This is a genomic window from Pantoea sp. EEL5, from assembly GCF_049892805.1.
In the GTDB taxonomy this organism is placed as follows: Bacteria; Pseudomonadota; Gammaproteobacteria; order Enterobacterales; family Enterobacteriaceae; genus Pantoea; species Pantoea ananatis.
This window is the reverse complement of sequence record NZ_JBNDNJ010000001.1, coordinates 1,881,255-1,938,807: the sequence shown is the minus strand read 5'-3', so window position 1 is coordinate 1,938,807 and position 57,553 is coordinate 1,881,255. Positions and strand designations below refer to the sequence as shown.

At 49.7% G+C, this 57,553-nt stretch carries 55 protein-coding genes and 1 other annotated feature (2 of these 56 only partly in view); of the genes, 33 read left to right on the top strand and 22 right to left on the bottom strand.

Annotated features, from left to right (window positions below):
- The 16 genes from ACPXSQ_RS09225 to gndA all read left to right on the top strand — a co-directional run.
- Positions 1-1,108, top strand: the 3' portion of a protein-coding gene (locus ACPXSQ_RS09225; protein ID WP_013026374.1) for a lipopolysaccharide biosynthesis protein. 233 nt of this gene lie to the left of the window's left edge; the window shows 1,108 of its 1,341 coding nt (coding positions 234-1,341); its start codon lies beyond the left edge, outside the window; it ends in the stop codon at positions 1,106-1,108.
- A gap of 267 nt (positions 1,109-1,375) precedes the next feature.
- A complete protein-coding gene (galF, locus tag ACPXSQ_RS09220) occupies positions 1,376-2,272 on the top strand; it encodes a UTP--glucose-1-phosphate uridylyltransferase GalF (RefSeq protein WP_014594076.1) in 897 nt (298 codons plus the stop codon).
- A gap of 45 nt (positions 2,273-2,317) precedes the next feature.
- Entirely contained in the window at positions 2,318-3,331 is a 1,014-nt protein-coding gene (gene galE / locus ACPXSQ_RS09215) for a UDP-glucose 4-epimerase GalE (protein ID WP_022623396.1), read from the top strand.
- A 478-nt stretch (positions 3,332-3,809) separates the two neighbouring features.
- Positions 3,810-4,892 carry a dTDP-glucose 4,6-dehydratase gene (rfbB, locus tag ACPXSQ_RS09210; protein WP_105076794.1) on the top strand — a complete coding sequence of 361 codons (1,083 nt, stop codon included), beginning with the start codon at positions 3,810-3,812 and terminating at the stop codon, positions 4,890-4,892.
- On the top strand, positions 4,889-5,776 hold the full coding sequence (gene rfbD, locus ACPXSQ_RS09205; RefSeq protein WP_105076795.1) for a dTDP-4-dehydrorhamnose reductase: 888 nt from the start codon (positions 4,889-4,891) through the stop codon (positions 5,774-5,776). The genes rfbB and rfbD overlap by 4 nt, the downstream gene beginning before the upstream one ends.
- Positions 5,777-5,795: 19 nt before the next feature.
- Entirely contained in the window at positions 5,796-6,680 is an 885-nt protein-coding gene (gene rfbA, locus ACPXSQ_RS09200; protein ID WP_105076796.1) for a glucose-1-phosphate thymidylyltransferase RfbA, read from the top strand.
- A complete protein-coding gene (rfbC, locus tag ACPXSQ_RS09195) occupies positions 6,680-7,228 on the top strand; it encodes a dTDP-4-dehydrorhamnose 3,5-epimerase (RefSeq protein WP_105076797.1) in 549 nt (182 codons plus the stop codon). Before rfbA ends, rfbC begins: the two co-directional genes overlap by 1 nt.
- A gap of 99 nt (positions 7,229-7,327) precedes the next feature.
- On the top strand, positions 7,328-8,344 hold the full coding sequence (gene galE, locus ACPXSQ_RS09190) for a UDP-glucose 4-epimerase GalE (RefSeq protein WP_105079099.1): 1,017 nt from the start codon (positions 7,328-7,330) through the stop codon (positions 8,342-8,344).
- 227 nt (positions 8,345-8,571) lie between these two features.
- Positions 8,572-9,351, top strand: a complete 780-nt coding sequence (locus tag ACPXSQ_RS09185; RefSeq protein WP_105076799.1) for an ABC transporter permease — start codon at positions 8,572-8,574, stop codon at positions 9,349-9,351.
- On the top strand, positions 9,341-10,561 hold the full coding sequence (locus tag ACPXSQ_RS09180) for an ABC transporter ATP-binding protein (RefSeq protein WP_426143474.1): 1,221 nt from the start codon (positions 9,341-9,343) through the stop codon (positions 10,559-10,561). Before ACPXSQ_RS09185 ends, ACPXSQ_RS09180 begins: the two co-directional genes overlap by 11 nt.
- Positions 10,562-10,563: 2 nt before the next feature.
- Positions 10,564-11,538 carry a class I SAM-dependent methyltransferase gene (locus tag ACPXSQ_RS09175; RefSeq protein WP_105079097.1) on the top strand — a complete coding sequence of 325 codons (975 nt, stop codon included), beginning with the start codon at positions 10,564-10,566 and terminating at the stop codon, positions 11,536-11,538.
- Between the two features lie 27 nt (positions 11,539-11,565).
- Positions 11,566-13,530, top strand: a complete 1,965-nt coding sequence (locus ACPXSQ_RS09170) for an HAD family hydrolase (RefSeq protein ID WP_146109080.1) — start codon at positions 11,566-11,568, stop codon at positions 13,528-13,530.
- Complete coding sequence (locus tag ACPXSQ_RS09165) at positions 13,527-14,765, top strand: glycosyltransferase family 4 protein (protein ID WP_246871876.1); 1,239 nt, start codon at positions 13,527-13,529, stop codon at positions 14,763-14,765. Before ACPXSQ_RS09170 ends, ACPXSQ_RS09165 begins: the two co-directional genes overlap by 4 nt.
- Before the next feature lie 145 nt (positions 14,766-14,910).
- A complete protein-coding gene (locus ACPXSQ_RS09160) occupies positions 14,911-15,834 on the top strand; it encodes a glycosyltransferase family 2 protein (RefSeq protein WP_105076803.1) in 924 nt (307 codons plus the stop codon).
- 11 nt (positions 15,835-15,845) lie between these two features.
- Positions 15,846-16,655: a glycosyltransferase family 2 protein gene (locus tag ACPXSQ_RS09155; RefSeq protein WP_105076804.1), complete on the top strand. Its 810-nt coding sequence runs from the start codon at positions 15,846-15,848 to the stop codon at positions 16,653-16,655.
- Between the two features lie 201 nt (positions 16,656-16,856).
- Entirely contained in the window at positions 16,857-18,266 is a 1,410-nt protein-coding gene (gene gndA / locus ACPXSQ_RS09150) for an NADP-dependent phosphogluconate dehydrogenase (protein WP_104933483.1), read from the top strand.
- A gap of 47 nt (positions 18,267-18,313) precedes the next feature.
- Here gndA and ACPXSQ_RS09145 read toward each other — a convergent pair whose 3' ends face one another.
- From ACPXSQ_RS09145 to hisL, 14 genes are all read right to left on the bottom strand, one after another.
- Positions 18,314-19,612 (bottom strand): succinylglutamate desuccinylase/aspartoacylase family protein, encoded by a 1,299-nt coding sequence (locus ACPXSQ_RS09145; RefSeq protein WP_110286619.1) that lies wholly within the window; start codon positions 19,610-19,612, stop codon positions 18,314-18,316.
- 104 nt (positions 19,613-19,716) lie between these two features.
- Complete coding sequence (locus ACPXSQ_RS09140) at positions 19,717-20,514, bottom strand: ABC transporter substrate-binding protein (RefSeq protein WP_014605468.1); 798 nt, start codon at positions 20,512-20,514, stop codon at positions 19,717-19,719.
- A 66-nt stretch (positions 20,515-20,580) separates the two neighbouring features.
- Entirely contained in the window at positions 20,581-21,057 is a 477-nt protein-coding gene (locus ACPXSQ_RS09135) for a YbaK/prolyl-tRNA synthetase associated domain-containing protein (protein WP_014605469.1), read from the bottom strand.
- A complete protein-coding gene (locus ACPXSQ_RS09130) occupies positions 21,044-21,379 on the bottom strand; it encodes a helix-turn-helix domain-containing protein (RefSeq protein WP_014594063.1) in 336 nt (111 codons plus the stop codon). The genes ACPXSQ_RS09135 and ACPXSQ_RS09130 overlap by 14 nt, the downstream gene beginning before the upstream one ends.
- Positions 21,376-22,692: a type II toxin-antitoxin system HipA family toxin gene (locus ACPXSQ_RS09125; RefSeq protein ID WP_426143468.1), complete on the bottom strand. Its 1,317-nt coding sequence runs from the start codon at positions 22,690-22,692 to the stop codon at positions 21,376-21,378. Before ACPXSQ_RS09125 ends, ACPXSQ_RS09130 begins: the two co-directional genes overlap by 4 nt.
- A gap of 113 nt (positions 22,693-22,805) precedes the next feature.
- Positions 22,806-23,417 carry a bifunctional phosphoribosyl-AMP cyclohydrolase/phosphoribosyl-ATP diphosphatase HisIE gene (hisIE, locus tag ACPXSQ_RS09120; RefSeq protein WP_022623382.1) on the bottom strand — a complete coding sequence of 204 codons (612 nt, stop codon included), beginning with the start codon at positions 23,415-23,417 and terminating at the stop codon, positions 22,806-22,808.
- Positions 23,411-24,187, bottom strand: coding sequence for an imidazole glycerol phosphate synthase subunit HisF (gene hisF, locus ACPXSQ_RS09115; RefSeq protein WP_013026353.1), 777 nt, complete (start codon positions 24,185-24,187; stop codon positions 23,411-23,413). The genes hisIE and hisF overlap by 7 nt, the downstream gene beginning before the upstream one ends.
- A complete protein-coding gene (gene hisA / locus ACPXSQ_RS09110; protein WP_426143465.1) occupies positions 24,169-24,906 on the bottom strand; it encodes a 1-(5-phosphoribosyl)-5-[(5-phosphoribosylamino)methylideneamino]imidazole-4-carboxamide isomerase in 738 nt (245 codons plus the stop codon). The genes hisF and hisA overlap by 19 nt, the downstream gene beginning before the upstream one ends.
- Positions 24,906-25,496: an imidazole glycerol phosphate synthase subunit HisH gene (gene hisH / locus ACPXSQ_RS09105; RefSeq protein ID WP_014594059.1), complete on the bottom strand. Its 591-nt coding sequence runs from the start codon at positions 25,494-25,496 to the stop codon at positions 24,906-24,908. The genes hisA and hisH overlap by 1 nt, the downstream gene beginning before the upstream one ends.
- Positions 25,496-26,563: a bifunctional histidinol-phosphatase/imidazoleglycerol-phosphate dehydratase HisB gene (gene hisB / locus ACPXSQ_RS09100; RefSeq protein ID WP_019106511.1), complete on the bottom strand. Its 1,068-nt coding sequence runs from the start codon at positions 26,561-26,563 to the stop codon at positions 25,496-25,498. Before hisB ends, hisH begins: the two co-directional genes overlap by 1 nt.
- A gap of 2 nt (positions 26,564-26,565) precedes the next feature.
- Positions 26,566-27,636 carry a histidinol-phosphate transaminase gene (gene hisC, locus ACPXSQ_RS09095; RefSeq protein ID WP_013026348.1) on the bottom strand — a complete coding sequence of 357 codons (1,071 nt, stop codon included), beginning with the start codon at positions 27,634-27,636 and terminating at the stop codon, positions 26,566-26,568.
- On the bottom strand, positions 27,633-28,940 hold the full coding sequence (gene hisD, locus ACPXSQ_RS09090) for a histidinol dehydrogenase (protein ID WP_013026347.1): 1,308 nt from the start codon (positions 28,938-28,940) through the stop codon (positions 27,633-27,635). Before hisD ends, hisC begins: the two co-directional genes overlap by 4 nt.
- A 3-nt stretch (positions 28,941-28,943) precedes the next feature.
- Positions 28,944-29,843: an ATP phosphoribosyltransferase gene (gene hisG, locus ACPXSQ_RS09085; RefSeq protein ID WP_013026346.1), complete on the bottom strand. Its 900-nt coding sequence runs from the start codon at positions 29,841-29,843 to the stop codon at positions 28,944-28,946.
- A gap of 52 nt (positions 29,844-29,895) precedes the next feature.
- Positions 29,896-30,016: a sequence feature (His leader region), on the bottom strand.
- Positions 29,992-30,039 (bottom strand): his operon leader peptide, encoded by a 48-nt coding sequence (gene hisL, locus ACPXSQ_RS09080; protein WP_100396937.1) that lies wholly within the window; start codon positions 30,037-30,039, stop codon positions 29,992-29,994. (Overlaps the previous feature by 25 nt.)
- 179 nt (positions 30,040-30,218) lie before the next feature.
- On the opposite strand from hisL, the gene ACPXSQ_RS09075 reads away from it, so the two are divergent.
- A complete protein-coding gene (locus ACPXSQ_RS09075; protein ID WP_019106508.1) occupies positions 30,219-31,046 on the top strand; it encodes an SDR family oxidoreductase in 828 nt (275 codons plus the stop codon).
- A 33-nt stretch (positions 31,047-31,079) separates the two neighbouring features.
- Here the strand turns inward: ACPXSQ_RS09075 and ACPXSQ_RS09070 are convergent, their stop codons facing one another.
- The 3 genes from ACPXSQ_RS09070 to puuD are packed head-to-tail and all read right to left on the bottom strand — an operon-like array spanning position 31,080 to position 33,700.
- Positions 31,080-32,357, bottom strand: coding sequence for an NAD(P)/FAD-dependent oxidoreductase (locus ACPXSQ_RS09070; RefSeq protein WP_013026344.1), 1,278 nt, complete (start codon positions 32,355-32,357; stop codon positions 31,080-31,082).
- Positions 32,358-32,384: 27 nt separating this feature from the next.
- Entirely contained in the window at positions 32,385-32,942 is a 558-nt protein-coding gene (puuR, locus tag ACPXSQ_RS09065) for an HTH-type transcriptional regulator PuuR (RefSeq protein ID WP_013026343.1), read from the bottom strand.
- Entirely contained in the window at positions 32,939-33,700 is a 762-nt protein-coding gene (puuD, locus tag ACPXSQ_RS09060) for a gamma-glutamyl-gamma-aminobutyrate hydrolase (RefSeq protein ID WP_013026342.1), read from the bottom strand. The genes puuR and puuD overlap by 4 nt, the downstream gene beginning before the upstream one ends.
- 212 nt (positions 33,701-33,912) lie before the next feature.
- Between puuD and ACPXSQ_RS09055 the strand changes: the two genes are divergently transcribed.
- Both ACPXSQ_RS09055 and ACPXSQ_RS09050 read left to right on the top strand, forming a co-directional pair.
- Positions 33,913-35,328: a glutamine synthetase family protein gene (locus ACPXSQ_RS09055; protein ID WP_015699960.1), complete on the top strand. Its 1,416-nt coding sequence runs from the start codon at positions 33,913-33,915 to the stop codon at positions 35,326-35,328.
- A gap of 372 nt (positions 35,329-35,700) precedes the next feature.
- On the top strand, positions 35,701-37,059 hold the full coding sequence (locus ACPXSQ_RS09050) for an APC family permease (RefSeq protein ID WP_014594052.1): 1,359 nt from the start codon (positions 35,701-35,703) through the stop codon (positions 37,057-37,059).
- A gap of 50 nt (positions 37,060-37,109) precedes the next feature.
- Here ACPXSQ_RS09050 and ygbI read toward each other — a convergent pair whose 3' ends face one another.
- A complete protein-coding gene (gene ygbI, locus ACPXSQ_RS09045) occupies positions 37,110-37,880 on the bottom strand; it encodes a DNA-binding transcriptional repressor YgbI (RefSeq protein ID WP_426143458.1) in 771 nt (256 codons plus the stop codon).
- A 264-nt stretch (positions 37,881-38,144) separates the two neighbouring features.
- Here ygbI and ltnD point away from each other — a divergent pair, with 264 nt between their 5' ends.
- The 5 genes from ltnD to ACPXSQ_RS09020 all read left to right on the top strand — a co-directional run bounded on the left by ltnD (position 38,145) and on the right by ACPXSQ_RS09020 (position 43,200).
- Entirely contained in the window at positions 38,145-39,050 is a 906-nt protein-coding gene (gene ltnD / locus ACPXSQ_RS09040) for an L-threonate dehydrogenase (RefSeq protein ID WP_013026338.1), read from the top strand.
- Positions 39,050-40,312: a 3-oxo-tetronate kinase gene (gene otnK, locus ACPXSQ_RS09035; RefSeq protein ID WP_029570262.1), complete on the top strand. Its 1,263-nt coding sequence runs from the start codon at positions 39,050-39,052 to the stop codon at positions 40,310-40,312. Before ltnD ends, otnK begins: the two co-directional genes overlap by 1 nt.
- Positions 40,305-40,931 carry an aldolase gene (locus ACPXSQ_RS09030; RefSeq protein WP_014605475.1) on the top strand — a complete coding sequence of 209 codons (627 nt, stop codon included), beginning with the start codon at positions 40,305-40,307 and terminating at the stop codon, positions 40,929-40,931. Before otnK ends, ACPXSQ_RS09030 begins: the two co-directional genes overlap by 8 nt.
- Complete coding sequence (locus tag ACPXSQ_RS09025) at positions 40,931-41,716, top strand: HPr family phosphocarrier protein (protein WP_013026335.1); 786 nt, start codon at positions 40,931-40,933, stop codon at positions 41,714-41,716. The genes ACPXSQ_RS09030 and ACPXSQ_RS09025 overlap by 1 nt, the downstream gene beginning before the upstream one ends.
- A gap of 128 nt (positions 41,717-41,844) precedes the next feature.
- Complete coding sequence (locus ACPXSQ_RS09020; protein ID WP_014594048.1) at positions 41,845-43,200, top strand: GntP family transporter; 1,356 nt, start codon at positions 41,845-41,847, stop codon at positions 43,198-43,200.
- A gap of 47 nt (positions 43,201-43,247) precedes the next feature.
- On the opposite strand, the gene sbcB is transcribed toward ACPXSQ_RS09020, so the two are convergent.
- Entirely contained in the window at positions 43,248-44,669 is a 1,422-nt protein-coding gene (sbcB, locus tag ACPXSQ_RS09015; RefSeq protein ID WP_013026333.1) for an exodeoxyribonuclease I, read from the bottom strand.
- 198 nt (positions 44,670-44,867) lie between these two features.
- On the opposite strand from sbcB, the gene dacD reads away from it, so the two are divergent.
- From dacD to tmaR, 3 genes are all read left to right on the top strand, one after another.
- Positions 44,868-46,025: a serine-type D-Ala-D-Ala carboxypeptidase DacD gene (gene dacD / locus ACPXSQ_RS09010; protein ID WP_014605477.1), complete on the top strand. Its 1,158-nt coding sequence runs from the start codon at positions 44,868-44,870 to the stop codon at positions 46,023-46,025.
- Positions 46,026-46,238: 213 nt separating this feature from the next.
- On the top strand, positions 46,239-47,294 hold the full coding sequence (locus tag ACPXSQ_RS09005) for an FUSC family protein (protein WP_024471873.1): 1,056 nt from the start codon (positions 46,239-46,241) through the stop codon (positions 47,292-47,294).
- Between the two features lie 160 nt (positions 47,295-47,454).
- Positions 47,455-47,781: a PTS system regulator TmaR gene (gene tmaR, locus ACPXSQ_RS09000; protein ID WP_013026330.1), complete on the top strand. Its 327-nt coding sequence runs from the start codon at positions 47,455-47,457 to the stop codon at positions 47,779-47,781.
- 100 nt (positions 47,782-47,881) lie between these two features.
- Here tmaR and ACPXSQ_RS08995 read toward each other — a convergent pair whose 3' ends face one another.
- Both ACPXSQ_RS08995 and ACPXSQ_RS08990 read right to left on the bottom strand, forming a co-directional pair.
- Complete coding sequence (locus ACPXSQ_RS08995) at positions 47,882-48,940, bottom strand: LacI family DNA-binding transcriptional regulator (RefSeq protein WP_015699965.1); 1,059 nt, start codon at positions 48,938-48,940, stop codon at positions 47,882-47,884.
- Positions 48,941-49,032: 92 nt separating this feature from the next.
- The gene (locus ACPXSQ_RS08990) at positions 49,033-49,947 is read right to left on the bottom strand and encodes a ketopantoate reductase family protein (protein WP_072136934.1); all 915 of its coding nucleotides are present in this window, start codon (positions 49,945-49,947) and stop codon (positions 49,033-49,035) included.
- A gap of 269 nt (positions 49,948-50,216) precedes the next feature.
- Between ACPXSQ_RS08990 and ACPXSQ_RS08985 the strand changes: the two genes are divergently transcribed.
- From ACPXSQ_RS08985 to ACPXSQ_RS08965, 5 genes are all read left to right on the top strand, one after another.
- Entirely contained in the window at positions 50,217-51,239 is a 1,023-nt protein-coding gene (locus tag ACPXSQ_RS08985) for an LLM class flavin-dependent oxidoreductase (protein WP_019106503.1), read from the top strand.
- Positions 51,240-51,719: 480 nt separating this feature from the next.
- Positions 51,720-52,202, top strand: coding sequence for an Hcp family type VI secretion system effector (locus tag ACPXSQ_RS08980; RefSeq protein ID WP_013026326.1), 483 nt, complete (start codon positions 51,720-51,722; stop codon positions 52,200-52,202).
- Between the two features lie 30 nt (positions 52,203-52,232).
- The gene (locus ACPXSQ_RS08975; protein WP_013026325.1) at positions 52,233-52,715 is read left to right on the top strand and encodes an Hcp family type VI secretion system effector; all 483 of its coding nucleotides are present in this window, start codon (positions 52,233-52,235) and stop codon (positions 52,713-52,715) included.
- A gap of 35 nt (positions 52,716-52,750) precedes the next feature.
- On the top strand, positions 52,751-53,581 hold the full coding sequence (locus ACPXSQ_RS08970; RefSeq protein ID WP_013026324.1) for a hypothetical protein: 831 nt from the start codon (positions 52,751-52,753) through the stop codon (positions 53,579-53,581).
- Positions 53,582-53,883: 302 nt separating this feature from the next.
- Positions 53,884-54,105 (top strand): SymE family type I addiction module toxin, encoded by a 222-nt coding sequence (locus ACPXSQ_RS08965; RefSeq protein WP_013026323.1) that lies wholly within the window; start codon positions 53,884-53,886, stop codon positions 54,103-54,105.
- A 219-nt stretch (positions 54,106-54,324) separates the two neighbouring features.
- Here ACPXSQ_RS08965 and aldA read toward each other — a convergent pair whose 3' ends face one another.
- Positions 54,325-55,758 carry an aldehyde dehydrogenase gene (aldA, locus tag ACPXSQ_RS08960; RefSeq protein ID WP_015699969.1) on the bottom strand — a complete coding sequence of 478 codons (1,434 nt, stop codon included), beginning with the start codon at positions 55,756-55,758 and terminating at the stop codon, positions 54,325-54,327.
- Between the two features lie 830 nt (positions 55,759-56,588).
- Here aldA and rhaT point away from each other — a divergent pair.
- Positions 56,589-57,553 carry the 5' portion of an L-rhamnose/proton symporter RhaT gene (gene rhaT / locus ACPXSQ_RS08955; RefSeq protein WP_014594040.1) on the top strand. It continues 70 nt past the right edge of the window, so 965 of the gene's 1,035 nt are visible here — the first part of the coding sequence; it begins with the start codon at positions 56,589-56,591; its stop codon lies beyond the right edge, outside the window.

Below are 57,553 nucleotides of genomic sequence, written 5' to 3'. Positions count from 1 at the left end.
TTGGGTCAACGTCTCGCTCAGCTTATGTACCGGCGTTGTCATGCTGCTGATTGCCTGGCCTGTTGCCTGGTTCTATCATCTGCCGGAACTGGTAGGGTTGATTATGCTGACCAGCCTGAACTTTCTGGTGCTGGGGCATCTTTCGCAATATCAGGCCCACTACATTAAAACCAAACGCATGGTGTCGCTGGCGAAGATCGAAATGGGCACCAAACTGTTTGCCTTCCTGTGCGTAGTGGCGATGCTGGAGTTTACCTCGCTGACGGTGGCCGCCGCGATTCTGGGGCTGTTTATTAACGCCTTTACCCGCATCCTGTGCATGATCGCGCTGGGTGAGAAGTCATGGCGTCCCACATGGGAGTTCGATAAACAGACTTTCTTTAGTGCGATTCGTTACGGTATCTATCAACTGGGTTCGCAGACCATTAACCAGCTTCGTACTCAGGCCGATGCGCTGGTGGTAGGTAAAGTGATGGGGGCAGAAATGCTCGGCGTCTATTCTCTGGCGAAAGAGCTGGTGCTACAGCCCCTGAAGTTGGTTTCGCCGGTGATTAACCGTCTGGCGCTACCGCGCTTCGCGGAAAAACAGCAGGATCCCGAGCAGTTGAAGAAGCTGTTCCTGAAAGGCACGCTGGTGATTATGCTCTTCAGCAGTGCCATGTACCTTGCTATCGGTATCTTGTCTCCGGTCATCGTACGCATTCTGTATGGTGCGTCTCACGAGCAGGTTTATCATCTTATCCCGCTGATGCTGCTGTTTGGCATGCTGCGTCCGATGGGTGGACTGACCGGTGCCATTTCACAGGCGAATGGCCGAACCAACGTGGAGTTCTACTGGAACATCGTGGCCAGCCTGGTCGTCATGGCCGTGCTTGCGACCACCTTTATCTGGCCAAACGTGCTCTACGTCGCGCTGACGTTGTCGATCTCACAGGTGCTGATTTCAGCGCTGGCGCATCCGTTCTTTATCAAGCCGGTTATTGGTATTCGCTTCATCCCTTATGCCCGACAGTGGGTATCTGTATCGGTCCTGTTTGTGGGGCTGATGCTGCTGGTAAATCACTTTGACCTTTTCGTGATGCCAGAATGGTTTGAACAGTGGCTGTGATGCCAATAACAACGGGCGACTCAGGTCGCCCGTTTCTTTTTATGGCTGGCACCAAAAACGGCGACGTCAATTTCTCTGCCGCTCATGTGGTCGGCCTTTACTGTTTGTGTTAACTCAGTTTATGGGGATGTTTACTCTAGGTAAAATCCCGAATTTGTAAGATTTCACAGCGAGTTAGTGTCGGCTTTTCAGATAAAGATTATACTTCCTTTTCCGGTCCATCCGGCATAATTGACGCATGTCTTCACTTCATTAGATGGAATAACTATGACCAAGCTTAAAGCAGTAATCCCGGTTGCGGGTCTCGGTATGCATATGCTTCCGGCGACTAAAGCCATTCCGAAAGAGATGCTGCCTGTCGTGGACAAGCCAATGATTCAATACATCATTGATGAGTGTGTTGCAGCAGGGATCAAAGAGATTGTGCTGGTCACCCATGCGTCCAAGAATGCGGTAGAAAACCACTTCGATACCACCTATGAACTCGAAGCCCTGCTGGAAGCACGCGTTAAACGCCAGCTGCTGAGTGAAGTCCAGTCAATCTGCCCGCCGGGCGTGACCATCATGAACGTACGTCAGGCGCAGCCACTGGGCCTGGGGCATTCTATTCTCTGCGCGCGTCCTATGATCGGCGACAATCCTTTTGTGGTTGTCCTGCCTGACGTGCTGTTGGACGATTCCACCGCTGACCATTTACGATATAATCTGGCGGCAATGGTTGCGCGTTTTGAAGAGACCGGTCACAGCCAGGTGCTGGCAAAACACCTCACCGACTACGATCTGTCTGAATACTCAGTGATCACGACTGAGCAGCCGCTGGAAAACCCAGGTGATGTCAGCACGATTACTGACTTCGTTGAGAAACCTGAGCACCCGGCCGAGTTAAACTCAGACCTGGCAGCGGTGGGACGCTACGTGCTTTCAGCCGATATCTGGGCTGAGCTGGAGCGTACCGAACCGGGCGCATGGGGCCGTATTCAGTTAACGGATGCTATCGCCAGCCTGAGTAAGAAAAAAACGGTCGATGTCTCACTCATGACGGGTCACAGTTTCGACTGCGGACGTAAAATGGGTTACATGCAGGCATTTGTCTCCTACGGTCTGCGCAATAACGCACAGGGCCGCGACTTCCGCGAAGCGATCGAGAAAATTCTGGCGAAGTAATCAACTATCATTCGCCGCGGCTAACGCGGCAGAAAGGGAGAAGAGATGGCTATTTTGGTAACGGGCGGGGCAGGTTATATCGGCTCCCACACAGTGCTGGCACTGCTTGAGCGCGGTGATGATGTGGTGGTACTGGATAATCTGTGCAATGCCTCGCGTGAGGCCATCAATCGGGTTGAGAAACTCGCCGGCAAGAAAGCAACGTTTATCGAAGGCGACGTTCTTGACCGCGCCTGCCTGCGTGACCTGTTTGCCTCCCACAGCATTTCTGCCGTGATTCACTTCGCCGCTCTTAAAGCGGTGGGTGAATCCACGCGTATGCCTCTGGAATACTACGAAAATAACGTATCCGGTACGGTCGTACTGCTTGAAGAGATGCGCAACGCGGGCGTCTGGAACTTCATTTTTAGTTCTTCCGCTACCGTTTATGGTGCCAATGCCCCGGTGCCTTACGTGGAAACCACACCGATTGGCGGCACAACCAGCCCATATGGCACCTCTAAGCTAATGGTCGAATTTATCATTCGGGATTTCGCCAAAGCTGAGCCGAAGTTCAAAACCATTGCGCTGCGTTATTTTAACCCGGTCGGTGCGCATGAGTCGGGCGAGATTGGCGAAGACCCAACCGGTATCCCTAACAATCTGCTGCCTTACATTGCCCAGGTCGCTATAGGTCGTCTGGATAAACTCGGCGTGTTTGGTGGTGACTACGATACGCCAGACGGCACCTGTCTGCGTGACTACATCCATGTCGTTGACCTTGCTGAAGGCCACCTGAAAGCGCTGGACCACCTCGATAAAATTGAAGGCTATAAAGCCTATAATCTGGGTGGTGGGAAAGGCTTCTCTGTGCTGGAAATGATCAAGGCGTTTGAGCAAGCCTCAGGCAAGCCCATTCCGTTTGAAATCAAGCCGCGTCGTGACGGTGATCTTCCGGCATTCTGGGCGGATGCGTCGCTGGCCAACCAGGAACTGGACTGGCGGGTTTCGCGTGGTATCGATGCGATGATGCGTGATACGTGGAACTGGCAGTCGAAGAATCCGGAAGGGTTTAGGTAAGCAAGAGTGACAGTTAAAAACCCGGCTGAGGCCGGGTTTTTGCGTATTATGGCATTCTATACATTATGAAATTAAGCATAATTATGAAAATTTTTTATCAAACATTCTTGATGCCTAATAAAGACAACCTGTGCAAAAGACATGAATGAAAAGGATTTGCTATAGTGATTTTCAATAATCGGTACAGTTATGGGTCTGATTTAGTGTGTTTTTTAGCCATTTTGAATGTGAAAATACGTTAAAAAGACAATAACCGTGTCAATTTTTCATCGCAAATTGTAGTATTACCATTTATACAGATTTACGAGCTTTAGACATTTTAGTAACAGTAATTCGAAGGTGTAGACCTCTCACAACTTCGTTTTTACCTCGAGTGTACTGGTAGCTACAAGCCAGGGGCGGTAGCGTGGTTAAAAACTTGATATCTACACTTCACCTCTTATAGTGAGGTGGTAAAGCTTTTCAGGATAAGAGCGTTATGAAAATTTTGATTACTGGAGGCGCCGGTTTCATAGGTTCAGCAGTCGTTCGTTTTGTTATCAACAGCACAAACGATGAAGTTATAAACATTGATAAGCTGACTTATGCAGGTAACCTTGAATCTTTAAAGACTGTTAGTAATAGTCCCCGTTATCATTTCGAAAAAGTTGATATATGTGACAGGAAGGCTTTAGAAAAAATATTCGACAAATATCAACCAGATATGGTCATGCATTTGGCTGCTGAAAGTCATGTGGACCGTTCAATCATAGGTTCACGTGAGTTCGTTGAAACAAATATGCTGGGGACGTACGAGCTTCTTGAAGTTAGTCGGAAGTATTGGATGCGTCAGACTTTACACCAAAAAAGATTATTTCGATTTCATCATGTATCTACTGATGAGGTATATGGCGATCTTCCTCATCCCGAAGATGAAAAAGGTGTACTCCCTCTCTTTACAGAAGAAACGCCTTATGCACCAAGTAGTCCCTATTCTGCAACCAAAGCTGCAAGCGATCATTTAGTACGAGCTTGGGGGAGAACATATGGTTTGCCGATCGTAGTAACTAATTGCTCGAATAATTATGGCCCATATCATTTTCCGGAAAAACTCATTCCGCTGATTATCAGTAATGCGCTTGAAGGCAAACCTTTACCAGTTTATGGAAAAGGCGATCAAATACGCGATTGGCTATATGTAGATGATCATGCCAGAGCTTTATATACGGTTATTACACGCGCTCAAAATGGTATGACTTATAATATTGGCGGGCATAATGAGAAAAAAAATATCGAGGTTGTAATTGAGATTTGCAACATACTGGACAAATTATGCCCTGCAAAGCATTCTTACAGAGAGCTAATATCTTATGTTACAGACCGTCCGGGACACGATCGACGCTATGCAATAGATGCCTCAAAAATAGAAGATAATCTGGGATGGAAACCTTTAGAAAGTTTTGAAACGGGATTGTATAAAACGGTTCAATGGTATCTTGATAATCAGGATTGGGTTGAAAGAATTAAAAGCGGAGCCTATAAGAACTGGATTCATGATAACTATGAGAAGCGCAATAAATGAAAATACTGCTGCTGGGAAAGAATGGTCAAGTTGGATGGGAGTTACAGCGATCATTATCACCTTTAGGTGAAATAATAGCATTGGACCGTTCGTCTAGAGAATTTTGTGGTGACCTAAGTAATCCTGACGGAATCAAGCAAACAGTAAAAAAAATAATGCCTGATGTAATTGTCAACGCCGCTGCTTACACTGCTGTTGATAAAGCAGAGATTAAATCAGAAATTGCAGAGTTGATAAACACAACATCAGTAAAAACATTAGCTTGTGCTGCAAAAGAAATTGAAGCCTTACTCGTTCATTATTCAACTGACTATGTCTTTGATGGAGTAGGAACGTTGCCATGGAAGGAAGATGACAAAACTAAGCCACTAAATATATATGGTAAAAGTAAACGAAGTGGAGAAAATGAAATTATAAACAACATGTCTGATTATCTTATATTCAGAACTAGTTGGGTATATTCTCTCAAAGGCAACAACTTTATAAAAACTATCATACGTTTAAGCCAAGAGAAAGAGGTTATCTCAGTAGTCGATGATCAAATTGGTGCTCCAACAGGAGCTGAATTAATTGCAGATTGCACCGCGCATGCCATAAAAATGACGCTTGCTGATCGATCTAAAACTGGTATATATCATCTTACAGCATCTGGCGCCACCACTTGGCACGAGTACGCCTGCCTTATAGCTGATTTTATGAAAAGTAAAAATGCTCTTCTGAAGATAAGTAAAATTAATCCAACAAAAACTGCAACATTAAATCAGGCGGCACAACGGCCAATAAATTCTAGACTTGATACATCTAAATTCAGAAAAAATTTCGGATTAAATCTTCCATCTTGGAAAGATGGAGTGTTAAGAGTTTTAGATGAAATGTTCGTGTAGTTTTTAATTTGAGGTTCACATGGTTAAGCATAAAAAAGGAATAATTCTGGCTGGTGGCTCAGGTACTCGCCTTTATCCAGTGACTATGGCCGTCAGTAAACAGCTGTTGCCGATATATGATAAACCAATGATATATTACCCAATAAGCACTCTCATGCTTGCTGGAATACAGGATATTTTGATAATTAGCACTCCAGAAGATACACCAAGATTTGAAAATCTTTTAAGTGATGGATCACAATGGGGTTTAAGTATTAAATATATGGTGCAAAAAAATCCAGACGGTCTCGCTCAAGCTTTTATTTTGGGTGAGGATTTTATTGGCAAGGATAAATGTGCACTTATTTTGGGTGATAATATTTTTTATGGACATGATCTTTATAAACAATTAGAAAAAGCTTCGAACGAAGATCATGGTGCAACAGTTTTTGCTTATCATGTCCAAGATCCTGAACGTTACGGCGTAGTTGAATTTGATAAGGCTGGGAAGGTTGTTTCATTAGTTGAAAAGCCAAAATTTCCCAAAAGTAATTATGCAGTTACTGGATTGTATTTTTACGATAATAGTGTGGTTGAAATGGCCAAAAATTTAAAGCCCTCCAAGCGAGGAGAGCTTGAAATAACAGATATTAATAATTTATATTTAGAAAAAGGTGAACTTTCAGTTTCTTTGATGGGTAGAGGACATGCGTGGTTAGATACGGGGACTCATCAAAGTCTTATTGAAGCAAATAATTTCATACAAACGATTGAAACACGACAAGGTCTTAAGGTCGCCTGTCCAGAAGAAATTGCCTATAGAATGAATTTCATCACCGCGGAACAACTCAAAGAGCTAGCGAAACCTTTGATGAAAAATAACTACGGTAAATATCTTATGGATTTATATGAAGGCAAAATTTAATGGAAGTCATAGAAACTAAAATTCCAGATGTAAAAGTTATAAAGCCGCATGTTTATAAAGATGAGCGCGGTTTTTTCATGGAAACATGGCAGCAAGATAAATTTGATGAGCTAGTTTGCAAACGAAAATTCGTACAAGATAATCATTCTTATTCTCAATTTGGTACGTTGCGGGGATTACATTATCAGAGTGAAAATACGCAGGGAAAATTAGTTCGTGTGATAAAAGGTGAGGTATTTGACGTTGCGGTTGATCTGCGACTATCTTCACCAAACTTTGGTGAATGGGTAGGGGTAATATTATCAGCCGAAAATAAAAATCAGCTTTGGGTGCCTGAAGGGTTCGCTCATGGTTTCTATGTTACAAGTGACCATGCTGAATTTATTTATAAATGTACAGATTATTATAATCCCAAAAGCGAATGTTCGATTATATGGAACGATCCTGATCTTAATATCCAGTGGCCACTAAATGACAAGGCCCACCCGTTGTTATCAAACAAAGATAATAATGGAGATTATTTTAAAGAAGCTATGTATTTTAGTTGACAGTTAATATCATTCTAAATTTTTAATGACTTAGTGGTTTGTTTTAATTCTAAACTAAATCAACGTTATGACTTAATACGTATCAAAAAAGGAAGAATAATGTCTGTTTTAATTACAGGTGGTGCTGGTTATATAGGTTCTCATACGGTTCTTACACTTTTAAAAAACGATATTGATATTGTTGTTATAGATAACTTGGTGAATTCCTGCGATGAGTCTTTAAAAAGAGTGGGTAAGTTGGCTGGTAAAGATATAAAATTTTATGGTTCAGACATCCTGAATAAAGAATCCCTACATGATGTTTTTTCATCCCATAAAATAGATTCTGTTATTCACTTTGCGGGTCTAAAGTCAGTAGGTGAATCTAATGCTAAGCCTTTAGAATATTATGATAATAATGTAATAGGTACGATTAACCTGCTGAATGAAATGAGGCGTTTTAAAGTTAAAAACTTCATATTCAGTTCTTCAGCTACGGTCTATGGAACACCAGAGGAAATTCCATTAGTTGAAACTTCTCGAGTAGGGGGAACAACTAACCCTTATGGAACATCAAAATTAATGGTTGAGCAAATACTGCAAGATTATGCAAAAGCTGAACCTGATTTGTCTATTATTGCATTGCGTTATTTTAACCCAGTTGGAGCACACGAATCAGGTATGATTGGTGAAGATCCATCGGGTATTCCAAATAATCTTCTACCTTACATTACACAAGTAGCTGTGGGTAAACTACCCAAATTAACTATCTACGGTAATGATTATCCTACGGTTGATGGTACTGGTGTAAGAGATTATATCCATGTAATGGATTTGGCTGAGGGGCATTTGAGAGCAATCCAGCACATTAGTAATCATAAAGGTTTCAATGTCTATAATTTAGGCACAGGAAATGGTTATTCAGTTCTTCAAATGCTCCAGGCATTTGAAAAAGCTTCTGGTTGTACAGTTCCGTACGAGTTCGTAGGGCGACGTCATGGCGACATAGCCGAGTGTTGGTCTAATCCTGGGCTGGCTGAAAAAAAACTGAACTGGAAAGCAACTCGCGATCTTAATGTTATGATGCGTGATTCATGGAACTGGCAAAAAAACAATCCCAACGGTTATAAATCTTAACTACATCATTCATACAACATTGCAGCTTCTTTTTTTTAAGAACGTCAATTATGGAAACAGTCATCACAAAAAATTATTGCGAATTTATTATTATGATAGCGCCATACGAAATTCTACACCAGAAAGTTGGAAGCAAAGAATTATCTTTTATATAGAAAAGATAGTTTTATCTATTAAGAAGTAAGTCTTTTTCTGGTGATTCTTATTTACTAATTGACGAATAAATTATGTTAACACTTTTTAAAAATAGCGGTTTGGTTTTTAATCTAACCAAACGAGATATTGAAAGCCGCTATCGCGGTACGAGTTTGGGTATTGTCTGGTCATTATTAAATCCAGTAATCATGCTGTCGATATACAGTTTTATTTTTGGTTTTGTATTCAAAGCTAAATGGGGTGTGACAACCACAGAAAACTATTCATTAATAATGTTTGCTGGCTTGCTTACACATGGATTTATGGCCGAATGCATTGGGAAAGCGACAGGTATATATGTAAATAATATTAGTTATGTTAAAAAAGTTTTGTTCCCTCTCGAAACATTGTGTTGGGTAACTGTGTTAGGCTCATTATTTCAATTTTTAATGGGATGCCTTGTGTTTGCAATTTTTTGCGTGATACTCCATCAGCCAGTGACAATTACAGTGCTTTTAGTCCCATTAGTGATGTTGCCCTTAGTTTTTTTAGCTTATAGTGTTTCTTTATTTTTATCTTCCTTGGGTGTGTATGTGAGAGATATGGGCCAAATAGTCTCAGTAATTATTGCACTCATGCTTTTCATGTCACCTATATTTTATCCTGTCTCGTCTGTACCTGAAAAATATCGAATGTTCATATATCTCAATCCACTAACATTCATTGTTGAATCGTTAAGAGATGTTGTTATTTATGGGAAGATGTTTAGCTTTCAGGGCTATTCGATATATTGGTTAGTCTGCTTGATTGTTCATGGGTTAGCTGTAATGTGGTTTAATAAGGTTAAAAGGGGATTTGCCGATGTCCTCTGATATTATTGTTTCTGCTGTAAACTTGCGGAAAGTTTATCAAATATATTCAAGTCCTATGCAACGCTTGGGTTCCTTATTGGGTCTGCCTAAAGCCAGGGGTAAAGAGTTTGTTGCCCTAGAGTCTACCAACTTTGAAATAAAGAGAGGTGAGACGGTTGGTATAATTGGTGTCAATGGCTCAGGAAAATCAACCTTATTACAAATGATTTGCGGTACCTTATCTCCAACTAGTGGTAAGGTTATGACTAAAGGTCGTATTGCGCCTTTATTAGAATTAGGTGCAGGTTTTAATCCTGAATTTACTGGAAGAGAAAACGTTTATCTTAATGCTTCACTATTAGGTTTGACTAGAAAAGAAATCAATGAACGTTTTGATAATATAGCAGCCTTTGCTGATATAGGCGAATTTCTGGAAAGACCAGTTAAAACATATTCAAGCGGTATGTTCGCAAGATTAGCATTCGCAACGGCAGTACATGTAGAACCAGATATTTTGATTGTTGATGAAATATTAGCAGTGGGCGATTCTCGTTTTCAGCGCAAGTGTGTAAAAAAGTTTAATGATATAAGGAATGATGGGTGTACAATCCTATTTGTATCGCATGATGACTATCAAGTCAGAAACATTTGTAACAGTGCCTTATATTTAGAAAAAGGTGTGCAACGTTATTTCGGCAATGCCGATATCGCAGTGCAGCATTATTTATCAGACTTACAAAAAAACACTACCAACGGAGATAATATTGCTTTTAAAAAAGAAACAGAAAAAGAAGTGTGTCAGAAATTAATAGTTATTGATGATGTTTACTTGAAGAATTCAGATGGTAAATTGATAACCGAAATAACAAGTGGTGAAAATGTTCAGTTATCTTTTGATTGTACATTTGACAGTGATATAAATGAATTTGAAGGTCTAAGTTTCGTATTCAACCTTTATCGAAAAGATGGAGTGTATATATGTGGAACAACCACAGCAATGCGAGGGCTTGGTCCTTATCAAGTAGGTAAAAAATTTAAAGTCACGGTTGATTTTCCATCATTAAAACTCTTATCGGGAGTATATAACTGGCGAGTGGCAGTAAATGACAAAGATGGAATACAAATTATTACTGAAGCCTTACCTGTGTGTGAATTTTTTGTTGCAGATGAATTTCGTGCAGTAGGAATTTATGAAATCGAACACTCTTGGAAAGTAGAAGAAAGGATTTAAATATGGAAAGAATTGAAAATGAGCTTTTAAAACTTCGCTTTCTTCAAGATGAGCATCATCATCGTTATACATATGTATCACAATTTGCAAAAGGTACTGTAGTGGATTGTGCATGTGGAATAGGGTATTCAGCATCAATTCTATTGACTAACCCAGAAGTTAAAAATTATTATGGCTTTGACGTTGACCGTGATGCTATATCATATGCCCAAAATCAAAACATCGAACGTGCCAAATTCGATTATGGCTCTATCATGTCATTGCCATTCGAAGATCAGAGTATTGATACTTTTATTTCATTAGAGACACTTGAGCATTTGGAGTATCCTGAAAATGCCTTGATTGAAATTAAACGTGTACTGAAACCTGATGGGATTTTTATCTGTTCTGTTCCTACTGAAAGTTATGAAGCATTTTGCTCAAAGCTCTACGGACCTAATCCATTTCACCTTCAATCATTTAGTTTAAATGCTTTAAGCAATTTGCTTAAAAAATATTTTCAATATGTTGACATAGCTATCATGGCGCAGGAAATTGTATCAGCAATTCATACTTTAAATGAGGAAATTGATAATAATACCGATAAGGATTTGGTCTTATTGTATCCTGATAAAAATAAAGATAATACAAATGGTTCATTTATTGCTTTTGCTTCAAACGAAAAAGAAGTAAAGCATATAAAAAGTGTCTTTACCGGTGTAAGCCGTATTGAATACGACGAAGAGCTAGTAGCGCCTGTACGAAAAAGTCTGGCTTATGCTGAAGAATTGGCCTTGAAACGTTGGGATTTATTACTTGAAGCGGAACAGAGAATGAATGAACTTGTCTTTTACAAAGAACAGGCTGAGCGCATCTCTGAAGAGAGACTAAATGCCATTTTAAAGACAGAAGCCGCTTTACAAGATCGTGATAAAACATTATCTGAAGCACAGAAAAAGATTTTAGATCTTGAGATGAAATTGACTAAAAACCGCTAAATCAGAATTCCCAATGAGTATTTATAAATGAAAGTTACTATCTCTGATAATATTACTACTATATTAGTTGATTTTTTTGATACTTTAGTTGGGCGTACATGTCATCCTGAAGTTGTAAAACGAAAGTGGTCGGCATTTATTATTAACTCATATCGAATAAATCTCACTGTTGACTGCCTATATGAATTGCGTTTAAGAATTGAAGCTGGTTTATGTGCTATGAGCGAGATGCATGGTGATGATGCCGAGTTTCGCTACAAAGAAATGTCAACGGCACTTTATTATGAGTTAAAAAGATCTGGAATAATATGTCGAATTCCAGATTTAGCGAGTTTTGTTAGTCATTGCTACGACTTAGAAATGGCAATCGAATTATCAGTACAAAAACCAATTTTATCTACGATAGAGTTATTGAGGTCAGAGAAAAGAAAAAATAAACAAATTTATTTGCTCTCAGATTTTTATCTTGATGTTAACTCTATTAAAAAATTTATAATTCATCATGGTATTGATGAAATTTTTGATGATGTTTTTGTTTCAAGTGAATATAAAAGAACTAAAAGGGAAGGTCGTGCATTTGATTGGGTAATTAATAAACTAAAGCTTAATACTAAAAATACGATCATGCTTGGTGATAACGCTCACAGTGATGTAGCAATGCCAAAAAGCCGAGGTCTGATGGCATATCATTTGTCGGTTGATCAAAGTGATTATATGTCAAACCTTGCGCAAGATCTTCAGAGAAAGTTAATTCAGAAAAAAATTGTAGATATAACTAAGAATTATAAATATAATTTTAATTGGGTAAGTAGTGCTATTTACTTATTTACACATCGCTTATATTGGGCTCTAGCTACTAACAGGGCTCTAAACGTGTACTTTTTCTCACGTGAAGGTGAGTTTTTACAAAAAGCCTTTGAAAAGTATCAGTCTTCTTTGCCATCTACATTTTGGAAAGTTAAGACCCATTATATGTATGTATCAAGGCGAGCAACTTATTTACCATCTTTAGGAACGTTAAATAAAAAGACATTTAATAAATTGTTATACCAATACCAAACTTGTAGTATCAGCGCTTTTCTTAAAAGTATTAATCTTGATAAGTACGAAAGCTTTCTTAAGCAGGTTCTTATTGAATATGATTTCAACGTGCCGTATCCTAATTTTGGCGAGAGTGCTGCTTTTCTGTCACTAATTGAAAATAGTGATTTCAAAAAAATTTACGATATAGAACGTAATGAACAAAATAGTTATTTAAATAGTTACTGCAATTCATTAATGGACAAAAGAAACGAAGAATTTGTTTATGTTGTTGATGTCGGTTGGAAAGGGAGTATTCAGGATAATATATCGAAAGCTACAGGAAGGAAATTTTTCGGATATTATTTTGGAATTCATGAAGGAGCTGAATGTAGCAACGTTAATATAAAAGACGGACTTCTCTTTGATCACCAATGGGGGCAACGCGCTGGCAATGATGTTTTTAATGAGTTTCGTGCTGGGTTTGAAGTATTAATGGGAGCATCGCATGGAAGCCTGAAATGCTATAATGATTCGATCAAAAACTTCATATTTGACAACAATGAAACTGAAATGAGAATTTATAATGAAAGAATAGCACCCTTTCAGCATAAAGCCTTAATTCAATTTGATGAATTTAACAAAATTATAAATACATACTCTGTTTCGGATAATGAAATATCAGAAGCTGTTAGAAATGATTATTTCAATGGTGTAATGCTGCCAAGTCGAGACGAAAGAGATGAATTTTCATCAATTCAGCATTATGAAAATTTTGGTGTATTCGATTACAGTTCTTTCGGTATAAATAAAAAATCCTCTTTCAAATATTACAAAAATCTTTTTAAAAATCCAAGATTTACAATAGGTTCTTCATGGTGGAAACCTTTAGATTTTCACGCTAATGGTGTTGGATATTTAAAATATATCTATTGTTCTGTTAAATTTCTAAAATTCAAGAGTCATAAATGATGAATAATATTGCTTTTTTGTTATGGAGTCCTGACATTAGTGGTGGTACTAATGTCATTTTTGAGCATGCTACCAGACTCTTAGCAATGGGAAACAAAATAACCATAATAACTGATGATAAACCCAACAAGTCCAGGTTGGAATGGTTTCCAGGTGCTGAAAAACTAACTTGGTTGACTTATTCAGAAGCAGAAATTTTGCAGTTTGACTTAGTGATTGCGACATGGTGGCGGACTGTTTTTTATCTCAATAAAATTAAATCAAAAAAGTATGCATTCTTTGTGCAGTCGATTGAATCTCGATTTTATCCAGAAAATGAAGTTACTTTACGTACTCTTGTCGATTTGACATATAGTTTGCAAGTTAATTTCATCACTGAAGCTACATGGATAAAAGATCATTTAAAAAAGTATTACGATCAAGATGCTCATTTAGTGCGTAACGGGATCAGCAAATCATACTTTAATAGTACAATCGAACCCAAAAGTGCTAGGGTACCAGGCAAATTACGAGTGCTGGTTGAAGGCCCCCTTAATGTAAGTTTCAAGAATACCGAGCTGGCTTTAAATCTTTGCAAAAAATCAAATGCAGACGAAATTTGGTTTGTAACCTCTACTGAAATTGGTGCTTATCCAAACATAGACCGTTTATTTAGCCGAATCCCTATTTCTGAAATAGGAAGCATCTATGCTTCTTGCGACGTCTTGGTTAAGTTATCTACTGTTGAGGGCATGTTTGGGCCACCACTGGAGATGTACCATACAGGTGGAACATCTATTAGCTATGATGTGACAGGTTATGATGAATATATTGAACATGATTTTAACGGACTAATTTCTTTTAATCGTGATGATAATGAAGTTATTGGTTTTTTAAACCATCTTAAAAACAACCCTGAAAAATTAGATACTCTTAAAAAGAACGCACTTTTAACTGCTGAGAAATGGCCCGACTGGGAGAGTAGTTCTAGTGAATTTGCTACTGTATGTCAGGATATTATTCATTCAGGCATTACTACTTCTACAATATTACTAAAAGCTCAGTCAGATAGGTTTTGGACTTTTTATGAACAATCTTTGCATCAACAAGTTAATCAACAGCCCAACGTACCTAAAATCAAAAAGAACTATATAATATTCCGGCAGAAAGTTATTGGTAAATTACATCGTGATCATCCCGGATTATTTTCATTACTTCGTAAAATGAAATGGACGCTAAAATCTTTTTTGAAATAAACTTCAAGAAGTATGATTGAGTTTTCGAAGGCATTTTTGTGCCGTTTTAGATTTTATTATATTCCATTAGTCGTTGATGGCTTGTGTCGCTTTGTAAGTGCTATTTAAACAGCTTACTGATATAATTATGTTTTCAGGATATATTATGTGTGTTGCTAACGAAAATGTAGCCATACTTCTAGCTACCTACAATGGTGGTGCTTTTTTAAATCAACAACTGGATTCTTTTAAAACACAAAGTCATTCATCATGGAGTCTTTATGTTTCTGATGATGGTTCAACCGATGACACTTTAAAAATTATACAAGAGTTTTCGTTAAGCAATAGAAATGTAAAAATACATCACGGCCCAGGGAAGGGCTTTGCTCAAAATTTCATGTCACTGATAGTTGACCCCTCTATTTCTGCAAACTATTACGCCTTCTCAGATCAAGATGATATTTGGTGTCAAAATAAACTTTCTTCTGCAGTTGCTTTTTTAAAAAAAGTGCCAGCGCATATGCCAGCAGTTTATTGCTCTCGTTCAATATTAATTGATGGCGATAATAAAAAAATTGGATGCTCTCCTTTATATAAAAAGCCCGCATTCTTTCAAAATTCTTTACTACAAAATATTGCCAGCGGTAATACAATGATTTTTAATCATAAAGCTCGAACTTTGCTCGCTAAGTTACAAAATGAGCCTATGATCGCCCATGATTGGTCTTTATATCAAGTTGTTACTGCTTGTGGTGGTGTTGTCTATTATGATCAGGAGCCAATGGTACTGTATCGCCAGCACTCTAATAATATAATCGGCAATGGTATGAGCCCTTTACGGCGTTTAAAGAATTTCTGCTCTGCTATGAACGGTCGCACTGCTAACTGGAATGACATTAATATAAATTTGCTTAACTGTCTTGATATAGAACTTACCGATGAAGCTAAAAAAAATATTGCAGCAATAAAACTGATGCGTAATTCAAGTTTTTTTTCAAGACTTCATTTGTATTTTAATAATAAATTCTATCATCAAACTGTTATTGGAAATCTAACTAATTTTTTTTATGTGATTTTAAATAAATTTTAAGGTGTTTATCTGTGATAACCGTCGCATCTCTTGTGTTATATAAACACGCTTATAATGATGTCAAGAAAACTATTGATTGTCTTTTGCTTGAAAAAAAAATATCCAAGGTCGTCATAGTTGATAATGGTTCTCACTGTGCCTGGCTAAGTAGTTTAAAAAGTACAAAGTTAAATCTAGTTGCTTTAGAATCAAATGATGGCTTTGGTGCTGGGCACAATGCAACAATTGAACGCTTTGGAGATGAGGCTGATTTCATTTTAATATGTAATCCTGACATATCCTTCGAACAAGGAGAGGTTGACAAACTTATAGATTTTAGCAGTCAATCAAATATAGCTCTATCCGCGCCTAAGATTTTATATCCAGATGGTAATATTCAACATAGCTGTAAGCTTTTGCCAACTCCTACACAATTGTTTGCAAGGCGCTTTCTCGCTAGATTTTGTTTCAAACAGAATAGCGTGTATGAATTAGTCGAGGCTGATTACTCTAAATCTTTTTTTGCGCCATCTATGTCTGGTTGCTTTATGCTCATAAGTCGTAAAGCTATTGCGGTCACAAAGGGTTTTGATACTCAATATTTTATGTATCTCGAAGATGTTGATTTTTCGCGAAGAGTTTCATCTGCTGGTTTGAATGTCCGTTATTGCCCAAACTCTTATGTAATTCATGAGTCTCAAAGGCGCTCTTACACTAGCTACAAATTTCTTATTTATCATATAAAATCAGCTGTACGATATTTTAATAAGTGGGGTTGGTTTATCGATAAAGAACGAGATATATTAAACAGAAAATGTTTAATTGAGTTGCCTCGTGTTTGAAGATTTATATAATTCTTTTACATTAAATTTATTTCAATGAGCTAATATTTACCCTTTGAATTGTAACTCCCATTTTTATACTAAAGTGCTCTTTGATTATCAATCTTCCTTTATTTAATGTACGATAGGGCCATTTACGCTTATCCTATTTACATTTTACCAGAATCATTTAACTCGCTTTTATGCAGACAGGAGTAAAAAATGTCCAAGCAACAGATCGGCGTCGTAGGTATGGCAGTGATGGGCCGCAACTTGGCTCTTAACATCGAGAGCCGCGGTTACACCGTTTCTGTCTTCAACCGTTCGCGCGAGAAGACCGATGAAGTCATCGCTGAGAACCAAGGCAAGAAGCTTGCGCCGTTCTATACCGTTGAAGAGTTTGTTGATTCGCTGGAAAAACCACGCCGCATTCTGCTGATGGTGCAAGCAGGTGAAGCGACTGACAAGACTATCGCCTCACTCACCCCGCATCTTGATAAAGGCGATATCCTGATTGATGGTGGTAATACCTTCTACAAAGATACCATTCGTCGCAACAAAGAACTTTCTGATCAGGGCTTTAACTTTATCGGCACCGGCGTTTCCGGTGGCGAGGAGGGCGCTCTGAAAGGTCCATCTATCATGCCCGGCGGTCAGAAAGAAGCGTACGAACTGGTTGCGCCGATTCTCGATAAGATTGCTGCGCGTGCTGAAGACGGTGAGGCTTGCGTCTCCTATATTGGTCCAGACGGTGCGGGTCACTACGTTAAGATGGTTCACAACGGTATCGAATATGGCGATATGCAGCTGATTGCTGAGGCTTATGCTCTGCTGAAAGGCGCGCTCGGTCTGAATAACGAAGAACTGGCAGAAACCTTTACCGAGTGGAACAACGGTGAACTGAGTAGTTATCTGATCGATATCACCAAGGACATCTTCACTAAGAAAGATGAAGAGGGTCACTACCTGGTGGATGTCATTCTTGATGAAGCGGCCAATAAAGGTACAGGGAAATGGACCAGCCAGAGTTCTCTGGATCTCGGTGAGCCGCTGTCGTTGATTACCGAATCGGTGTTTGCACGCTATCTCTCTTCTCTGAAGACTCAGCGTGTTGCTGCCTCAAAAGTTCTGAGCGGTCCTCAGGCTAAAGCCTTTACTGGTGATAAAGCTGAATTTATTGAAAAGGTCCGTCGTGCTTTATACCTGGGTAAAATCGTTTCTTATGCACAGGGCTTCTCACAGCTGCGTGCCGCATCAGACGAGAACAACTGGGAGCTGCAGTATGGTGAAATCGCGAAGATTTTCCGTGCGGGCTGTATTATCCGTGCGCAATTCCTGCAGAAAATTACGGATGCGTATGCAGAGAATGCAGGTATTGCTAACCTGTTGCTGGCGCCTTACTTCAAAGATATTGCTGACCAGTACCAACAGGCGCTGCGCGATGTTGTGGCTTATGCCGTACAGAACGGGATTCCAACGCCAACCTTCTCAGCTGCGATTGCTTACTATGACAGCTATCGCTCAGAGGTTCTGCCGGCTAATCTGATCCAGGCACAACGTGACTATTTTGGTGCCCACACCTATAAGCGTATTGATAAAGACGGTGTGTTCCACACAGAGTGGTTAGATTGATCATCTGACATTAAAGCGCTATAAGGCTTCCCTCGGGAAGCCTTTTTTTACCCCACCAACAAATCCCCACTCCGCACCGACTTCTCTCCCGCCAGCCTCAACACCAACATCCCTGCCGTGGCAAATCTGGCCCAGTGACGGGCGTAAAGTATCCCACCGAACTCCGCCACCAGTGGCGTGATATGGTCCGTTACCGGATCGACAATCTCCGCGACCACTTCACCCGGCCTGATAAGGGCGCCCAGCGGTTTACGATGCAGAATCAGTCCCGACACCGGCGAGTGAACGTATTCGCAACCGGCAAGCGGGGTGGGCGGATTTTTCAGCGCAGGTGATGATGCTGACGTACCCTCGGTGTGACGCTGCTTAATAATCCTGCTTTCATCGGCAGCCTGAGCAAGACCCGGAGCACCGAGTCCTGTACCGCTCTCATCAACGCCGACTAAATCTTCGCCTCCGCTGGCGACGGATACCAGCTCATCGCCGCCAATCACCGGTGCCGCGACCTCTACAGAAACGGCCGCCTCATCGGCGGTAATATAGCCCGATTCCTGTAGCGCGCTGATAATCGCATCGGCATCCTGTTCCGCCTGCTCTGGCGACACGTCGCGTACGCCACGGAGTTCAAGGGTTACGGGTAATAAACCCTGCGGCATGGGGAACTGTTCGGCAAAACGTTCTGCCAGCGTCAGCCAGGGCTCACAACAGGCTTCATCAAATGGCTCCCCGCCGGAAACTTGTGCCAGCAGCTGAACTTCACTACCCAACCAGCGTGCCAGCGGTTCGACCGCAGGCCATGCGTGCGGTGTGGTATAGAGGTGCGGGAGGGCTTCCCAGTCGCAGTGTAGATCGATCATTAAATCCGCCTGGCTCGCCATGCGCATGAGCGTGAACCGCTGCGCTTCCAGCTCCGTTTTCGGTACGGTATCGCGGTAGTAGCGATCGATTGCATCACGAATCAGTCGCTTGTTTTGGGTTTCGTTTGGCGTCAGTACGCCAGCCAGATCGTTAGCCAGCGTGGTGCCGAGTGATGGAAACTTACGGTTAAAATCTTGTCCAGTCTGCGTATGGAAGCGTCCCAAATGGGTGCCATGCCAGTGCTGGCCTAACGCAAGAGGATTTGAAACCGGGATCAGGGTGAAAGAGGCTTTTAACCGTCCGGCTGACTCCAGCGTTTGCAGACGTTGTTTCAGGTACCACGCAACCGCCATGCCAGGTATTTCATCGCCATGTAAGGCAGCCTGGATATAAACCTGTCGCGTAGCGTCATCGCCAAAATGAAAACTGATAATTTCACGCTGGGTGCCGAGAGAGGCGCTTAACAAGGGGTGATGTTGTTGGTACATACCGTGTTAATGTCCTTTTGTCGGTTCAGGGCGACAAGGGCCGCCCATAAAGTCATTGAGTATAGCCCTGCACAGGCAGGAGAGCGAAAAAGCCCACCGTGACGTTACTTCTGAATCGAAATATCGGTTGAGAAATAGCGCTTCTGAATCTTATCAAAGGTGCCATTTTTCTTAATTTCATCAAAGGCTGTATCCAGCGCGGTCTTCAGCTCGGCATCCCCTTTACGCAGACCAATCGCCGTGCCCGGTCCAATAATCGGATCCTGAACAATCGGGCCTGCCAGCGCAAAATCTTTGCCCTGCGGCTGTTTCAGAAAACCATTGGCGGCCTGCGCCGCGTCGGTAAAGACCGCGTCAAGGCGTCCGGCCACTAAATCGCTTTCCACCTGAGCCTGATCGCCGTAAGGCACCACAGTCACGCCATGCGGCTGCCATTTTGCGCGGGCATAACGTTCCTGCACCGTGCCCTGTTCAACACCCACCGTTTTCCCTTTCAGCGACTCTGGCGTCGGTAACAGGCCAGACCCTTTGCGTGCGATAAGCTGAGCGTGGGTATCGTAAAGCGGCTGGGTAAAGTCTATTTGCTTCAAACGCTCTTCTGTAATGCCCATGTCAGACAGGATGGCATCGAATTTACGGGCTTTAAGTGCCGGGATCATGCCGTCGAACTGACTTTCCACCCACACGCACTTCGCCTGCATTTGTGCACACAGGGCGTTGCCTAAGTCGATATCGAACCCTACCAGTTTGCCCTGCGGGGTTTTTGATTCGAAAGGCGGATAGGTGGGATCGACGGCGAAGCGGACCTGTTCGATTTTTGCCTGTGCGCCGAATGCGCAACCAGCAAGCACGGCCAGTGCAAGCGCAGCGCGCAGGCGAATTTTGAGGGTTTTCGTTGCCATAGTTCAGATCTTCTGTTGTCGTAATGTTGTATTACGCAGAGTACCTTTCGACCGGGATGATGGCAATTAGAGGATGATTTTCACAGTGTTAGCCCCACAAAGTGCACGGTAATCCTTGATGTTCAGGATCACTGAGTGGTCCAGCACGCCTGCATTAAACGCAATCTCATCGTAACGTTCAAACAGCAGCGGATCGACTATCGGCAGCAAATCAGGATGAAAACTGAACGGGGGAATCGCACCAAATACACAGCCCGTCAGCGCATCGACCTCCGCAGGCGAGGCAAGGGATGCCCGACGTCCTCCCACCGCTAAGGCCACTTTACTGAGATCGGCCTGCTGGTCGGCGGGCAGTACCGCCAGAACATGCTGTTTGATCCCATTGCCTTTCACATGGCACACCAACGCCTTTGCACCCTGACCGATTTCCGTGCCACGAATCGTTGCCACCGCTTCACATTTGCCGGTCGCTTCGTGCTGCATCAGGCGATAACGTGCGCGATTTTGGTCGAGTAGGGCAATTAATTTTTCATGAGTAGTCACGGTTCTCTTCCTGAGCAGTGAGTTGCAGCATCAGTGTCTGCAGCATATGTGGTTGACGCGGTAGCACGCCAGTTTTCAGACCCAGCGGTCTTAAGGCCCGGTTGAGCGTACTCAGGGTCGTATTTTCTCTGTCCTGCTCGATATCTGATAGTGTCCGGCGGCTAATCCCTGCCAGCGCTGCATAGCGTTCCTGTGAAAATCCCAGCACGTTTTTGCGAAGCTGCATCAGGAGTTCACCCTGTGACAATTTTTCTTCAAGAAACTGCTGAAGAAGGTTTAGCAGCATTGCCTCACGTTCAAACGGTGACAGCGTTTTCTTCATAGTTGCCAGCCTTCAATACGCTGATCCAGATAATCAAAGCCAAGAGCCGGCATAGTCAGAATTGATGCTGGTATACCTCGCTGGAGCAGACGCTCTTTGAGTCCGATAAGCTGTCGGGCCAGTACGGCCAGCTCAGCCAGTAATCTGTCCGATGGCACCAGGTCATCCAATGCGGCAGCAATCTGTTGCCATTGATATTGTCCCCCCTCCTCAAAAGGCGCCCCCCATTGCGTCGTGCGTACCACGCCTTCAGGATCCGCTTTCATCGGCGCAAAATCATAGATGGGTGCAAGCCACATGCCGGTATCCTTTTTCAGAATCGCGCTGTTACGACCATGATTATCAGAATTGCCAAACGCAATATTCAGCATGTCACGTTTTACCCACTCAATGACGAACGCCTCTTGCGCGCGTCTGTCAGGATTAAGGTGTGTAATCAGCGTGCTAATTACCTCAAAATGATTGAGATAGCTGCCTGGCGGTTTTCGCATTATTGAATAGACAGATTCCAGACCATACATCACTTTTTCGCCCGCGATGTAAGACACATCAAAGCGGGGTAACCATAAGGAAGGATAACGGCTACCTTCACACAACTTCATTTTTTCACAGGGAATGGTGTCGAAACCCATCGACGCTAATTCATGATAGTAGTGGTATTCGGCGCGAAGTATGTCGCAATCGATCGCGCTGCGCGCACCGCGCGGATACTTCACCAGATAATGCACATCCTGATTGTGTACATCATCCTGCCAAGTATCTATCCATACCTCATCCTGTAGCGTATAGCGCAATAAGAGTTTTGGCGCTTCACCGCCAGCCCCGGTCGCTCCACCGCTGGCTGCACCCATTTGCTGAGCGTACGCCAGAAAATCACTGTCACGTTCGATGGCCCATTCAGACGGAAAACGTCGGTCACGTAGCTGACTTTGCGCGGGTAACGCGGGTATCGACTCTTTGATGCGCTGGTTTCCCACTGGTGCAATTGTGCCAGATTTCAGCAACCAGAAATCCTGCTCAGCGGCAGACTTTCCCTGTAACCCAAGCTGCTGAATCCAGTAACGTCTACTGGCACCTGCAGGCATAATGTCATCCAGAAAGGTAAACCACGGACGAGCCGCATAGCTGCCAATAAGCATGACCGGGTAATTCAGACTGCAGCTGGCATAATCATTCCGATCAAGATATTCAACAGCGTAGTCAAAGTTATAGGCGAGTAAAGCGGGACTTTCACGTCCCTGGTGGGGATGTTGGATATTGAGCTGGGCAGCATCATGCCAGCGGCCCTTAATAAACAGCTGGAGTGTGAGCATGACAACTCCTGTTGAGCAACATTATGCTCAATAATAGCGTTTAATTAATTTTTTGAGAAGGATACTGCTCAGAATCCGCATAAAAGTGGAATTCTGAGCAGTATATTGCACCGTTATTTATGACGGGCGCGCAGATTACTGATGATCGTGCTGAGATCTAAATCCTGGTCCTGTAGCAAAACCAGCAGATGATAGATCAGATCCGAGGCTTCGTTAGTCAGCTCTTCGCGATCGTTCACCGTCGCCGCCAGTGCGGTCTCCACGCCTTCTTCACCGACTTTCTGCGCGATGCGCTTGGTGCCGCTGGCATAGAGTTTCGCGGTGTAAGAGCTGTCCGGATCGGCACTTTTGCGCGAGGCCAGCAGTTGTTCCAGCTGATAAAGGAACGTCCAGTCCGGTGCAGCAGGCGAGAAGCAGCTGGAGGTGCCTAAGTGGCAGGTTGGGCCAATCGGGTTCGCCAGCACCAGCAACGTGTCGTTGTCGCAGTCCGGCGTGATGCTGACGATCTGCAAAAAGTGGCCTGAGGTTTCCCCCTTGGTCCACAAGCGGTTTTTGGTGCGTGAGAAAAACGTCACGTTACCGTCCTGCAGGGTTTTATTCAGCGCATCCTGATTCATATAACCGTGCATCAGAACTTCACCCGACACGTTGTGCTGGACGATAACCGGCATCATGCCTTGGGTCTTTTCCCAGTCTAACCGGGACAGCTGTTGTTCAGTTAACACGCGCGAATCTCCACACCGTTGTCGATCAGAAAGCGTTTCAGCTCGCCGATATTAATAATCTGTTTGTGAAACACCGAGGCCGCAAGGGCACCGTCAACGTTGGCCTGCTCAAAGGCCTCAAGGAAGTGGGCCATGGTACCGGCTCCGCCAGAAGCAATCAGCGGCACCTTGCACACGTCACGGACTTTCTTGAGCTGCACCAGGTCATAGCCGTTGCGTACGCCGTCCTGATTCATCATATTCAGGACAATTTCGCCTGCGCCCAGCTTTTGCACTTCCTGTACCCAGTCCAGCGTTTCCCATTGGGTGACGCGCGTCCGGGATTCATCGCCCGTATACTGGTTAACGTGATATTTACCGCTGGCATCATCGAACCAGGTATCAATGCCCACCACAATGCACTGCACGCCAAAGCGGTCAGCCAGGCGGGTAATCAACGAAGGATCGGCCAGAGCAGGGGAGTTAATGGAGATTTTATCCGCGCCAAACTCCAGAATCCGGGCCGCATCTTCCGGGGTTTTAATGCCGCCGGCCACACAGAAAGGAATGTCGATAACCTCCGCCACGCGTGAAACCCAGCTTTTGTCTACAACGCGGTCGTCCGATGAGGCGGTGATATCATAAAACACCAGTTCATCGGCACCTTCTTCCGCATAGCGCTGCGCCAGCGGCACGATATCGCCAATAATTTCATGGTTGCGAAACTGAACGCCCTTAACCACCTGACCGTCGCGTACATCAAGACAGGGAATTATCCGTTTTGCCAGCATGCTATTGCCTCCGAAACTGTAAATTTGCCTTCCAGCAGCGCACGTCCGACAATCACGCCCTGAACGCCGCTACCGCGTAAGGCGGCAATATCACTGAGTTCACCAATACCGCCCGAAGACTGAAACGCGATCTGCGGAAAACGTGCGGTCACTTCTTTATACAGGTCGACGTTAGAGCCGCTGAGCGTACCGTCACGGGTAATATCTGTGCACAGAACATGCTTCAGGCCAACGGGCTGAAACTGTTCGATGACCTCTTCCAGCGTGATACCGGACGCTTCCTGCCAGCCGCTGATGGCGACCTCTTTGCGGTTCGCCGCATCGATGCGCACGTCCAGCGCCAGCACGATGGCGTCCGGGCCAAATTCGTTAAACCAGGCTTTGACTTCCTCAGGCTGTTTGACGGCAGTCGAACCGACCACCACCCGGCTGGCACCGGCATCCAGCAACGCTTTTACGTCATCCCGGTTACGGATACCGCCGCCAACCTGCACGACCGCCTCAACGCCGTTGAGCAGCTTCTTCAGTAAGGCAATCTGGCGTTTAGCCGGATCTTTGGCACCGGTCAGATCAACAAGGTGCAATACCGTTGCCCCCTGGCCGGCGTAGTCCTGCAACCGGGGCAGCGGATCGCTGCCGTAATCACGCTGTTGCGCATAATCACCCTGATGGAGGCGCACGACCTTGCCATCGATTAAATCTAAAGCGGGGATAATCATCACATCTCCAGGAAGTTTTTCAGCAACTGTGCGCCCACTTTGCCAGAGCGTTCCGGGTGGAACTGCACGCCAAAGAAGTTATCTTTCTGCACTGCGGCGGTAAAGGCCTGGCCATAGTGGCACTGGGCAATGGTGCTGGCATTCACCGGCATGGCATAGCTGTGGACGAAATAGAAATAGCTGCCTTCGTCGATGCCGCGAAACAGATGATTGCCCGCCTGAGCGGTAATCTGGTTCCAGCCCATGTGGGGAAGCGGTAATCCCTGTGTATCCATCAGCGAGACAGGATGGTCGATAATGCCCAGCGTCGGCACGCCACCGTTCTCTTCACTGTGGCTGCCCAGCAGTTGCATACCCAGACAAATACCCAATACCGGTTGCGTACAGGCCTTGACCAGCTCAATCAGCTCGCGCTCCTGCAGCTGGTTCATCGCGGCCTGCGCGGTGCCCACGCCCGGCAAAAACAGCTTATCGGCGCGCAGCACCACGTCAGGATGACGGCTGACTTCCGGCGCGTAGCCCAGACGCTCAACAGCCCATTTTACCGACGACAGGTTGGCACAGCCCGTATCCAGGATCACCACGTTCATCAGAGCACTCCTTTCGAGCTCGGCAGGGTATTTCCCTCAACGCGAATGGCCTGGCGCAGCGTGCGGCCAAAGGCTTTAAACAAGCTCTCTACGCGGTGATGGTCGTTTTTACCTTTCGTCTTGAGATGCAGGGTACTCATCATGGCGTAGGACAGCGAACTGAAGAAATGTTCCACCATCTCCGTGCTGAGATCGCCCACGCGCTGGTAGCTGAATTCGGCTTTGAATTCGATATGTGGACGACCAGAGATATCCAGCGCGCAGCGCGCCAGGCACTCGTCCATTGGCAGCACAAAACCAAAACGGCCAATGCCGCGCTTGTCGCCCAGGGCTTTCAGCAATGCCTCGCCCAGCGCCAGACCGGTATCTTCAACCGTGTGGTGGTCGTCGATATACAGATCGCCTTTCACTTCGATATTCATGCGAAAGCCGCCGTGCACCGCAATCTGATCCAGCATGTGGTCAAAGAAGCCCACACCGGTGTTAATCTTGCTGCTGCCTTCGCGATCCAGCCACAGTTCAACGCGAACCTGGGTTTCTTTGGTGTTGCGCTGCACCAGTGCGTAACGATCGCGTTGCGTCAGCTGCTGCTGAATGGCCTTCCAGTCCTGACCTTCTGCACCATAGCGAATACCCTGAATGCCCATATTCTCGGCCAGCTGAATATCGGTCTGACGGTCGCCAATCACATAGCTCTGAGCCGTGTCGAGAGCGCCCTCTGCCAGCCAGGCTTCCACCATTTTGGTTTTTGGCTTGCGGCAGTCGCAGTCATCTTCTGGCTTATGGGGACAGATCAAAATATCGCTAAAGCGAATGCCCTGGGAAGCCAGAATCTGCATCATCAGATTATGCGGGCCATCAAAATCGGCCTGAGGAAAACTGTCCGTGCCCAGGCCGTCCTGATTGGTGATCATGACCAACTGATAGCCCGCGTCCTGTAATGCCAGTAAGGCGGGGACAACATCAGGTTCGAACGCCAGCTTATCCATCCGATCTACCTGAAAATCCTGCGGAGGTTCAGAGATAATCGTGCCGTCGCGGTCAATAAAAAGGGTCTTCTGACTCATGCTTACTCCAGAGATAAGGCTTGCAGCGCGGCGATCAGGCGCTCGCACTCTGTTCGGGTTCCTACAGAGATACGCAGACAGCCTGCAAGGCCGGGGTTCTTGTTTTGGTCACGCAAAATAATGCCCTGATCCCACAAGGTTTTAAATACCCTGGGCGAGTCAGTAAAGCGCACCAAAATATAGTTGGTTTCGCTGGGAAATACCTGCTCGACCGCGCGAATCCGCGGTAACTGCTCAAACAGCCAGCTGCGATTGGCATTCAGCTCGGCTACGTGCTGACGCATCAGGGCAATGCCTTCTTCGCTCAGTGCCTGGCCTGCCACGTCGGCGACCGGGGTGGCAAGCGGATAGGGCGCAATAACTTTCATCAGCAGATCGATAACCGTCTTATTGGCCAGCGTAAAGCCACAGCGCAGGCCCGCCAGCGCGAAGGCTTTTGATAACGTACGCAGGATCACCAGGTGCGGGTAATCCTTTAACCAGCCCGCCAGCGTCGCCTCGGGACAGAATTCAATATAGGCTTCATCCGCCACCACCAGCGCTTTTCCGGCGGTCATAGCCAGCAGCTGACGGATAGCGTCCTGATCGATCAGGTTACCGGTGGGATTATTCGGGCTGCACATATAGACGACTTTCACGCCGTCCAGCTGTTCGGCGATGGCGGGCAGGTTTAACTGCCAGTCTTCCCGCGCCGGAACGGTACGGTATTCAATGCCGATGGTTTCGGCACTGACGCTGTACATGCCGTAGGTCGGCGGGCAGAAAAGAATGGCATCTTTGCCCGGCTCGCAGAAGGCACGCATCAGCAGCTCAATGCCTTCATCTGCGCCACGGCTGACCAGTACCTGCTCTGGCGTAAGCCCGGCATAGGCCGCATAGCGGGTGATAACCTGTTTCGGCTGGCACTCCGGGTAGCGATTCAGGGTTTGCTGCGACAGCTCGAAGGGCACCGGCAGCGGGAATTCGTTGGCATTCAGCCAGACATCGCCATTGCCCCCCAGGCGGCGAGCTGACTGATAGGGCGTCAGCGCACGCACGTTGGCGCGTGCCAGCTGTTCAATTTCCTGACTCATGCTTGCTCCTTGAGTGCGGCAACGCGCAACGTGACGGCATTTTTGTGGGCGTGCAGCTGTTCAGCGGCCGCCAGGGTTTCGATGGTCGCCGCCAGGTTCAGGAAGCCCTGCGGCGTCAGCTCCTGTACCGTCATGCGTTTCTGAAAGTCGGCCAGGCCCAGGCTGGAGCATGTCGCGGTGTAGCCATAGGTCGGCAGCACGTGGTTGGTGCCCGAAGCATAATCTCCTGCGGATTCCGGTGACCAGTCGCCCAGGAAAACCGAACCGGCGCTGGTAATCTGTTCCACCAGATCCCGTGGCGTGCGGGTTTGCAGAATCAGGTGCTCCGGACCATAGCGGTTGGAGATCGCAATGCATTGCTGCATATCCCGGGCGACGATCAGGCGGCTGCTTTCCAGTGCCTGGCGGGCTGTCGCCGCACGTGGCAACTGGGCCAGCTGATCCTCCACCGCCTCGGCGACGCGCTCGGCCAGCGCCAGCGAAGGCGTCAGTAAAATCACCTGCGAGTCAGGGCCGTGTTCCGCCTGCGACAGCAGATCAGAGGCAACGAAGGCCGGTGTGGCACCTTCATCGGCAATCACCAGCACTTCCGACGGGCCAGCGGGCATATCAATCGCCGCGCCATCAAGGCACTGGCTGACCTGACGTTTGGCTTCGGTAACCCACGCGTTGCCCGGACCAAAAATTTTATCTACCTTAGGGATGCTTTCGGTGCCAAAGGCCAGGGCGGCAATCGCCTGTGATCCACCCACCTGGAACACTTCTTCCACACCGCAAAGTTTGGCCGCGTAGAGAATTTCATCAGCAATCGGCGGGGGCGAGCACAGCACCACGCGACCACAGCCCGCAATCCGCGCCGGGGTAGCCAGCATCAGAACGGTAGAAAACAGCGGGGCAGAACCGCCCGGAATATACAAGCCCACCGATTTCATCGGGCGCGTAATTTGCTGACAGCGCACGCCGGGCTGCGTTTCCACATCCACCGGCGGCAGGATCTGCGCACGGTGAAAGGTTTCAATATTGCCAATGGCCACGGCCATCGCCTGTTTCAGCTCGTCACCAAGGCGATCGCTGGCCGCCTGCATCTGCTGTGGCGTAACGCGCAGGTCGTCTGTTTCAACCTTGTCAAAGCGCGCGCTGAATTCTCGTAAAGCCGCATCGCCTTCCTCTTTCACTCTGACCAACACATCGCGCACGATCTGGCTGATGCTCTCAGACGAGGCGAGCGCAGGGCGTGCCAACAGCGCCTGCTGCGCCTCGCTGCTGCAGGCTTCCCAGTTCACGGGCGTCATGATTCTGCTCATCGTTTACTCCAGCATTTTTTCGATTGGCAACACCAGAATTGAACTGGCACCCAGCGCTTTGAGTTTTTCCATGGTTTCCCAGAACAGCGTTTCACTGCTTACCATGTGCATCGCCACGCGGCTGACATCGCCCGCCAGCGGCAGAACGGTAGGGCGCTCGGCGCCAGGCAACAGGCTGATCACGTCTTCCAGACGCTCACTCGGCGCGTGCAGCATGATGTATTTGGATTCTCGCGCTTTAATCACGCCCTGAATACGGGTCATCATTTTATCAATCAGCTCCTGCTTGGCCGCTGGCATCTCGCCGTCGCGCTGAATCAACACGGCTTTCGAGCGATAGATGACTTCGACTTCGCGCAGGCCGTTCGCTTCCAGCGTCGCGCCGGTGGACACCAGATCACAGATGGCGTCGGCCAGACCGGCACGCGGGGCCACTTCGACCGAGCCGTTTAATAAACAGGATTTAAAATTGATGCCTTGCTTGTCGAGGTACTGCTTTAACAGGTGAGGATAGGAGGTGGCGATACGGGCGTTATTCAGGCACTGTGGGCCGGTATATTCGTCATCAACCGGCATTGCCAGCGACAGACGGCAGCCGCCAAAATCCAGGCGACGTAGCGTGAAGTAACGCGGGTCTTCGCCCTGCGCGCGGCGGTCCAGCATCTCTTCTTCCAGCACGTTCTCGCCGATAATGCCCAGATCCACTACGCCGTCCATCACCAGTCCCGGAATATCGTCATCGCGCACCCGCAGGATATCAATAGGCATATTTTCCGCAAAGGCGATCAGACGCTGTTGCTGAAGATTAATTTTGATACCACAGCGCGCCAGGAGCTCGCGTGAATCATCGCTTAATCGACCTGATTTCTGCATAGCTATGCGTAAACGGCTATTGTCTAACATCGTTCCTGTCCCCTTGATTGACCTGTCCTGAATGATTGATTTGCGTCAGCCCATAAAAAAACCCCCGGAAGACGATCTTCCGGGGGTTCTCTTGCGTTCGCACCACTGGAAGATCCTAGACGTCTTCCAGCACACATCGCCTGAAAGACTAGTCAGGGTGATGGTGGTGATGATGGTTGAACTGAACGCGTGTCATAAAATTCTCGATTAATGAAATCTTATTCATTTGTGTGGAATTAACCTAACGAAGATAGTTGAAATTGGCAACTCTTTTTTAATGTTGATATTCGCAAAGCGCCGAAACACTTTGAACTGGTTTGCAACTCAGGGGGAGCTTAAGATGGGAGAATCTTTGAGTCTGCAGCAGGAGACAACATGAAAAAGGTCGCAATAGTAGGACTGGGTTGGCTGGGCATGCCGTTAGCCATGGCGTTGAGCGCCCGAGGCTGGCAGGTGACCGGCAGCAAAACCACGCCGGATGGCGTTGAAGCGGCGCGTCGCTGCGGGTTAGACGCGTTTCAACTGGAACTGACGCCCGACCTTATCTGCGATGCTGAAGATCTGGATGTGCTGTTCGACGTTGACGCCCTGGTCGTTACCTTACCCGCCAGTCGCACGGCAGAGGGCGGGGACGCCTACGTTCAGGCGGTACAAAACGTGGTAGACACGGCGTTGGCCCATAGCGTACCGCGCATTATTTTCACCAGCTCAACCTCCGTGTACGGCGGCAGTTCGGGGATCAAAACGGAAAAAAGCCTGCTGCAGCCGGAAACCACAGCGGGCAAAACGCTGGTGGATCTGGAAAACTGGCTGCACGATCTGCCCGGTACCAGCGTGGATGTTCTGCGTCTGGCGGGGCTGGTGGGGCCTAAGCGTCATCCGGGACGTTTTTTGGCCGGTAAGCAGGCGCTACCCAACGGTTCCCACGGGGTCAATCTGGTTCACCTTGATGATGTGGTGGAAGCGATCATGCTGCTGCTGCAAACGCCCAAGGGCGGCCGGACCTTTAACCTGTGCTCTCTGAAACATCCGTCCCGCGCGCACTTTTATCCCGGCGTGTCACGCCAGCTCGGCATGACGCCGCCGACTTTCGCCGCCGAGGCGAGTGACGACAGCGGTAAGCTGATAGACGGTTCGCGTATCTGTCATGAGCTGGGTTTTGAGTACCGCTACGACGATCCCCAAAAAATGCCGCTGGAATAACGCTGGCGCTGCCCTGCACGCGCAACCCGGTATTTACACGCCGAGCCTGTCGCGCAGCGCATACCATGCGGCGCCCATCGCCGTCAGTGGCACTTTAAACCGCCGTCCGCCAGGGAAGGGCAGATGCGGAAGCTTCGCAAAGGCGTCGAAGCGCTCCGCATCGCCGCGCAGCACTTCGCTGATAAGCTTGCCGGAAAGGTGAGTACAGGTGACGCCGTGACCGCTGTCGCCCTGCATAAAATAAACGTTGTTTTCCAGCCGACCAAACTGCGGCATGCGCGACAGCGTCAGCAAAAAATTGCCGCTCCAGGCGAAATCAATTTTTACGTTGTGCAACTGCGGAAAGGTGCGCAGCATCTTGGGACGGATCATTTTCTCCACGTCGCCAGGTTCCCGCGCGCCGTAAACGACGCCGCCGCCGTATAGCAGGCGGTTATCTGCGGTCAGGCGGAAATAATCCAGCAGATAGTTACAGTCCTCGACCGAATAGTTATTGGGTAACAGCGCAAGCGCCCGATCCCGTGACAGCGGTTCGGTCGCGATAATCTGCGAGCCGCACGGCATGCTTTTCCGGCTCAGGCGTGGTTCCAGCTCCGAAGGTAAATAGGCGTTACCCGCGAAGATCAGAAAAGTGGCACGCACTTCACCTTGTGCTGTTTTCACCCGGTTTGGCGCACCATAGTCAACGCTTAACGCAGCAGAATGCTCATAAATGCGTCCGCCGTGACGACGAATCGCTTCGGCTTCGCCCAGCGCCAGATTCAGTGGATGCAGATGCGCACCACGTTTGTCGAGTAATCCGCCGACATAGCGTTCTGTCGCGACTTCCCGCCGAATGCCCCGTTCGTCCAGCAGTTCCAGCTCATGATTGCCATAGCGCGCCCAGGCCGCTTTTTGTTTCGCCAGATGCGCCATCTGACGAGAATTAAAGGCGGCAAAAATGCCACCCGGGCGGTAGTCGCAGGCGATCGCATAACGATCGATACGATCGCGGATAATATCCCCGCCTTCAAACATCATGCTGCCCAGCATTTTCGCGGTGTCTTTGCCATAACGCTGTTCAATCACATCTACATCCCGGCTGTAGGAGTTCACTGCCTGTCCGCCGTTGCGACCGCTGGCACCAAAACCGACCCGTGCGGCTTCAAGCAGTACCACATCATAGCCCGCCTCGGTTAAAAACAAACCGGCTGACAGGCCAGTAAAGCCCGCGCCGATAATGCAGACGTCACACTGAATGCTTTCCTGTAATACTGGCCAGGGCGCATGTGGATTCATTGTTGCGGTGTAGTAATTTTCCACATAATTCATATTTAGCTCCTTGGCAGACGGCCCCCATCAAAAATTGGCGGGCGTATGGGCACTGACGATGCGGCAGGGCACATCGGCAAGGTTGGTAAAGCTGTGCGGCAGGCCGGTATCAATGACGTAACTCTCACCGGCAGACAGGTGAAATTGCTGGCCGTTTATCTCCAGAACGATCTGACCTTCCAGCAGCGTACCGGTTTCTTCGCCCGCGTGGTGCAGTTTTTCCCCGGTACTGGCACCGGGAAGATAGGTCTCCAGCAGCATGCCCAGGGCGCGCTTTGGGGTGCCGTTATCAATCAGCTTCAGTGAAACGCCCCGGCTGCCGATCTCCAGCAGATCCTCGGGCCGGACAACCACGTTGGGCGCATCCTGGCTGTGAGGTTCGGAGAAAAATTCCGACAGCGACAGACCATAAACTTTCAACAGTTTTTGTAGCGTGCTGACCGCCGGGCTGACCTTGTCCTGCTCAATGGTGCTGATGGCACTGTGCGTCAGGCCAGCCAGTTCAGCGACGCGCCGTTGAGATAATCCCATCGCCTGGCGAATTTGCGACAGCCGACGTCCGGGAGCCTGATTCGCATCATTCATTGCTGCTTTTCCCGTTGATAATGACGCGCGGCCTGAATAAAGCCGTTAAACAGCGCAAAGGACGGCGTTGCGGGTTTCAACTGCCACTCGGGATGCCACTGTACTGCCAACGCAAAAGGATGCCGGCTGAGGCTGACCGCCTCAATCAGGCCATCTGGCGCCCGGGCTTCAATGCGCAGCTGTGGCCCGGTTTCGCGTATCCCCTGATGATGAACGGAATTCACGATTAACGGCGCCGGGCCGAGCAGCGCGGCCAGTAGCCCTCCGGGTTCAATATTCACATCATGGGCAGGTGCGTACTGTTGCGACAGCGGGGCAGCGTCATCGTCGTGATGGCGCTGAAACTGTGGATGCTGATTAAGATGACGGTAAAGTGCGCCGCCGTTGGCTACCACCAGCTCCTGCATGCCGCGGCAGATGCCAAAGAGCGGGAGTTGCTTACCCACGGCGTGTGTGATCAGATTAAAGGCCAGCCTGTCCCGTCCGACATCCGCGTCGGGTTCTTCGCCTGCTTCACCATACAGCCAGGGTTCAAGGTTGCTGGGGCTGCCGGTCAGCAAAATTCCGTCCAGCGCAGCCATAGCGTTTTCTGATAGATGAGGGGCAGCCATAAGCTGATGAGGCAGCGCAAGCGGCACGCCACCGGCGGTAACGACGGCATCAAGATATTTATTGTGCACCGACTGAACCGGATGCCCGTGATGATGCGTCTGACACATCACTACGCCGATCAACGGCTTGTCAAAAATAATGCCCATCTTTCCCCCTCAACAGCTGTTCGAAATATTTGACGAAAAGGGCATATCTGATGGTTAAGTGTGCAATATTTTGTCAATCTAGCAACCCACTGCCGGATCTTCAAACAGATTTGTTACATTTGCACACTTTTTGTGTTAGCGCTATGTTAGAGGTGTGGCGGTTTTTTTGAGCATTACGCACTCCCATTTTGTGGTTAAAGGCGGATGAAATCATGACTAACCTGGTAGAAGTAGAAGACTTCACGTTGCACAGTGAAGAGAGACGAACCAGCGCGTTCCAGCAAGAGGTTAAAAACTGGCTGGAGCGCCACCCTGAAACCCAGTACGTTGATATTTTACTTAATGATTTAAATGGTGTTTTTCGCGGTAAGCGTATTCCCGTCTCCGCGCTGGCTAAGCTGGAAAAGGGCTGCTACTTTCCCGCCTCGGTCTTTGCCATGGATATTCTTGGCAACACCGTTGAAGAGGCCGGACTGGGACAATCCCTCGGTGAGCCCGATAATCTTTGCCTTCCTGTTCCCGGCACGCTCGTTCCCTCCGCCGCCGATCCGCAACACATTGCACAACTGCTGCTAACCATGTGCAACCAAGATGGCACTCCCTTTGACGTTGAACCCCGAAATGTCCTGAACCGGCTGTGGCAACAGCTGCGTAACCGTGGACTGTTTCCGGTGGTAGCGGTAGAGCTGGAGTTCTATCTGGTCGATAAAAAGCGCGACGCGGAAGGTTTTATTCAGCCGCCCTGCGCACCGGGCAGCGACGATCGCAATATGCAGAGCCAGGTCTATTCCCTGGACAATCTTGATCACTTCTCTGAAGTCTTACGGGATATCGATACCCTGGCCCGCCTGCAGGGCATTCCTGCCGACGGCGCGCTGGCGGAAGCGTCACCGGGGCAGTTTGAAATTAACCTGCATCACACCCGGGATGTCCTGAGCGCCTGCGATCATGCCATTCAGCTTAAGCGCCTTATCCGGCAGGTGGCTGAGAATCACGGTATGACCGCTACCTTTATGGCGAAGCCCTATGAAGACTATGCGGGCAGTGGGATGCACGTACACATCAGTATGCTGGACGCGGCCGATCACAACGCCTTTGCCTGCGACGACGGCAGCGACTCTCCGCTGCTGAAGCGAACCCTGGCCGGTATGATCGATTTAATGCCGGCCTCCATGGCGTTGCTAGCCCCTAACGTCAATGCCTTCCGCCGTTTTGTCCCGGAGGCGTACGTGCCGTTGCAGGCCTCGTGGGGCCATAACAACCGCACGGTGGCGTTGCGCATTCCCTGTGGGGATCTTGAAAGCCGCCGAATCGAGTATCGAGTGGCGGGAGCGGATGCTAACCCCTATCTGGTGATGTCCGCGATTTTAGCTGGCATGTTGCACGGTCTGGATACGCAACTGCCTTTGCCGCAGCCGGTTAAAGGCAATGGTCACGAGGCGGAAGGGTTAGCGTTACCCATCCGTCAAAGTGATGCCCTTACCGAGTTTGAAAGCAGCTATCCTTTACAAAAATTACTGGGTGAGAAATTTGCCAAAGTGTGGTTTAGCTGTAAAAATTATGAGCTAATGCAGTTTGAAAGGTTAATCACTGCCACAGAAATCGACTGGATGTTAAAGAATGCCTGATTAATTTTTTGCATTCTCTGCGACAACGTCTTGAAATAATGCGTTGGGTTGGGGCAAAATACGCCTCCTGCAAATTCAGAACATAACCGACGCTCACCGCGTCGGTTATTTTTTTGCATGTTACAACAGAGTGAATTTTCACTGACACAAACGAGGCCGGGCGCGTACCCGGATAGATAAACACTGAAAACACGCACCCGCGTGAGATTGAGGATGTAAAGATGGGGTTGTTTAACACACTGCCAGCGCAGGCTGGTACACGTTTTCGTGATGACTACGGCGCCGCTGCCGCAAACCTTACTCCCTGTCGCTTAATGCGCAGTATCCTTGTGAATCAACCCAGTCAGGTTGCTGCGCAAGGAGGACTGAAGCATGTCGCTTAATACCTCTGCTGCACCACAACGTGCCCAACTGAAAAAAACGCTGACTTTACTTCCGGTCGTCATGATGGGCTTAGCCTACATGCAGCCTATGACCCTGTTCGATACCTTTGGTATTGTGTCGGGCCTGACCGATGGTCACGTTGCCACCGCCTATGCTTTCGCCCTGATTGCGATTCTGTTCACTGCCGTGAGTTACGGTAAGCTGGTACGCCGCTTCCCATCTGCGGGCTCCGCTTATACCTACGCTCAAAAGGCAATCAGTCCGCACGTCGGTTTTATGGTGGGCTGGTCATCGCTGCTGGACTACCTGTTCATGCCGATGATCAACATCCTGCTGGCAAAAAACTATTTTGAAACCCTGGTGCCAGGTATCCCCTCGTGGATTTTCGTGGTGCTGCTGGTGGGCTTTATGACGCTCTCCAACCTTAAGGGAATCAAAACCGTCGCCAACTTCAACAGCGTGATCGTGATCCTGCAGGTTGTGGTGATGGTCGGTATTACTGCCATGGTGATCTACGGTGTGGCGCACGGTGAAGGTGCAGGAACAGTGGTAAGCAGCAAACCGTTCTGGTCGGAAAACGCCCACGTGGTGCCGATGATTACGGGAGCGACCATCCTGTGTTTCTCTTTCCTGGGTTTTGACGGCATCAGTTCGCTGTCGGAAGAAACGAAAGATGCAGAACGTACCATTCCGCGTGCGATTTTCCTGACCGCGCTGATTGGTGGCCTGATGTTTATCGTGGCCTCCTACTTCCTGCAGCTGTACTTCCCGGACATCTCGCGCTTTAAAGAGCCGGACTCCTCACAGCCGGAGATCATGCTCTACGTCGCGGGCAAAGCGTTGCAGGTCGGTATCCTGATCTTCTCCGTGGTCACCGTACTGGCTTCCGGCATGGCGGCGCACGCGGGCGTATCACGTCTGATGTACGTAATGGGCCGTGATGGCGTATTCCCGGAGCGTTTCTTCGGCTATATCCATCCGAAATGGCGCACGCCGTCACTGAACGTGATTCTGGTCGGTGCCGTCGCGCTGATGGCCATTAACTTCGATCTGGTTACCGCGACTGCGCTGATTAACTTTGGTGCGCTGGTGGCGTTTACCTTCGTTAACCTGTCGGTGATTGCGCAGTACTGGATACGTGAAAAACGTAACAAAACCCTGAAAGATCACTTCCAGTATCTGGTTCTACCGATGCTGGGCGCGCTGACCGTTGGTGCGCTGTGGGTTAACCTGGAGCAGAGCTCGATGGTTCTGGGCTTGATCTGGGCCGCCATTGGTATTCTCTACCTGGCCTTTGTGACCCGCAGTTTCCGCAATCCGGTTCCCCAGTTTAGCGAAGAAGTGTAATCCCCCTGGTCCTGCTCTGTGCCCAATAACGTGACAGAGCAGGGCTGTTCTTATTCGCTTTTTCCGGCCATCATCAGTTCCCAACTTCCTGCCTGTAACGCATTTCGTCCTGCGGCATTCAATTGATCATCCGTCACGATCACATCAAACTTCTCCAACGGTAAGGCCAGCCACGTCGCGATTTTATCGTACTTAGAGCTGTCGCTGAGCAGGATGCTTTTGCTGCTGACCTCGCACACGGCCTGTTTAACCGCCACCTTGTCTTCATCCGGTGTAAACAATCCGCGCAGCCCCCAGCTTGAGGTGGACACAAAGGCGATATCTATCGCAAGTTGACGCAGGTGACGTGCCGCCGCATCGCCAATGCAGGAGCGGTTATCCCGGCACACCGTACCGCCGGTGTGAATCACCCGACAGCGACTCGCCTCCATCAGCAGATTGGTCACCATAAAATCATTAGTGACGACCAGCAGATCCTCCCGATCGGCAATTTCCCGCGCCAGCGCCAGCGTGGTGGTGCCGGCATCCAGATAGATGCAGCTGTCTGGCGGAATAAGCTGAGCGGCTAACTTGCCAATGGCTTTTTTTTCTTCATTGAACAGGGCCGTTTTGGTCAGATGTGAGGGCTCGCTCGCCAGCCTGTTAGCGGAACGAACACCGCCCGACACCGAGAGTACCGCGCCCTGTTCTTCCAGCTTTTGCACATCCCGGCGAATAGTCATATGTGACACGCCAAAACGCTCCGTAAGCTCGTTAATGCTCATTACGCCGCGCTCTGCCACCAGAGCCAGAATCTGTTGATGACGCTCAACCGGAATCATAACCACCTCGTTTTATCATTTTTTCACATTGTAGAGCATCGTCATGTGAAGAAACATGGAAATTTTGACTCCATTTTTCCTGAAAAACCGCGCATTAACCGCCCGTGAGTGGGAGTAGCAAGCGGTGAGTGATGTGAAAAAATGTTTTACAGCGGCCTCTGTGAGTTAATTTATGTGAATAAGAACACGGTTTTGCGCGTCGTTTATTGGCACTATTAACAACAGAAATCAAAAATTCACTTAAATTAACAATGGAGGCCAGCGATGCCAGTTTCACATATTTGTGTCATAGGCTTAGGCTCAATGGGAATGGGCGCCGCGCAGTCCTGCATTCGTGCCGGGCTGTCAACCTGGGGCGTGGATCTGAATCCGCAGGCGCTGGATGCGCTGCGTCAGGCGGGCGCGCGCGATGCTCAGACGTCGGCGCATGCCTTTGCCAGCCAGCTTGATGCTGTGCTGCTGCTCGTGGTGAATGCCAAACAGGTTAACACGATCCTGTTTGGCGAGCAGGGGCTGGCCGCCAGGCTGAAGCCAGGCACGGCGGTAATGGTTTCTTCCACCTTGTCCGCGCAGGATGCACAGCAGATCGCCGCAAAACTGGCGGACTATCACCTCCTGATGCTGGATGCACCGGTATCCGGCGGGGCGGCCAAAGCCGCCAGCGGCGAGATGACCGTGATGGCGTCCGGCAGCGACGAGGCGTTTGCTGCCCTGCAACCGGTACTGGATGCGGTGGCCGCGAAGGTTTATCGCGTCGGCACGGAAATCGGTCAGGGATCGACGGTCAAGATTATTCATCAGCTGCTGGCTGGCGTGCACATTGCCGTCGGGGCCGAAGCCATGGCGCTGGCCGCCCGCGCCGGGATCCCGCTGGAGACGATGTATGAGGTGGTGACCAATGCGGCCGGCAACTCGTGGATGTTCGAAAACCGTATGCGCCATGTCGTCGATGGCGACTACCGACCGACATCCGCGGTAGATATCTTTGTCAAAGATCTCAACCTGGTCGCCGAGACGGCGAAAGCCCTGCATTTCCCGCTGCCGCTGGCCTCCACCGCACTGAATATGTTCACCGAGGCCAGCAATGCCGGTTATGGCCGTGAGGATGACAGTGCGGTCATTAAAATCTTCAGCGGCATTACGCTGCCTCAACGCGAGGGGGAAATCTGATGCGGTTAGGGGTCATTGCCGACGATTTTACCGGCGCAACCGACATTGCCAGCTTTCTGGTACAGAACGGGCTTTCTACCCTTCAGTTTAACGGCATCCCGAAACAGGCCGCTGTGCCGGATGCACAGGCCATTGTGGTCAGCCTGAAATCGCGGTCCTGCCCGCCCGCGCAGGCCGTCAGCCAGTCGCTTGACGCGCTGCGCTGGCTGCAGGCGCAAGGCTGTGAGCGCTTTTATTTTAAATACTGCTCCACGTTCGACAGCACCTCCTCGGGCAATATCGGTCCGGTGACGGATGCGCTCATGGCCGCACTGGATGAGACGCTGACGGTGATCTGCCCGGCGTTGCCGGTGAACGGGCGCACCGTTTATCAGGGTTATCTGTTTGTGGGTGAACAGCTGCTGTCGGATTCCGGCATGCGCCATCATCCGGTCACGCCAATGACCGACAGTAACCTGCTACGGCTGATGGAGAGCCAGAGCACGGGAAAAGCCGGGCTCATCTCTGCGACCACGATAGAGCAGGGTGCAGGCGCGATATCACGGCAACTTGAGCAGCTGCGTGCTCAGGGGGTGAATTACGCGGTGCTTGATACGCTTACTGAGCAACATCTGCTGAACCAGGGCGAAGCACTCACCTCGATGCGGCTGGTCACGGGCGGCTCCGGGCTGGCGATTGGCCTGGCGCGCCAGTGGTCAACGACCCACCGCGATGACCCGCAAGCACAGCGCGCGGGTTACCCACAGGGCCAACGGGCGGTAGTGCTCTCGGGCTCCTGCTCACAAATGACCAACCGCCAGGTCAATGCCTATCGCCAGCAGGCATCCGCCCAGGAGATCAGCGTGTCGCGCTGCCTCAGCGACGAAAAGTACGCCGAGGCGTTATGCGACTGGGTCGCAGAGCATGCTGATGAGCCCCTCGCACCCATGCTCTATGCCACAGCGGATGCGCAACAGCTGCAGTCGATTCAACAGCACTATGGCGCACAGCGCAGCAGTGAGGCGGTGGAGCAGCTGTTTGCCCAGATAGCTCGCACGCTGAAGTCCCGGGGCTGGCAGCGCTTTATCGTCGCAGGCGGCGAAACCTCTGGCGTGGTCGCCCAAAGCCTGGGCGTGACTGCATTCCATATTGGTCCGGTGATTTCGCCCGGCGTGCCCTGGGTGAGAGATATCGGGCAGCCGTTGTCACTCGCGCTGAAGTCAGGCAATTTTGGTGATGAACAGTTTTTCCGCCGCGCACAAACGGAGTTTTCCCATGACTGAACAACAGGCCCGTGAAGAGATGGTCAGGCTGGGCGCATCTTTCTTCCAGCGCGGTTATGCCACAGGATCGGCCGGTAATCTTTCGCTGCTGCTGGACGATGGCACCCTGCTGGCGACGCCCACCGGCTCCTGCCTGGGCGAACTGGATGCCCAGCGCCTGTCTAAAGTGACGTTACAGGGGGAGTGGATAGCCGGGGATAAACCCTCAAAAGAGATCGCCTTTCACCGGGCGCTCTACCTGAATAACCCCGACTGCCGGGCAGTGGTTCATCTGCACAGCCACTATCTGACCGCGCTCTCATGCCTGCAAAATCTGGACAGCCAGAACTGCATCCGCCCGTTTACGCCCTACGTGGTAATGCGGGTGGGCGATGTGCCGGTGGTGCCCTACTATAAACCCGGCGACGCGCGACTGGCGGAAGATCTGGCTCTTCTGGCGCCGCGCTACCGTGCTTTCCTGCTGGCGAACCATGGTCCGGTGGTGGTGGGCAAATCCCTGCAGGAAGCCGCGGACAATACCGAAGAGTTGGAAGAAACCGCACGCCTGATGTTTACCCTGGGCGACCGGGCCATTCGCTATCTTACCGCCGACGAAGTCGCCGAACTCAGGAGCCGATAATGCCAACGTTTGCAGCTAACTTATCTACCCAGTTCAATGAGGTGCCCTTTCTGCAGCGCTTTGCCGCCGCTGCACAGGCGGGCTTTGACGCGGTTGAATTTCTGTTTCCTTACGACTATCCGGCTGAGCAACTGAAAACGCTGCTCGATGACAACGGGCTTAAACTGGTGCTGTTCAATACCGCACCGGGCAACGTGGCTGCGGGGGAATGGGGGGTTTCAGCCATTCCCGGCCGGGAAGCGGAGGCAAGAGCCGATATCGACAGGGCTCTGGACTACGCGCTGGCGCTGGATTGCCCACAGGTGCACATCATGGCGGCAACCGTCCCTTCCGGTGCCGATCGCCAGCAGTATGTTGAGACGTTCATCGGTAATATGCGTTATGCAGCAGAACGCTTCGCCCCACACAACATCCGGTTGTTAATCGAAGCGTTAAATCCCACCACTAAACCCCATTATCTCTATGCCAGCCAGTATCAGACGCTGGAGATGGTTGAGCTCATCGATCGTCCCAACGTCTTTACCCAACTGGATCTGTTCCATGCCCAGATGGTGGACGGCAATCTCAGCCACCTCATTCGCCACTACGCCGGGCGTTATCAGCATGTGCAAATCGCCGCCGCGCCCAGTCGTCATGAACCTGACGAGGGCGAGATCAACTATCCCTGGCTGTTCAGCCTGCTTGATGAGGTGGGTTACGAGGGCTGGATCGGCTGCGAATATTTCCCGCGCGGGGACACCGTGGAAGGGCTGAGCTGGCTGGCGCCCTGGGCGAAACACCGCTGAGTTAAGGTTAAAAAATCACACCGGTGCTGCGGCAGCGGTGCAGTTCTGGTCGTCTTTAAAACGGACCAGCACCAGGTAGAGCTGTAGCCAAAAAACGCTAAAAAAGATAACTATTCCAGAGGTTTACTATGACGACTGCGTTGCTGTTAGCCATTGCGACCGCCAGCATTGTGATTTTGCTGTTGCTGGTCATTAAAGCCAAAGTCCATCCCTTTGTCGCCCTGTTGATTGTCAGCCTGCTGGTGGCGATCGCCACCGGTATTCCGGCTGAAAAAATCATGGAAACCATCATCAGCGGTATGGGGGGATTGCTGGGACACATCACCATCATTATCGTGCTGGGAGCCATGCTCGGGGCGATTATCGAAGCTTCGGGCGGAGCCGAGTCGCTGGCGCAGCGCTTCAGCAAAACGCTGGGCCTGAAACGCACTGTTGCTGCACTGACCATGGCCGCCTTTATTCTGGGCATCCCGGTGTTTTTTGAAGTGGGTTTTATCATTGTTATCCCGCTGATCTACGGCTTTACCAAAGTGGCGCGGGTTTCTCCCCTGAAGTTTGGCCTGCCAATGGCCGGTGTGATGTTAACGGTACACGTGGCGCTGCCCACCCATCCGGGTGCCGCGGCCGCTGCGGCCATTTTGCACACCGATATGGGCTGGCTGATGATGTTGGGGATTCTGGTCTCGGTGCCGGTCGGCATTTTAGGTTATTACGTCGCAAAGGTGATGAACCGTCGCCAGTATCATCTGTCGGTCGAGGTGCTGGAGCAGCTGCAGATGGCGAAGCCGGAAGGCGCGCAGAAGAAAAATGAACCTGCACCGCCGGGTGCGCTGACCATCAGCGGTTTGATCGTGGTGCCAATTGTGCTGATTGTATTAGGTACGCTGTCTCACTCGCTGCTGGCGCAGGACAGCCTGCCAGGTAAAATCATGACGGTGATTGGCACACCGCCCATAGCGCTGCTGATTGCGTTGGGCCTGGCCGCCTGGCTACTGGGCATCCGCCGTGGCTGGAGCAAAGATAAGCTGGAAGATCTGACCGGCCGGGCCATCCCCGGATCGGCGAGCGTGATTCTGGTGGCGGGCGCGGGTGGGGCCTTTGGGAAGGTGCTGGTGGAGTCCGGCGTCGGTAAAGCGCTGGCGCTAGCGCTGGAAACGCTGCACCTGCCATTAATCCCCGCGGCCTTTATTCTGTCGCTGGCGCTGCGCGCCTCGCAGGGGTCGGCTACCGTCGCGATTCTTACCACCAGCGGCCTACTGACGCAGGCCGTGACCGGCATTGATGATATGCACCGTGTTCTGGTCACGCTGGCAGTGTGCTTCGGCGGGCTAGGGCTGTCTCATGTCAACGATGCGGGCTTCTGGGTGGTGACGCGCTATCTGGGCCTGTCGGTAGCGGATGGATTAAAAACCTGGACGGTACTGACAACCCTGATGGGGATGACCGGTTTTGTTCTGACGTGGGCGCTGTGGTTTGTGATTTGATATGTTGGCCGGGAAAGGCGATTCGCGTTTCCCGGCCAGTCTGAGCGTCAGGACACCAGTTCCTGCGCATACAGATACAGCGCTTTTAACTGGGCCAGCTTTTCCTGATCGCTTTCATGCAGGCTGGCCAGCGATTCCAGCTCCATCAAAAACGACTGCACCTTATCCGGATTCAGTACTTCGCGACGGTGCTGCAGCCAGCGCTGTTGTTCAGCATCATCCAGGGTGCCGGGGAAGTTCCGCGCCCGATAACGAAACAGCAACTTCGCCACGCGCGGACTGTCAAACGTCAGATCCAGCGCGGGCAGGTTAGCCGGCGCCGTCTGGCGAATAATGTTCATGCCCGCCCGATCGGCATCGCTAAAGAAGCCATCGTAGAGCTGGGTATCCACATCATCCGACGGCGTAAAGGGTTCCGCATCGGCAAATATCGCCACCAGCTTTTCACGTATTTCAGGATGCTGACGCAGCGTCGCCAGATTATCCAGACAAGACTTGCGATCGATGCCCAACCGCCCGGCATCTTCAGGCCGCAGGGTATTCGCCGGAGCCAGCACGGGGCACTTATTGATGTGCACCAGCTTAACGGGAATGGCTGATTGATCGCCCAACTCGCTTTTGCGCGTGTAGAGACGTTCGCGCAGGCTGTCGGCATCCAGTGTTAAAAGCGGCGTCATATCGCCGGCCAGGTCGACCACGATCAGCGCATTGCGGTTATCCGGATGCCAGGCAAGCGGCACCACCCAACTGGTATTGCCGCGTGCTGCGCCAAACATGCCGGAAACGTGCACCAGCGGCTTCATCTGTGGAATATCGATCAGGGTCATGAGTTTGTTTTTGTTGCGATGCGTAAACAAAAACTCGAACAGCTTAGGCTGTTTCTCTTTCACCAGTTTCGCCATTGCGAGTGTGGCATAGACATCCGACATCGCATCGTGGGCGTTTTCATGGGCTACGCCGTTGGCTTTGGTCAGGTGCTCCAGCCGGAAGCTGGGAAAACCGTCTTCATTTTCGGGCCAGTTGATGCCTTCGGGCCGCAGCGCATAGCAGGCACGCATCACGTCCAGCAAATCCCAGCGAGAGTTACCGTTTTGCCAGCTCCAGCCATAGGGATCGTAGAAGTTGCGGTAGAAAATATTGCGTGTCACTTCATCGTCGAAGCGCACGTTGTTGTAGCCCACCACGCAGGTTTGTTCGGCGGTGAACAGGGCATGAATGCGGGCGGCAAACTCGGCCTCGCTGACGCCCCGCGAGGCGGCAATTTGCGGCGTAATACCGGTAATCATTACCGCTTCAGGCTGGGGCAGATAGTCGTCCGGCGGACGGCAGTAAAACACCTCTGGCTCGCCAACCGGATTAAAGTTGCTGTCGGTACGTAACCCGGCAAACTGCGCCGGACGATCCCGTGACGGACTGGTGCCGAAGGTTTCGTAATCATGGAATAAGAAAGTGAATTCAGAGGCGGGCACGTCGCTGTCCTGTCTGCAAAAAAATCAACGTTCAGGATAGTCTTCTGCGCTCGCCAGCACAACCGTACTGACCAAAGCTGCGTGGTGGCACCCGGCAGTTCATATTTTTTTTCAATTTAATTAAACCTTCTTAAGGCTTTTGCCGTAAAACGTCCGGCTGTTCCCGTCTGTTTTATTTGTGCAACTAAGGATGAAGTGTTGAAAAGGCGTCTGTTAATTACCGTAACTGTTTTTTGGGCTTCGCTGGCACAGGCCGACGATATGCCGTTTCCCGTGACGCCGCCGGCGATCGATGCCGCATCATGGGTGCTAATGGATGCCACCACGGGGCAGGTGCTTACGGCGGGCAATCCTGACGAACGCCGCAATCCGGCCAGCCTGACCAAGTTAATGACGGGCTATGTCGTTGACCGCGCCATCGATCAAAAGAAAATTACGCGCGACGATATGGTCACCGTGGGGAAAGACGCCTGGGCCGCAGGCAATCCGGTCTTTAAAGGTTCATCGCTCATGTTCCTGAAACCGGGCGATAAGCTGAGCGTGCGCGACTTAAGCCGCGGTGTCATTATCGATTCGGGTAACGATGCCTGCGTGGCGCTGGCCGATTATGTCGCGGGCAGCCAGGACAACTTTGTGAAGTTGATGAATCATTACGTGGAGAAACTGGGCCTGACCAATACCCATTTCGAAACCGTCCACGGTCTGGATGCGCCAGGACAGTTCTCCAGTGCGCTGGACATGGCAAAGCTGTCTCGCGCCATCATCGACGGCGAGCCGGATTTCTATGCCATGTACCGTGAGAAAACCCTGACCTGGAATGGCATCACTCAGAACAACCGCAATGGTCTGCTGTGGGATAACAGTCTTCACGTGGATGGTCTGAAAACAGGTCATACCGAAACCGCAGGATTTAATATCATCGCCTCAAATGTGGTCGGTCAGCATCGCCTGATTGCCGTGGTGATGGGCGGTAAAAGCGCGAAAGGGCGCGAAGAGCAGGCGCGTAAACTGCTGGTCTGGGGCCAGAATACGTTCGATACGGTCCAACTGTTCCATGCGGGCAAGAAGATCGGCAGCGAACACGTGTGGTACGGCAATCCGCATCAGGTTGAGGTGGGCACGGCAAATGATGTTTACCTGTCGCTCCCGCGCAGTGAAATTCCGAACGTGAAAGCCAAATACGTGATTAACCGTAGCGATCTGGAAGCACCGCTGAAAGCCAATGAGAACATTGGTGAGATTCAGGTTATGGATAAAGACAAGCAGATTGCCAGTTATCCGCTGGTGGCGCTCAGTGCCGTTAACGAAGCCGGCATGTTTAGCCGCCTCTCCGACTATCTGAAACGTAAGTTTTAATCTCAGGCCACGCGCACCTGCCTGCCGGGCAGGTGCCGCGAGGGCTCGCATCGCAGGACCCTATTGCCACCTGAACGGTTTATTTTGCTGATTTACCGCCACAGGTTGGTGATAATGGCCCAATGTGTCACGTATTGACTAAAATATTGACGGCGCGCCAGGACTCACACGGTGCATCGCGTAGAATCACCTCTTTACCCGCGGACAGCTATCTTGCGCTCTGATAAGCCCATCTCTAATCTGGAATTCTGGTTATATCGCCATTACCGTAGCGTGCACGGCTTGCGCATCGCGGTGGCGTTTCTTTTTGCCTTTTTGTTTGTGCGGATGACCGGCATTCCCGAAGGCACCTGGCCGCTGATTACGCTGGTGGTGGTGATGGGGCCGATCTCCACGTGGGGCAATGTGTTTCCCCGCGCCATTCAGCGCATTGGCGGCACGATTGCCGGGTCAATTTCGGGATTGATTGCGCTCAAGCTGGAGATGATTTCGCTACCGGGCATGCTGGCCTGGTGCGCGCTGATCATGTTTATCAGCGGCTATCTGACCCTGGGAAAGCATCCCTATATGGCGCTGTTGATTGGCATTACGCTCTGCGTAGTGGTCGGCGCGCCAATGGGGGATTTCACCGTCGCCATGTGGCGTGGCGGCGATGTGATTTTAGGCTCGCTGCTGGCGCTGATATTTACCGCTGTCTGGGCACAGCGCGCCTACATTCACTGGCGTATCCAGCTTTCGGATACGCTGGGCGAGATGGCAAAAATCTATCATGCAGGTTTTTCCGCTAACCTGGTGGAAAAGCCGCGACTGAATAAGCCCTTTGGGAAGTTGCTCTCCAGCGTCATCAAAATGCGCGCGCTGTTGGAGCCGTCCAGCAAAGAAACGCGTATTCCTAAATCGGTATTTGAAGCGATTCAGACCATAAACCGTAATATGGTGTACACCATTGAGATGCAAATTAATGCCTGGTGGGCATCGAGGGAAAGCCATCTGATTATGCTGAATGCGCCGACGCTGCGCCGTACTCAGCAGATGACGGAAAACGCGCTACGAACGTTGTCGGAGATGGCGGTGAAAGGGGAAACCTATGACATCATCGCGGCCAACCATGAGTTAACGGAAATCGTCAATGAACTTAAGCAGTTGATCGCCAGCGGCAGTGACCGTCTGGAGGAAACGCCAATTTATGGCTATGTCTGGTTGAGTCTGGAGCTGGCGAAGCAACTGGAGCGCATGACGGACTTACTGCGTCTGGCGCTGCGTAAATAATCACCTCAGACAATGACTTAATGCGAAACCCGGTTTTTTTGCGCTAAGATAAGAGCCAGTCCGAATTTAGCTGTGAGAATTGCCCTTAAGGCTGGCTAGCCGCTAAGCTGATCGTTTTGACTCTCTCCCTGCTTTAGCAGGCTTAAAGAAAGGTGCCATCATGGAAAATGCCAAGCAATCATTTCAGGACGTACTTGAGTTTGTCCGTACGTTTCGCCGCAAGAACAAACTGCAGCGTGAAATTGTCGATAATGAGAAGAAAATTCGTGACAACCAAAAGCGTGTTCTGCTGCTGGACAACCTGAGCGAATACATTAAACCCGGCATGAGCGTGGAAGCGATACAGGAAATCATCGCCAGCATGCGTGCGGACTATGAAGATCGCGTGGATGAATACATCATCAAAAACGCCGACCTCTCGAAAGAGCGCCGTGAGCTGTCTAAAAAGCTCAAGACCATGGGCGTGGGTGAAACCAAAGCGCCGTAAGGGTGCGCGAATAACGGAAACCCTTCGCTGCGGATAACCTGCCCGCGCAACCTTCAGGTTGGGCGGGCTTTTTTTATGGCTGAGAGACGTCGGTGAAGACTTAGCGGGTCAGCCTACGTGCAATCTGCTGGAGTTGACGCGCCAGATCCGATAAGTCCAGGTTTTGGCTGGCGGGCGCTGCGGTGGTTTCTCTGATCACCAGCATCGGCTCCAGGGTACGTGACGCCACCGCTTCACCCCGCAGTTCGGCCAGCACCTGATCCACGCTGTGGGTGCCGAGCTGCTGAAGATCCTGGCGAATGGTGGTCAGTGGCGGCTGGTACCAGGCGCTTTCTGCCGTGTCATCGTAGCCGACAAGAGAAATATCGCCCGGAATCGCCACGCCGTGCTGATGTAGCGCCCGCATCGCGCCCAGCGCCATCTCATCATTCGCCACTAAAAGCGCCTGGGGCAGGGCATTCGGGAGTTGCGCCAGCATCGCCTGATAGCCGGATTTGGCGCTCCAGTCGCCGCGCAGGACGCAGCAGGGAGATAACTGATGCTCTGCCAGCGCCTGACGCCAGACCGCTTCGCGCTGACGAGCCGACACTGAGCGCACCGGGCCATTCAGCAGGCCAATTTGCCGGTGCCCGAGCGCAATCAGATGTGCAACGGCGGCACGCGCCCCTTGTTCGTTTGAATACTGGCAATGAGATACGAGAGCATGGGGATCGGCATCCAGAAACAGCACCGGCTTTTTACCGCACATCACGCGGATTTTTTCCGCCTCGGCCGCCTCTAACGGCATATTGATCAGCACCGCATCCACGCGCTGGGCCATCAGTTCATTCACTGTCGCTTCCGCATTATCCTCACTGTCCATCGCGATCACCAGGTGATAACCGGCGCTGGCGGCGCGCTGCTGAATGGCCGAAGCAATCTGCGCCGGGGCCATCAGGGCCAGGTTACTGGTTGCAAGGCCTAAGGTTCGGGTCGCTTTTCCCGCCAGCTGCTGTGCGACCCGATTGGGCACATAGTTAAGCTGCTGCATCGCCGCTTCAACTTTTTCACGGGTGCGGGGGGAAACCTGCTCAGAGCGGTTAAGCACGCGAGAAACCGTTTGATAGGAAACGCCAGCCAGTTGGGCAACATCATCAAGGGTCACAGAGCGGGACGTCATTATTCCTCCAAAAGATGAGGCAGCGAGTGTAACAAAATTCCGTTACTCGCGCGCCCTGCGACGGCGCGGCTGCTTTCCCATCACATCCGTGTTTAACGGTTCTGTTGATAGATTTGCAGGTTAACATTTACCGCATTCAACAGTGGCACAGTCATACCATGACGACTGGCTCGTAGCAGCAGGTCGCCAATGATCGTATCGGCTTCAATAGCAAAACCCTGGGTCAAATCACGATACATGGAGGAGGTCATAGGCGTCGACGGGTCGTTCAGCAATTCATAAATTTTTGCGGTAACGGCAGGGCGGGGCTGATAGCCCTCCGCGCAGATAACCTGAAGCACCTCACTGTAAATGCCCTGAAGCAGCATCTCGCCACCGGCCTGGGTCAGTATCTGTTGCGTATTCCCCCGCGCCAGACAACACACCGCGCCGAGCGTGCTTAACAGCAGCCATTTTTCCCATAACTCACCGATAATATTGTCGGAAAAAAACGTTTCCACGGCACTACCACGTAGCGCGGCATCGACCTGCTGCAGTCGGTCATCGTTGTTGCCATCCAGTGCGCCGTAATAGATCTGGTGTAAGGGCGTCAACTGCACCACATGGCCTTTATCGTTCAACGTGGCGTTGATTTTGCACAAGCCACCGATCACGCGATCGGCACCGAAGTGGGTGAGCAAGGTGTCAATATGCCGCATGCCATTCAGAATCGGCATGATCAGGGTTTGTGGCCCAACAGCCGGCTGGATGTCGTGAATCGCCTGCGCCAGGCCGGTACTTTTAACCGTTAAGATGATTAAGTCGTAATGCGCGTCAAGCCTGGCGGCGGTGACCAACTGGGGTTCAAGCGTTTCCTGCCCTGAGCGGGTTTGCAACACCAGGCCGGTTTGTTGTAACTGATTAAAACGGCCTTCACGGACCAGGAAGGTCACATTCTGCCCGGCCTGTATCAGCCGTGCGCCAAAATAGCCGCCGGTTGCCCCCGCACCTACAATCAAAATACGCATCCCTTCTTCCTCCATTGAACGCATCTGCCCAGATGCAGGGCAGTGATTTACGTTATGCGTTAAAACCCAATCTGCCCGCAAGCATTATTACAATCTGCACCCACACAGAATAGTGCACTGACCGCAGTCAGGTCAGCGCAAGCTATGTCAAAATTCTTGAATGTAGCGCTTAAGGATATTCACTATCCGTCACGGCGCGGCTGGCGTAACCTTATTTCATTGAGGTTTATCACGCGAAAGCATTGTTCTTTCGTCAGGAGACGTAACAGATGAAAAAGATTGGTTTTCTCTCATTCGGCCACTGGACGCCATCATCGCAGTCCGCCACGCGTTCTGCTCAGGACGTGTTGCTGCAGTCTATAGATTTAGCGGTAGCGGCAGAAGAACTCGGGGCCGATGGTGCCTATTTCCGTGTGCATCACTTCGCCCGCCAACTTAGCTCGCCGTTTCCACTGCTGGCAGCGGTCGGCGCTCGCACCAAAAAAATTGAAATAGGTACTGGCGTTATCGATATGCGCTATGAAAATCCGCTCTATATGGTGGAGGATGCCAGCGCTGCCGATCTGATTTCCAACGGTCGCCTGCAGTTGGGCCTGAGCCGCGGCTCGCCAGAGCAGGTGATTGAGGGCTGGCGCTATTTTGGTTATGCGCCGCAGGAAGGCGAGACGGATGCGGACATGGGCCGTCGCCACACAGAAGTTTTCCTGGATGCGCTGCGTGGCGAAGGTTTTGCCAAACCGAATCCACAGCCGATGTTCCCGAATCCACCGGGCCTGCTGCGTCTTGAGCCGCTGTCTGAAGGCCTGCGCGATCGCATCTGGTGGGGTTCGGGCTCCAACGCCACGTCAGTATGGGCGGCGAAGATGGGCATGAACCTGCAAAGCTCGACGCTCAAAGATGATGAAACCGGCGAGCCGTTCCACATCCAGCAGGCAAAACAGATCCGCGCCTACCGTGAAGCATGGGAAGCGGCGGGGCACTCGCGTAAGCCACGGGTTTCCGTCAGTCGCAGCATTTTTGCGCTGGTGAACGATATGGATCGGGCTTACTTTGGCCGCAGTGGACAGGATCAGGATTCAGTCGGTTTTCTGGATGAGAAAACCCGCGCCATCTTTGGTCGCAGCTATGCCGCCGAGCCGGAAAAACTGATCAAACTGTTGGCAGAGGATGAGGCGATTGCCGAAGCGGATACACTGCTGCTCACTGTACCGAATCAGTTGGGCGTGGACTACAACGCACACGTCATTGAATCGATTCTGAAGTACGTGGCGCCGGAGCTGGGCTGGCGTTAAGCCTGCTTGATCTTGCCAGATTAATAACCCCACACAGTCCTCGCTGCGTGGGGTTTTTACTAAAATAATAATGCCTCTTCTACTGTAATATTTCTCACATTCCCCGCCGATAATATTGCTGGCCAGTGCAGCGAGATGTTTAGCGTTATTAACCTCTGAAACTATCAGCCGCTGAAAACATCAGCTTTCAGATTTATCTCAATAATACATTGTTAGTTGTAAATTAATTGACATGAAGTTGTGTTAATTTTATTAATGTATAAAGACCTTCAAGGTTAACTGTATTCTGGTTACCTGACATATTCATATTTACTGAGAAAATTCTCAGGCGTTACTATTTCTGTTAGCACGATGCAACAGCATTGATATGCTGCTGCCTGTTTCTTAATGCAAATGGCTCTAAATTCTGTCTGAACCTGCCGAATATAACGGATTGCAACACCCGTTTCATCATTATCACAGCGTAATCGGAAAAAATTAATGGCGATTGATATTTATTTGAAAGTTGAAGGGACTACTGGAGAATCACAGGACAGCAATCATAAAGGATGGACCGACGTGCTCTCATTTAACTGGGGGGCTTCGCAACCCGGTAATATGGCGGTAGGTGGCGGTGGCGGCTCAGGAAAAGTGAATTTCAACGATCTGCGTGTTAAAGCGTTAATCGACAAATCCACTGCTGCCATTCTTAAATACTGCTCCAGCGGAAAGCATGTTTCAAAGGTAGAACTGTCGGTTTGCAAAGCCGGTGGCAACCAAATTGAGTACACGAAGATTGTGCTGGAAGATGTACTGGTTACGGCAACGGATTTTAACGGAGTAGGGCAAGGTGACACCATTGTGGTGGACTACGCCTTTCAGGCATCCAAAGTGTCTACCAGCTACTGGGAACAAAGTGCCAGCGGTACCAAAGGGGCGGAAAGCAAAGCTGGTTGGGATATTAAACAAAATAAAGAGAGCTGAGTTAATCCGCCCTTAAAATAAAGGTGAAAAATGGCTATTGATATCTTTTTGAAAATAGATGGAATTGAAGGTGAGTCGCAAAATGCAAACCATAAAAAATGGATAGATGTTCTGTCATTTAACTGGGGCGCGCAGCAACCAGGTAATATGTCCGTTGGCGGTGGTGGCGGTGCGGGAAAAGTGAATTATCGCGATTTAAGCGTTGAGGCATTGATCGATAAGGCCACACCGGCGTTAGTGAAATATTGTGCAAGTGGTAAACATCTGCCAAAAATTCAGCTGTCTGTTTGCAAGGCAGGCGGGCAGGAAGTGGAATATACTCGCATCACGCTTGAAGATGTGCTGGTTACGCAGACTGACTTTACCGGCATTGGTCACGCGTCCACGCTGGGTATGCAGTATTCCTTTCAAGCCAGCAAGGTTGCGCTGGAATACTGGGAACAGGCTTCTCAGGGAACGAAAGCCGCTTCTGTGCAGATGGGTTGGGATATCAAGCAAAATAAAGAAAGCTAATCAAAGGAACTGTTACATCTTAAAAAGAGGTTATTATGGCATTTCCAGGCATACATGTGATTGAGGGACTCACGACGAATCCCAGTTTAAATTCTGATACTTCAGGCAGCTTTTTACCCTCTGAAATTCTCAAAGAATCATTGATTCTGATGAGTTCGCTTGAGCCGATGGAAATTGCCAGTCTTTCTAAAAGAGAAACCAGTGTTATTGCCAGTGCGTTGAACGATTATAAAAATAACAGTAACAGTCGTTTTAAAAATCCTCCCACAGAGCAGGCTACAGGGCGGCGGCCGAATGGTGAGATAAAGCATATTAACAATCGCATACTCGGCATTCCTGTACAGCATTATAATACCACTTCAATGGGAGCCGTTGCGTTAAGTTCAGCCACCTTATTGGCAATCTTTTGGACCTCAACTGCAGGTTTATTTAGCATCGTTGGACGAAGTATCGTCCCTGCTGTGGCGAGTCTTGGCGGAATTGGTTTATCGTACCATTCAAATAACCGCACCCTGTCAATTAATCAATTAGCTGCGCATTTGAAAAATCTGGCAGACAATTTTAACAGCGCGCATGATGCGCTCGTTGCTTTTTCTCAGAAGGCAAAGTTGAAAAAACATAATTTTAAACCCTCCAAAGACACAGAGCCGACTTTTGCAGGGGAGGTCATATCTAAAAACCCTATTCCAGCAGCACACCGTGAAAGAATGTCGTATATTTTAAATCAATTTACTTTTACAGAGTATCAGCGCGTCGAGCTCATTGGTGATAGTGCGAATTTTGTGAAGCTGTTTTTTAATCAGAATGAGCAATTGACTTTAACAAAGATTGAATATGGCTACCTGACTGCGATGGATATTCCCTAATTCCGCGCCCGTCAATCTAAACCTCCAGATGGTGCATTTTAACGCTTCGGCAACCCGGATGAATGATCCTTGATAAAAGGGGCATAAGTCAAATTGTGCGAGCCGGGTTCCAGCACCTGGCTTGTTATCATCTACTTTAGGCGCTATGTTTTATCTGCTTTGTAAAAGCAGATAACGGGACGCTAAAAACGCTACTGGCCAGACAGCCAGCATAAATTTTTAACAGATATGCTTTTAATTTTTTACAGCCATGGCTGGCGCATTGTGTAAATACACCATCATCAAATAAGGGAGATTATTCAATGTCTGTTACCACGCTTAATCTTGTTCAGAAACCGTCTTCCGCGATTTCAAAAACTCAGCGCCGGTACAAAGTCGGCTACGTACCTAATTTTGGCGACACCAGCACGCCTGCGCTGAATATCAGCGGCAAATGGTTGCGTGAAGCCGGATTTGATACCGGCACGCGGGTCTCGGCAGAAATTAGCGAAGGATGCATTGTGCTGCGGGTCGATAAGTCATAAAACGGAAAGGTGTGATTGATTGCTCACTTCTCAAAGGCAGCGTTGCGGGTTGCCCCTTGAATTCAGGTCAGGTGAGCATAAAACCGCCTGGCCTACTTTATTGGCAGAACAAGCAGATAACGCGGTTTCCTTCACCGCGTGAATTCAGTTGCCAATAAGGAAATGCCATCCGTTTAACCTCCTCAGGGTGCGACCCGGCAGGGCCGCAAACCGCCGTCGTTAACACTGCAAATACACAACATGCGTTTGCAGATATTCCTCGAGCCCATGGCGACCATCAGCACCGCCGATGCCCGACTTGCGCCAGCCGGCATGGAATCCCTGCATGGCTTCAAAATTCTCGCGGTTAACGTAGGTTTCACCAAACTTCAGCTGACGCAGGGCGGTCATCGTGGTGGTCAGGTTCTGAGTGTAGATTGAGGAAGTCAGGCCGTACTCACAGTCATTGGCCAGTGCGATAGCTTCTTCGAGCGTTTTAAAGGTCATTACAGGAAGCACCGGGCCAAAAATTTCCTCACGCATAATCTCCATCTTTTGGCGTACGCCGGTAATAATCGTGGGCTCGAAGTAAAAGCCCTCGCGACCCGCCCGTTTACCGCCCAATACAACCCTGCCGCCTTCTTCTACTGCCCTGGCAACTTTTTGCTCAACCCGCGCCAGCGCGGCGGCGGTGATCAGTGGCCCCATATCGATATCGTTTTTTTCAGCCGGATTGCCAAACGTCACGTGTTGCATCGCCTCTGTCAGTGCGCTGATAAAGCGGTCATAAATCCCTTCCTGTACATAAACCCGCTCTGCGCAGTTGCAGACCTGACCTGTATTAATGACGCGTGAGCTGACAATGGCCTTTACTGCCAGATCGAGGTCGGCATCATCCATTACAATGGCCGGCGCTTTACCCCCCAGCTCCAGAGAGACTTTGGTAACGTTTTTTGCTGCCGCTTCCATGGCGGCAATCCCGGCATTAACGCTGCCCGTCAGGCTTACCAACCCCACTTTTTCGTTGCCAGCCAGCTCCTGACCGATCTCAGGGCCGTAGCCGTAAACAACATTGAACACACCTTTTGGCAGGCCGATATCCGCAACGATCTGTGCAAACAGGGCCGCGTTATTGGGCGTCAACTCACTCGGTTTTATCGCAATCGTATTGCCGGTAATCAGTGCCGGCGCCGCTTTACGCGCAATCAAAAAAAACGGGAAGTTCCACGGTAAGATGCCGGTAGTAACGCCAATCGCTTTTTTAAAGACGAAAATATTTTCATTAGGACGATCGCTGTTCACAATCTCACCTTCGTAGCGTCGCGCCCATTCGGACATGTAGTCCAGGTAATCAGCAGTAAAAAGCACTTCGGTTTTTGCCAGCCCCTGGGTTTTACCGCCTTCTGCCACGATAGTGGCGCTGAGTTCGGGTTCACGCTGACGAATGGCTGTGGCAATTTTACGCAGCCAGCTGCCGCGCTCCACGGCCGGTAAGGCTTCCCAGCCCGGCTGCGCGGCATCGGCAGCGGCGATAGCGTCTGCGGCGTCCTGACGCGTGCCTTGAGGAATGCGTGACAGTAGCGCTTCGGTAGCAGGATTAATCACTTCAATCCACTTATCGCTGTGATTAGGCACAAAAACACCATTAATGAAATGTTGATGATGTGTTGTCATATGCAGGGCTCCGCTTTTAACTCGTTAACGTTATGTGAAAACAGAGTGAAACAGATTACGACGATACACCTTTTTATCTTTGCCAAAGCCACACTGCAGATGGCAGGGAAGGGAAGAAAGACACGACGAAGCCAGCATTTCCACGGCGTGTTTTGTTATCTGAGCGGTCAGCGTCTTATAAAAAGGGTCGACGGGCTGGAACCCTGTATTCGCCAGCAAATGCCGGAACGCCTGGGATGGCGATAAGCCCGTGCCTGCCCGCGCAGTCAATGACGAAGCGGTAGGCTTTTGACGGGAGGCATCCCCGGCCAATTGTCCTTTCGGTTTGCCCTGCCACGCAAACGTCTCATTGCGTGACTGCAGTTAATAACATGCGCAGCGACTACTGCGCTGAATCGTAGAGTGCTTATCCAACATCATGCGATCTCCCGCTGATCACAGTATCCCCACTAGCCTTGATTCATATCACAAACCTTTTCTGCCGACCGTTTTCCCTCTTCGTCCGCCAAACCATCTTTGCAGCGAACCCGCAGCTCAACTTTATCTCATTGCCACGTTAATAAGCGTGCTGGCAGTAAGATTAAAACTGTGCCGATCAACACAACAAACAACAAAAATATCTCGAATAATAAGCGGTTTAGGTAAAACGTCCGGTTACTGTCCTTAAATGTGAATTTGTGATCTTTATGTTGAAAATTCACCGGATTTTGCCAGCGACCTGTGTTTTCCGGCAGCCATTCAAAGGCTGAGTGAAAGCAGCTCCCTCTAGACTGCTGCTTATCAGGAAACGTCGGTTTCCTGTTTGGCCTCAACCTTGCGAAGGAATAACAATGAACAGTGCCATTATTGCCGGTATTTTCTGGCATCTGGTGGGTGCCGCCAGTGCCGCATGTTTTTATGCGCCGTTTAAACAGGTCAAAAAATGGTCATGGGAAACCATGTGGGCAGTAGGTGGCTTGATGTCGTGGCTGATTTTGCCATGGGCAGTCAGTGCCGTACTGCTGCCGAATTTCTGGGCGTACTACAGTAGTTTCAGTCTGTCACAGCTGCTACCTGTGTTTTTGTTTGGTGCAATGTGGGGCATCGGCAATATTAACTACGGCCTGACCATGCGCTATCTCGGCATGTCGTTAGGCATCGGTATTGCTATCGGCATTACGTTAGTCGTCGGGACACTCATGACGCCGTTGCTGCAGGGCCGTTTTGTCGCGCTCTTTAGCTCGGCTGGTGGCCGTATGACGCTGCTTGGCGTTCTGGTCGCGCTGATTGGCGTGGCAATTGTATCGCGAGCAGGTTTGCTGAAAGAGCGCGCGCTGGGCATTAACGCCGAAGAATTCAATCTGAAGAAAGGGCTGATACTGGCGGTTATCTGCGGTATTTTCTCGGCCGGCATGTCCTTCGCTATGGATGCCGCAAAGCCGATGCATGTTGCGGCAGCTAATCTGGGTATTAATCCGCTGTACGTGGCGCTACCCAGCTATGTGGTGATTATGGGCGGTGGTGCGCTGATTAACCTGGCGTACTGCTTTATCCGCCTGGCGGTTAAGCCGGAGCTCTCCCTCCGCCGGGACTTCTCCGTGGCAAAACCGCTGTTAATTGCCAATATCGCTTTCGCTATTCTTGGCGGCACCATGTGGTATCTGCAGTTCTTTTTCTATGCATGGGGCCATGCCAAAATTCCACCGCAATATGACTTTGTCAGTTGGATGCTGCACATGAGTCTGTATGTGCTGTGTGGTGGTCTGGTCGGACTGATGCTGAAAGAGTGGAAATCTGTCGGGCGTCGTCCGGTTAG

Excerpts from the sequence above, each read along its gene's own strand:
- galF (WP_014594076.1), top strand. The coding sequence starts at position 1,376 with ATGACCAAGCTTAAAGCAGTAATCCCGGTTGCGGGTCTCGGTATGCAT.
- galE (WP_022623396.1), top strand. The coding sequence starts at position 2,318 with ATGGCTATTTTGGTAACGGGCGGGGCAGGTTATATCGGCTCCCACACA.
- rfbB (WP_105076794.1), top strand. The coding sequence starts at position 3,810 with ATGAAAATTTTGATTACTGGAGGCGCCGGTTTCATAGGTTCAGCAGTC.
- rfbD (WP_105076795.1), top strand. The coding sequence starts at position 4,889 with ATGAAAATACTGCTGCTGGGAAAGAATGGTCAAGTTGGATGGGAGTTA.
- rfbA (WP_105076796.1), top strand. The coding sequence starts at position 5,796 with ATGGTTAAGCATAAAAAAGGAATAATTCTGGCTGGTGGCTCAGGTACT.
- rfbC (WP_105076797.1), top strand. The coding sequence starts at position 6,680 with ATGGAAGTCATAGAAACTAAAATTCCAGATGTAAAAGTTATAAAGCCG.
- galE (WP_105079099.1), top strand. The coding sequence starts at position 7,328 with ATGTCTGTTTTAATTACAGGTGGTGCTGGTTATATAGGTTCTCATACG.
- ACPXSQ_RS09185 (WP_105076799.1), top strand. The coding sequence starts at position 8,572 with ATGTTAACACTTTTTAAAAATAGCGGTTTGGTTTTTAATCTAACCAAA.
- ACPXSQ_RS09180 (WP_426143474.1), top strand. The coding sequence starts at position 9,341 with ATGTCCTCTGATATTATTGTTTCTGCTGTAAACTTGCGGAAAGTTTAT.
- ACPXSQ_RS09175 (WP_105079097.1), top strand. The coding sequence starts at position 10,564 with ATGGAAAGAATTGAAAATGAGCTTTTAAAACTTCGCTTTCTTCAAGAT.
- ACPXSQ_RS09170 (WP_146109080.1), top strand. The coding sequence starts at position 11,566 with ATGAAAGTTACTATCTCTGATAATATTACTACTATATTAGTTGATTTT.
- ACPXSQ_RS09165 (WP_246871876.1), top strand. The coding sequence starts at position 13,527 with ATGATGAATAATATTGCTTTTTTGTTATGGAGTCCTGACATTAGTGGT.
- ACPXSQ_RS09160 (WP_105076803.1), top strand. The coding sequence starts at position 14,911 with ATGTGTGTTGCTAACGAAAATGTAGCCATACTTCTAGCTACCTACAAT.
- gndA (WP_104933483.1), top strand. The coding sequence starts at position 16,857 with ATGTCCAAGCAACAGATCGGCGTCGTAGGTATGGCAGTGATGGGCCGC.
- ACPXSQ_RS09145 (WP_110286619.1), bottom strand. The coding sequence starts at position 19,612 with ATGTACCAACAACATCACCCCTTGTTAAGCGCCTCTCTCGGCACCCAG.
- ACPXSQ_RS09140 (WP_014605468.1), bottom strand. The coding sequence starts at position 20,514 with ATGGCAACGAAAACCCTCAAAATTCGCCTGCGCGCTGCGCTTGCACTG.
- ACPXSQ_RS09130 (WP_014594063.1), bottom strand. The coding sequence starts at position 21,379 with ATGAAGAAAACGCTGTCACCGTTTGAACGTGAGGCAATGCTGCTAAAC.
- ACPXSQ_RS09125 (WP_426143468.1), bottom strand. The coding sequence starts at position 22,692 with ATGCTCACACTCCAGCTGTTTATTAAGGGCCGCTGGCATGATGCTGCC.
- hisF (WP_013026353.1), bottom strand. The coding sequence starts at position 24,187 with ATGCTGGCAAAACGGATAATTCCCTGTCTTGATGTACGCGACGGTCAG.
- hisA (WP_426143465.1), bottom strand. The coding sequence starts at position 24,906 with ATGATTATCCCCGCTTTAGATTTAATCGATGGCAAGGTCGTGCGCCTC.
- hisH (WP_014594059.1), bottom strand. The coding sequence starts at position 25,496 with ATGAACGTGGTGATCCTGGATACGGGCTGTGCCAACCTGTCGTCGGTA.
- hisB (WP_019106511.1), bottom strand. The coding sequence starts at position 26,563 with ATGAGTCAGAAGACCCTTTTTATTGACCGCGACGGCACGATTATCTCT.
- hisC (WP_013026348.1), bottom strand. The coding sequence starts at position 27,636 with ATGAGTCAGGAAATTGAACAGCTGGCACGCGCCAACGTGCGTGCGCTG.
- hisD (WP_013026347.1), bottom strand. The coding sequence starts at position 28,940 with ATGAGCAGAATCATGACGCCCGTGAACTGGGAAGCCTGCAGCAGCGAG.
- hisG (WP_013026346.1), bottom strand. The coding sequence starts at position 29,843 with ATGTTAGACAATAGCCGTTTACGCATAGCTATGCAGAAATCAGGTCGA.
- ACPXSQ_RS09075 (WP_019106508.1), top strand. The coding sequence starts at position 30,219 with ATGAAAAAGGTCGCAATAGTAGGACTGGGTTGGCTGGGCATGCCGTTA.
- ACPXSQ_RS09070 (WP_013026344.1), bottom strand. The coding sequence starts at position 32,357 with ATGAATTATGTGGAAAATTACTACACCGCAACAATGAATCCACATGCG.
- puuR (WP_013026343.1), bottom strand. The coding sequence starts at position 32,942 with ATGAATGATGCGAATCAGGCTCCCGGACGTCGGCTGTCGCAAATTCGC.
- puuD (WP_013026342.1), bottom strand. The coding sequence starts at position 33,700 with ATGGGCATTATTTTTGACAAGCCGTTGATCGGCGTAGTGATGTGTCAG.
- ACPXSQ_RS09055 (WP_015699960.1), top strand. The coding sequence starts at position 33,913 with ATGACTAACCTGGTAGAAGTAGAAGACTTCACGTTGCACAGTGAAGAG.
- ACPXSQ_RS09050 (WP_014594052.1), top strand. The coding sequence starts at position 35,701 with ATGTCGCTTAATACCTCTGCTGCACCACAACGTGCCCAACTGAAAAAA.
- ygbI (WP_426143458.1), bottom strand. The coding sequence starts at position 37,880 with ATGATTCCGGTTGAGCGTCATCAACAGATTCTGGCTCTGGTGGCAGAG.
- ltnD (WP_013026338.1), top strand. The coding sequence starts at position 38,145 with ATGCCAGTTTCACATATTTGTGTCATAGGCTTAGGCTCAATGGGAATG.
- otnK (WP_029570262.1), top strand. The coding sequence starts at position 39,050 with ATGCGGTTAGGGGTCATTGCCGACGATTTTACCGGCGCAACCGACATT.
- ACPXSQ_RS09030 (WP_014605475.1), top strand. The coding sequence starts at position 40,305 with ATGACTGAACAACAGGCCCGTGAAGAGATGGTCAGGCTGGGCGCATCT.
- ACPXSQ_RS09025 (WP_013026335.1), top strand. The coding sequence starts at position 40,931 with ATGCCAACGTTTGCAGCTAACTTATCTACCCAGTTCAATGAGGTGCCC.
- ACPXSQ_RS09020 (WP_014594048.1), top strand. The coding sequence starts at position 41,845 with ATGACGACTGCGTTGCTGTTAGCCATTGCGACCGCCAGCATTGTGATT.
- tmaR (WP_013026330.1), top strand. The coding sequence starts at position 47,455 with ATGGAAAATGCCAAGCAATCATTTCAGGACGTACTTGAGTTTGTCCGT.
- ACPXSQ_RS08995 (WP_015699965.1), bottom strand. The coding sequence starts at position 48,940 with ATGACGTCCCGCTCTGTGACCCTTGATGATGTTGCCCAACTGGCTGGC.
- ACPXSQ_RS08990 (WP_072136934.1), bottom strand. The coding sequence starts at position 49,947 with ATGCGTATTTTGATTGTAGGTGCGGGGGCAACCGGCGGCTATTTTGGC.
- ACPXSQ_RS08985 (WP_019106503.1), top strand. The coding sequence starts at position 50,217 with ATGAAAAAGATTGGTTTTCTCTCATTCGGCCACTGGACGCCATCATCG.
- ACPXSQ_RS08980 (WP_013026326.1), top strand. The coding sequence starts at position 51,720 with ATGGCGATTGATATTTATTTGAAAGTTGAAGGGACTACTGGAGAATCA.
- ACPXSQ_RS08975 (WP_013026325.1), top strand. The coding sequence starts at position 52,233 with ATGGCTATTGATATCTTTTTGAAAATAGATGGAATTGAAGGTGAGTCG.
- ACPXSQ_RS08970 (WP_013026324.1), top strand. The coding sequence starts at position 52,751 with ATGGCATTTCCAGGCATACATGTGATTGAGGGACTCACGACGAATCCC.
- ACPXSQ_RS08965 (WP_013026323.1), top strand. The coding sequence starts at position 53,884 with ATGTCTGTTACCACGCTTAATCTTGTTCAGAAACCGTCTTCCGCGATT.
- aldA (WP_015699969.1), bottom strand. The coding sequence starts at position 55,758 with ATGACAACACATCATCAACATTTCATTAATGGTGTTTTTGTGCCTAAT.